The sequence below is a fragment of the Saccharopolyspora ipomoeae genome (genome assembly GCF_029952525.1).
GTDB classification, from domain to species: domain Bacteria; phylum Actinomycetota; class Actinomycetes; order Mycobacteriales; family Pseudonocardiaceae; genus Saccharopolyspora; species Saccharopolyspora ipomoeae.
Genome location: NZ_JASAOF010000001.1, coordinates 1 through 56542 on the forward strand (window position 1 = coordinate 1; position 56542 = coordinate 56542).

Annotated in this window: 57 protein-coding genes (1 of these 57 cut by a window edge); 22 read left to right on the forward strand and 35 right to left on the reverse strand. The window is 70.5% G+C overall.

Annotated features, from left to right (window positions below; all coding sequences use genetic code 11):
- Nucleotides 1-263: 263 nt before the first annotated feature.
- The 5 genes from QFW96_RS00005 (at nt 264) to QFW96_RS00025 (ending at nt 6336) form a co-directional block, all read left to right on the forward strand.
- On the forward strand, nt 264-1301 hold the full coding sequence (locus QFW96_RS00005; RefSeq protein WP_281453363.1) for a LacI family DNA-binding transcriptional regulator: 1038 nt from the start codon (nt 264-266) through the stop codon (nt 1299-1301).
- A gap of 167 nt (nt 1302-1468) precedes the next feature.
- On the forward strand, nt 1469-2758 hold the full coding sequence (locus tag QFW96_RS00010; RefSeq protein ID WP_281453364.1) for an ABC transporter substrate-binding protein: 1290 nt from the start codon (nt 1469-1471) through the stop codon (nt 2756-2758).
- A gap of 58 nt (nt 2759-2816) precedes the next feature.
- Nucleotides 2817-3821 carry a carbohydrate ABC transporter permease gene (locus QFW96_RS00015; RefSeq protein WP_281453365.1) on the forward strand — a complete coding sequence of 335 codons (1005 nt, stop codon included), beginning with the start codon at nt 2817-2819 and terminating at the stop codon, nt 3819-3821.
- Complete coding sequence (locus QFW96_RS00020) at nt 3821-4663, forward strand: carbohydrate ABC transporter permease (RefSeq protein WP_281453366.1); 843 nt, start codon at nt 3821-3823, stop codon at nt 4661-4663. Before QFW96_RS00015 ends, QFW96_RS00020 begins: the two co-directional genes overlap by 1 nt.
- A 32-nt stretch (nt 4664-4695) precedes the next feature.
- Nucleotides 4696-6336, forward strand: a complete 1641-nt coding sequence (locus QFW96_RS00025) for a glycoside hydrolase family 13 protein (protein ID WP_281453367.1) — start codon at nt 4696-4698, stop codon at nt 6334-6336.
- A 200-nt stretch (nt 6337-6536) separates the two neighbouring features.
- On the opposite strand, the gene QFW96_RS00030 is transcribed toward QFW96_RS00025, so the two are convergent.
- Complete coding sequence (locus tag QFW96_RS00030; RefSeq protein WP_281453368.1) at nt 6537-6779, reverse strand: MmcQ/YjbR family DNA-binding protein; 243 nt, start codon at nt 6777-6779, stop codon at nt 6537-6539.
- 189 nt (nt 6780-6968) lie between these two features.
- On the opposite strand from QFW96_RS00030, the gene QFW96_RS00035 reads away from it, so the two are divergent.
- The 5 genes from QFW96_RS00035 to QFW96_RS00055 all read left to right on the forward strand — a co-directional run bounded on the left by QFW96_RS00035 (nt 6969) and on the right by QFW96_RS00055 (nt 13796).
- A complete protein-coding gene (locus QFW96_RS00035; RefSeq protein WP_281453369.1) occupies nt 6969-8360 on the forward strand; it encodes a DNA-binding protein in 1392 nt (463 codons plus the stop codon).
- A 27-nt stretch (nt 8361-8387) separates the two neighbouring features.
- The gene (gene katG, locus QFW96_RS00040; RefSeq protein WP_281453370.1) at nt 8388-10571 is read left to right on the forward strand and encodes a catalase/peroxidase HPI; all 2184 of its coding nucleotides are present in this window, start codon (nt 8388-8390) and stop codon (nt 10569-10571) included.
- A gap of 199 nt (nt 10572-10770) precedes the next feature.
- The gene (locus QFW96_RS00045; RefSeq protein WP_281453371.1) at nt 10771-11232 is read left to right on the forward strand and encodes an MSMEG_3727 family PQQ-associated protein; all 462 of its coding nucleotides are present in this window, start codon (nt 10771-10773) and stop codon (nt 11230-11232) included.
- Nucleotides 11233-11242: 10 nt separating this feature from the next.
- On the forward strand, nt 11243-12943 hold the full coding sequence (locus tag QFW96_RS00050; RefSeq protein ID WP_281453372.1) for a PQQ-dependent dehydrogenase, methanol/ethanol family: 1701 nt from the start codon (nt 11243-11245) through the stop codon (nt 12941-12943).
- A 100-nt stretch (nt 12944-13043) separates the two neighbouring features.
- Nucleotides 13044-13796 carry an alpha/beta fold hydrolase gene (locus tag QFW96_RS00055; protein ID WP_281453373.1) on the forward strand — a complete coding sequence of 251 codons (753 nt, stop codon included), beginning with the start codon at nt 13044-13046 and terminating at the stop codon, nt 13794-13796.
- Here the strand turns inward: QFW96_RS00055 and QFW96_RS00060 are convergent.
- Entirely contained in the window at nt 13793-14275 is a 483-nt protein-coding gene (locus QFW96_RS00060; RefSeq protein ID WP_281453374.1) for a CGNR zinc finger domain-containing protein, read from the reverse strand. The genes QFW96_RS00055 and QFW96_RS00060 overlap by 4 nt on opposite strands.
- Nucleotides 14276-14337: 62 nt before the next feature.
- Here QFW96_RS00060 and QFW96_RS00065 point away from each other — a divergent pair, with 62 nt between their 5' ends.
- Entirely contained in the window at nt 14338-14958 is a 621-nt protein-coding gene (locus QFW96_RS00065) for a LysE family translocator (protein ID WP_281453375.1), read from the forward strand.
- Nucleotides 14959-15077: 119 nt separating this feature from the next.
- Here QFW96_RS00065 and QFW96_RS00070 read toward each other — a convergent pair whose 3' ends face one another.
- Both QFW96_RS00070 and QFW96_RS00075 read right to left on the reverse strand, forming a co-directional pair.
- Nucleotides 15078-15338: a hypothetical protein gene (locus QFW96_RS00070; RefSeq protein ID WP_281454033.1), complete on the reverse strand. Its 261-nt coding sequence runs from the start codon at nt 15336-15338 to the stop codon at nt 15078-15080.
- Entirely contained in the window at nt 15251-15478 is a 228-nt protein-coding gene (locus QFW96_RS00075) for an HC3 family zinc finger protein (protein WP_343231342.1), read from the reverse strand. The genes QFW96_RS00070 and QFW96_RS00075 overlap by 88 nt, the downstream gene beginning before the upstream one ends.
- Nucleotides 15479-15660: 182 nt before the next feature.
- Here QFW96_RS00075 and QFW96_RS00080 point away from each other — a divergent pair, with 182 nt between their 5' ends.
- From QFW96_RS00080 to QFW96_RS00090, 3 genes are read left to right on the forward strand one after another with little or no spacing between them, the layout of a single operon-like run.
- The gene (locus tag QFW96_RS00080; protein WP_281453377.1) at nt 15661-15861 is read left to right on the forward strand and encodes a hypothetical protein; all 201 of its coding nucleotides are present in this window, start codon (nt 15661-15663) and stop codon (nt 15859-15861) included.
- 5 nt (nt 15862-15866) lie between these two features.
- A complete protein-coding gene (locus QFW96_RS00085) occupies nt 15867-16397 on the forward strand; it encodes a DUF6879 family protein (protein ID WP_281453378.1) in 531 nt (176 codons plus the stop codon).
- Between the two features lie 13 nt (nt 16398-16410).
- Nucleotides 16411-17262, forward strand: a complete 852-nt coding sequence (locus tag QFW96_RS00090; protein ID WP_281453379.1) for a helix-turn-helix domain-containing protein — start codon at nt 16411-16413, stop codon at nt 17260-17262.
- A gap of 12 nt (nt 17263-17274) precedes the next feature.
- Here the strand turns inward: QFW96_RS00090 and QFW96_RS00095 are convergent, their stop codons facing one another.
- Nucleotides 17275-17940 (reverse strand): polysaccharide deacetylase family protein, encoded by a 666-nt coding sequence (locus QFW96_RS00095; protein ID WP_281453380.1) that lies wholly within the window; start codon nt 17938-17940, stop codon nt 17275-17277.
- Nucleotides 17941-18291: 351 nt separating this feature from the next.
- Here QFW96_RS00095 and QFW96_RS00100 point away from each other — a divergent pair, with 351 nt between their 5' ends.
- Nucleotides 18292-19599, forward strand: coding sequence for an MFS transporter (locus tag QFW96_RS00100; protein WP_281453381.1), 1308 nt, complete (start codon nt 18292-18294; stop codon nt 19597-19599).
- Nucleotides 19600-19666: 67 nt separating this feature from the next.
- Here the strand turns inward: QFW96_RS00100 and QFW96_RS00105 are convergent, their stop codons facing one another.
- Nucleotides 19667-20425 (reverse strand): IclR family transcriptional regulator, encoded by a 759-nt coding sequence (locus QFW96_RS00105; protein WP_281453382.1) that lies wholly within the window; start codon nt 20423-20425, stop codon nt 19667-19669.
- Between the two features lie 136 nt (nt 20426-20561).
- Here QFW96_RS00105 and QFW96_RS00110 point away from each other — a divergent pair, with 136 nt between their 5' ends.
- From QFW96_RS00110 to QFW96_RS00120, 3 genes are read left to right on the forward strand one after another with little or no spacing between them, the layout of a single operon-like run.
- Nucleotides 20562-21911 carry an RraA family protein gene (locus QFW96_RS00110; protein ID WP_281453383.1) on the forward strand — a complete coding sequence of 450 codons (1350 nt, stop codon included), beginning with the start codon at nt 20562-20564 and terminating at the stop codon, nt 21909-21911.
- Between the two features lie 48 nt (nt 21912-21959).
- Nucleotides 21960-23303: a TRAP transporter large permease subunit gene (locus QFW96_RS00115; protein ID WP_281453384.1), complete on the forward strand. Its 1344-nt coding sequence runs from the start codon at nt 21960-21962 to the stop codon at nt 23301-23303.
- Nucleotides 23304-23330: 27 nt separating this feature from the next.
- Nucleotides 23331-23579 (forward strand): hypothetical protein, encoded by a 249-nt coding sequence (locus QFW96_RS00120; protein WP_281453385.1) that lies wholly within the window; start codon nt 23331-23333, stop codon nt 23577-23579.
- Between the two features lie 114 nt (nt 23580-23693).
- On the opposite strand, the gene QFW96_RS00125 is transcribed toward QFW96_RS00120, so the two are convergent.
- The 9 genes from QFW96_RS00125 to QFW96_RS30160 form a co-directional block, all read right to left on the reverse strand.
- Nucleotides 23694-25190: a sulfatase family protein gene (locus tag QFW96_RS00125; RefSeq protein WP_281453386.1), complete on the reverse strand. Its 1497-nt coding sequence runs from the start codon at nt 25188-25190 to the stop codon at nt 23694-23696.
- Entirely contained in the window at nt 25187-26161 is a 975-nt protein-coding gene (locus QFW96_RS00130; RefSeq protein ID WP_281453387.1) for an aliphatic sulfonate ABC transporter substrate-binding protein, read from the reverse strand. Before QFW96_RS00130 ends, QFW96_RS00125 begins: the two co-directional genes overlap by 4 nt.
- Nucleotides 26158-26955, reverse strand: coding sequence for an ABC transporter ATP-binding protein (locus QFW96_RS00135; protein ID WP_343231343.1), 798 nt, complete (start codon nt 26953-26955; stop codon nt 26158-26160). Before QFW96_RS00135 ends, QFW96_RS00130 begins: the two co-directional genes overlap by 4 nt.
- Nucleotides 26937-27725: an ABC transporter permease gene (locus tag QFW96_RS00140; protein WP_281453389.1), complete on the reverse strand. Its 789-nt coding sequence runs from the start codon at nt 27723-27725 to the stop codon at nt 26937-26939. Before QFW96_RS00140 ends, QFW96_RS00135 begins: the two co-directional genes overlap by 19 nt.
- Before the next feature lie 11 nt (nt 27726-27736).
- Nucleotides 27737-28948: an ROK family transcriptional regulator gene (locus tag QFW96_RS00145; protein ID WP_281453390.1), complete on the reverse strand. Its 1212-nt coding sequence runs from the start codon at nt 28946-28948 to the stop codon at nt 27737-27739.
- Nucleotides 28949-29374: 426 nt separating this feature from the next.
- Nucleotides 29375-30955, reverse strand: coding sequence for a GMC oxidoreductase (locus tag QFW96_RS00150; RefSeq protein WP_485119552.1), 1581 nt, complete (start codon nt 30953-30955; stop codon nt 29375-29377).
- 85 nt (nt 30956-31040) lie between these two features.
- Nucleotides 31041-31598, reverse strand: coding sequence for a TetR/AcrR family transcriptional regulator (locus QFW96_RS00155; RefSeq protein ID WP_281453391.1), 558 nt, complete (start codon nt 31596-31598; stop codon nt 31041-31043).
- A 53-nt stretch (nt 31599-31651) separates the two neighbouring features.
- On the reverse strand, nt 31652-32029 hold the full coding sequence (locus QFW96_RS00160; RefSeq protein WP_281453392.1) for a PH domain-containing protein: 378 nt from the start codon (nt 32027-32029) through the stop codon (nt 31652-31654).
- Between the two features lie 200 nt (nt 32030-32229).
- A complete protein-coding gene (locus tag QFW96_RS30160; RefSeq protein WP_343231344.1) occupies nt 32230-32640 on the reverse strand; it encodes a hypothetical protein in 411 nt (136 codons plus the stop codon).
- A gap of 397 nt (nt 32641-33037) precedes the next feature.
- On the opposite strand from QFW96_RS30160, the gene QFW96_RS00170 reads away from it, so the two are divergent.
- Nucleotides 33038-33358, forward strand: a complete 321-nt coding sequence (locus tag QFW96_RS00170) for a TetR family transcriptional regulator C-terminal domain-containing protein (protein ID WP_281453393.1) — start codon at nt 33038-33040, stop codon at nt 33356-33358.
- 75 nt (nt 33359-33433) lie between these two features.
- Here the strand turns inward: QFW96_RS00170 and QFW96_RS00175 are convergent, their stop codons facing one another.
- From QFW96_RS00175 to QFW96_RS00190, 4 genes are all read right to left on the reverse strand, one after another.
- Nucleotides 33434-34273, reverse strand: a complete 840-nt coding sequence (locus QFW96_RS00175) for a fumarylacetoacetate hydrolase family protein (RefSeq protein ID WP_281453394.1) — start codon at nt 34271-34273, stop codon at nt 33434-33436.
- Nucleotides 34270-36045, reverse strand: coding sequence for a glyoxylate carboligase (gene gcl / locus QFW96_RS00180; RefSeq protein ID WP_281453395.1), 1776 nt, complete (start codon nt 36043-36045; stop codon nt 34270-34272). The genes QFW96_RS00175 and gcl overlap by 4 nt, the downstream gene beginning before the upstream one ends.
- A gap of 239 nt (nt 36046-36284) precedes the next feature.
- Entirely contained in the window at nt 36285-37205 is a 921-nt protein-coding gene (locus QFW96_RS00185) for a 2-hydroxy-3-oxopropionate reductase (RefSeq protein ID WP_281453998.1), read from the reverse strand.
- Complete coding sequence (locus QFW96_RS00190; RefSeq protein ID WP_281453396.1) at nt 37202-38014, reverse strand: hydroxypyruvate isomerase family protein; 813 nt, start codon at nt 38012-38014, stop codon at nt 37202-37204. The genes QFW96_RS00185 and QFW96_RS00190 overlap by 4 nt, the downstream gene beginning before the upstream one ends.
- 141 nt (nt 38015-38155) lie before the next feature.
- Here QFW96_RS00190 and QFW96_RS00195 point away from each other — a divergent pair, with 141 nt between their 5' ends.
- Entirely contained in the window at nt 38156-38836 is a 681-nt protein-coding gene (locus QFW96_RS00195) for a RibD family protein (protein ID WP_281453397.1), read from the forward strand.
- On the opposite strand, the gene QFW96_RS00200 is transcribed toward QFW96_RS00195, so the two are convergent.
- Complete coding sequence (locus QFW96_RS00200; RefSeq protein ID WP_281453398.1) at nt 38817-39497, reverse strand: CDP-alcohol phosphatidyltransferase family protein; 681 nt, start codon at nt 39495-39497, stop codon at nt 38817-38819. The genes QFW96_RS00195 and QFW96_RS00200 overlap by 20 nt on opposite strands.
- A gap of 26 nt (nt 39498-39523) precedes the next feature.
- Between QFW96_RS00200 and QFW96_RS00205 the strand changes: the two genes are divergently transcribed.
- Nucleotides 39524-40474 (forward strand): zinc-dependent alcohol dehydrogenase, encoded by a 951-nt coding sequence (locus tag QFW96_RS00205; RefSeq protein WP_281453399.1) that lies wholly within the window; start codon nt 39524-39526, stop codon nt 40472-40474.
- Here the strand turns inward: QFW96_RS00205 and QFW96_RS00210 are convergent.
- The 13 genes from QFW96_RS00210 to QFW96_RS00270 form a co-directional block, all read right to left on the reverse strand.
- Complete coding sequence (locus tag QFW96_RS00210) at nt 40392-41330, reverse strand: lysylphosphatidylglycerol synthase transmembrane domain-containing protein (RefSeq protein WP_281453400.1); 939 nt, start codon at nt 41328-41330, stop codon at nt 40392-40394. The genes QFW96_RS00205 and QFW96_RS00210 overlap by 83 nt on opposite strands.
- A complete protein-coding gene (locus tag QFW96_RS00215; RefSeq protein ID WP_343231345.1) occupies nt 41327-41971 on the reverse strand; it encodes an SAM-dependent methyltransferase in 645 nt (214 codons plus the stop codon). Before QFW96_RS00215 ends, QFW96_RS00210 begins: the two co-directional genes overlap by 4 nt.
- A gap of 185 nt (nt 41972-42156) precedes the next feature.
- Complete coding sequence (locus QFW96_RS00220; protein ID WP_281453402.1) at nt 42157-43128, reverse strand: glycosyltransferase family 4 protein; 972 nt, start codon at nt 43126-43128, stop codon at nt 42157-42159.
- A 10-nt stretch (nt 43129-43138) separates the two neighbouring features.
- Complete coding sequence (locus tag QFW96_RS00225) at nt 43139-43537, reverse strand: 6-pyruvoyl trahydropterin synthase family protein (RefSeq protein ID WP_281453999.1); 399 nt, start codon at nt 43535-43537, stop codon at nt 43139-43141.
- Nucleotides 43538-43555: 18 nt separating this feature from the next.
- Nucleotides 43556-44914, reverse strand: coding sequence for an MFS transporter (locus tag QFW96_RS00230; protein ID WP_281453403.1), 1359 nt, complete (start codon nt 44912-44914; stop codon nt 43556-43558).
- Between the two features lie 496 nt (nt 44915-45410).
- Complete coding sequence (locus QFW96_RS00235) at nt 45411-46907, reverse strand: arylsulfotransferase family protein (protein WP_281453404.1); 1497 nt, start codon at nt 46905-46907, stop codon at nt 45411-45413.
- Between the two features lie 28 nt (nt 46908-46935).
- On the reverse strand, nt 46936-47592 hold the full coding sequence (locus tag QFW96_RS00240) for a sulfotransferase family protein (RefSeq protein ID WP_281453405.1): 657 nt from the start codon (nt 47590-47592) through the stop codon (nt 46936-46938).
- A 26-nt stretch (nt 47593-47618) separates the two neighbouring features.
- Nucleotides 47619-48887, reverse strand: a complete 1269-nt coding sequence (locus tag QFW96_RS00245; RefSeq protein WP_281453406.1) for a sulfate adenylyltransferase subunit 1 — start codon at nt 48885-48887, stop codon at nt 47619-47621.
- Nucleotides 48887-49789, reverse strand: a complete 903-nt coding sequence (gene cysD / locus QFW96_RS00250; protein ID WP_281453407.1) for a sulfate adenylyltransferase subunit CysD — start codon at nt 49787-49789, stop codon at nt 48887-48889. Before cysD ends, QFW96_RS00245 begins: the two co-directional genes overlap by 1 nt.
- Complete coding sequence (locus QFW96_RS00255) at nt 49789-50544, reverse strand: 3'(2'),5'-bisphosphate nucleotidase CysQ (protein ID WP_281453408.1); 756 nt, start codon at nt 50542-50544, stop codon at nt 49789-49791. The genes cysD and QFW96_RS00255 overlap by 1 nt, the downstream gene beginning before the upstream one ends.
- The gene (locus QFW96_RS00260) at nt 50541-51419 is read right to left on the reverse strand and encodes a sulfite exporter TauE/SafE family protein (protein ID WP_281453409.1); all 879 of its coding nucleotides are present in this window, start codon (nt 51417-51419) and stop codon (nt 50541-50543) included. The genes QFW96_RS00255 and QFW96_RS00260 overlap by 4 nt, the downstream gene beginning before the upstream one ends.
- Entirely contained in the window at nt 51404-52945 is a 1542-nt protein-coding gene (cysC, locus tag QFW96_RS00265; protein WP_425524699.1) for an adenylyl-sulfate kinase, read from the reverse strand. The genes QFW96_RS00260 and cysC overlap by 16 nt, the downstream gene beginning before the upstream one ends.
- Nucleotides 52946-53389: 444 nt before the next feature.
- Nucleotides 53390-54328 carry a nitroreductase family protein gene (locus tag QFW96_RS00270; RefSeq protein WP_281453410.1) on the reverse strand — a complete coding sequence of 313 codons (939 nt, stop codon included), beginning with the start codon at nt 54326-54328 and terminating at the stop codon, nt 53390-53392.
- Between the two features lie 254 nt (nt 54329-54582).
- On the opposite strand from QFW96_RS00270, the gene QFW96_RS00275 reads away from it, so the two are divergent.
- Entirely contained in the window at nt 54583-54981 is a 399-nt protein-coding gene (locus QFW96_RS00275; protein ID WP_281453411.1) for a DoxX family protein, read from the forward strand.
- 105 nt (nt 54982-55086) lie between these two features.
- Here the strand turns inward: QFW96_RS00275 and QFW96_RS00280 are convergent, their stop codons facing one another.
- The gene (locus QFW96_RS00280; protein WP_281453412.1) at nt 55087-56304 is read right to left on the reverse strand and encodes a cytochrome P450; all 1218 of its coding nucleotides are present in this window, start codon (nt 56302-56304) and stop codon (nt 55087-55089) included.
- A 65-nt stretch (nt 56305-56369) separates the two neighbouring features.
- Nucleotides 56370-56542 carry the 3' portion of a methyltransferase gene (locus QFW96_RS00285; protein WP_281453413.1) on the reverse strand. Its footprint extends 949 nt past the window's final position, so only the last 173 of its 1122 coding nucleotides appear in the window; its start codon lies off the right edge, out of view — the gene reads right to left on this strand; its stop codon occupies nt 56370-56372.

Consider the following 56542-nt stretch of genomic DNA (forward strand, 5'->3'; position numbering starts at 1 on the left):
CTTCCGCTACCTCCTCTACAAAGACGTCAACCGCCAAATCCGCCTCACCTGAGCAGCGGCACAGGCTCGGGCCGTCCCCTCGGCCCCCAGCGCAAACGGATGCCGACAATCCGATTCGCACGGCGTTTGCGCAACCCATCTCCCCTGGTCATGCAGGTTTCCGGACCGATGTTCCGAGGGATCAACGCAAACGCTTGCGCTTGAGACTCAGGCCACAGTACATTCCTCGCGATCTGGACGGCTGATCGATCGGAGGAGAGCCCGTGGTCGGCATCGAGGAGGTCGCGCGGCGCGCCGGGGTGTCACCGTCGACGGTGTCACGCGCCCTCCGCGGGCGTTCCGGGGTGTCGGACCGGACCCGCCTGCGCATCACCGAGCTCGCCGCCGAACTCGACTACTCGATCTCCCGCTCGGCCTCCGGGCTCGCGACCGGGCGCACCTACTGCATCGGCGTCGTCGTCCCGTTCGTCTGGCGGTGGTTCTTCGGCCAGATCATCGGTGGCGCAGAACAGGTCCTGCGCGCGGCGGGCTACGACCTCATGCTCTACACCGCCGGCGACGAGGAGTCCCGCGAGCGGTTCTTCCGCGACCTGCCGGTGCGCGGGCGGGTCGACGCCGTGCTGGTGCTGTCGATGGACCTCACCGAGCAGGAATCCGACCGCCTCCGCGGGCTGGACCTGCCGCTGGGCCTGGTCGGGCACGAAGCCGAGGGGTTCAACTCGGTGCACATCGACGACCGGCAGGGCACCCGGCTGGCCGTGCAGCACCTCATCAACCTCGGGCATCGCGACATCGCGATGATCCAAGGGCTGGAACCGAAGCCGCAGGGCGCCATCGCGCCGATCATCCGCCGCGAGGCGTTCCTGCAGACCCTCCGCGACAACGGCATCGAGCCGCGCCCCGAGTGGATGGTGCCCGGTGAGTTCGGCATCTCGGGCGGCGAGCGCGCGATGGACCGGCTGCTCGCCGAATCCCACCTGCCCACAGCGGTGTTCGCCTACGCCGACGAACTCGCGATGGGCGCGCTGCGATCCCTGCGCAGGCACGGGCGCTCGGTGCCCGAGCACATGTCGATCGTGGGCTTCGACGACCACGAGATGAGCGAGTACGTCGACCTGACCACGGTGGCCCAGCCGGTGCAGGCGCAGGGCGCCACCGCCGCGCAACTGCTCATCGACCAGCTCGACGAGCGATCCCCGAAGGACACCGTCGTATCCGTGCCGATCGACCTCGTGGTGCGGGGATCCACAGCTCCGCCGCCGAAATCCGCGGACGAGCGAGGAGATGGAGGAGGCTGGTAAGCGCAGGGAGAACCTGCCTTTCACGGGCGATCTGAAAGCGGGCGCAAAAAGCCCGGAGCAATTCGACGAATCGAATACCGACCGAACCGCACAACGCGACTGGATCGATCCGGTGCATTGCGCGGTGGAGCCCCCGCGTGCTCGAGAAGTCCTCAATGGAGAGTGGCATGAGACAGAGAAATCGGTTAGCGATCGCCGCGGTGCTGACGTGCACCGCAGCTCTGACGGCCGGCTGCGGCGGAGCGGCCACGGACGAACCGTCGGCCGCGCTGGAAGGCCGCGGCCCGATCACCTACGTGGCGGGCAAGGACGAGGAGGGCGTCAACCCCAAGATCGTCGAGGCCTGGAACCAGGCCCACCCCGACGAGCAGGTGCGCTTCATCGAACTCTCCTCCTCGGCCGACGACCAGCGCCAGCAGATGGTGCAGAACGCGCAGACCAAGTCCGACGCGTTCACCGTGCTCGACCTCGACAACGTCTGGACCACGGAGTTCGCCGCGAACCGCTGGATCACCGAGCTCCCCCGGGACCGGTTCGGGCTTGAGAAGTTCGTCCCGACCACCGTCGAGACCTCGGTCTACCGGGACCGGCTCTACGGCGTCCCCACCACCTCCGACGGCGCGATGCTCTACTTCCGCCAGGACCTGTTGGCCAAGGCCGGCGCCAAGCCACCGGCGACGTGGGACGAGATGCGCCAGACCTGCGAGAAGGTGCTGGCACTGCCCGAAGCCGCCGGGATGTCGTGCTTCGCCGGGCAGTTCGAGAAGTACGAAGGGCTGACGGTCAACTTCTCCGAGGCCGTGCACGGAGCCGGTGGTGCGGTCACCGATCCCGAGGGCAAACCGCACGTCAACACGCCGGAGGCCAAGCGCGGACTGGACGCGCTCGTCGAGGGGTTCCGCTCCGGGATGATCCCGCGCGACGCGATCACCTTCAAGGAGACCGAGACGCGTCGCGCGTTCATGGACGGCAAGGTCGTGTTCACCCGGGCCTGGCCGAACCAGTACTCGCACGCGGCCAAGACCGACGGTTCTTCCGGCGTGGCGGGCAAGTTCGACGTCGCACCGCTGCCCGGCGTCGCCGGTCCCGGTGTGTCCAGCCTGGGCGGGCACAGCCTCGCGATCTCCGCGTTCGCCAAGAACAAGGCCACCGCGGTCGATTTCATCAAGTTCGCCACCGCGCCCGAGCAGCAGCGGTTGCGGTTGGACCAGGGCTCGCTGGCGCCGACCCTCGGCGAGATCTACGACGACCCGGCGATGCAGGCCAAGTACCCGTACCTGCCGCTGTTGAAGAAGTCCATCGAAGGTGCCGAGCCGCGTCCCCGCGTCATCAAGTACGGCGAGGCCACCGACGTGATCCAGGAGAACGCCTACGCGGCGTTGCGCGGCGAGAAGTCCTCCGATCAGGCGCTGGCCGATCTGCAGGCCCGGCTCCAGGAGCTGACCGGACAGCAGTGAGCGCGCGGGGCGGGCGCCCGGTAGCGGGCACCGCCCCGCCCTCCCGGGGAGGTGAGAGATGACGGCAGAAGTGGAATCCGCGGTCGCACCCGCGGCCGAGCGGGGACGCGGCCCCCGCAGGCGCAGATCGCCGCAGGCCGCCGCGGCGGCGCGCCTGGCCGCTGCGCTGGTGTCGCCGACGCTGCTGGTGCTCGGCCTGGTGGTGGTCTACCCGATCGTCGCGGCGCTGCGGCAATCGCTGTTCACCGAGGGCCAGGGCGTCGACGCCGACGGCTTCGTGGTCGAAGGCGAGCAGTTCGCCGGGCTCGGCAACTACGCCGACGTGGTCACCGGGCCCAACGCGGCGCGGTTCTGGAACGCGCTGTGGAACACGACGTTCTTCACCACGACGACCGTGGTGCTGGAGGCCGTGCTCGGCGTGGTGATGGCGCTGATCATGCACCGGGCGTTCCGCGGACGCGGGCTGGTGCGCGCGAGCGTGCTGGTGCCGTGGGCGATTCCCACGGCCGTGTCCGCGCTGCTGTGGCGGTGGATCTTCGCGTCCGACGGCGTGGTCAACGCGATGCTGGGAACCCAGGTGCTGTGGAGCGCCGACGGCGCCCCGGCCAAGCTCGCGGTGATCGTGGCCGAGGTGTGGAAGACCGCACCGTTCGTGGGATTGCTCGTGCTGGCTGGTCTTCAGGTGATCCCGCGCGACGTCTTCGAGGCCGCTCGGGTCGACGGAGCCAACGCCTGGCAGCGCTTCACGCGCATCACCCTGCCGCTGGTGCGTCCGGCGCTGCTGGTGGCGGTGCTGTTCCGGATCCTCGACGCGCTGCGGATGTTCGACCTGCCGTTCGTGCTGATCGGGCAGCAGAAGGAGTCGGTGGAGACGCTGTCGATGCTGGCCTGGCAGGAGGCCACCAACGTGCAGTACGGGCCTGCGGCGGCCTACGCGACGATCATGTTCTGCTACGTCGCCGTCGTCGCCTTCGCCTTCGTCAAGCTGCTGGGCGCGGACCTGCTGGGCGAGGCCCGGTCGCAGGTGAGAACCGCGCGGAAATCCGGGAAGGCGGTGGCGTGATGACGAATTCGGCTTCGACGCGCTCCTGGAAGCGCTGGGCGCCGTACCTCGGCGTCGCGGTGATCGTGCTGTACTGCCTGGCCCCGTTCTACTGGATGGCGGCGACCGCGTTCCGGCGTCCCTCGGACCAGTTCGACCTCAGCCCGCTGCCGCAGGTGTGGTCGTTGGAGAACTTCCGCGCGGTCTTCGCCCCCGACGTGGGCTTCGGCTGGGCGCTGCTGAACAGCTTCGTGGTCGCCTCGGTCACCACGCTGCTGACGCTGGTGGTCGGCATGACCACCGCCTACGCGCTGGCTCGGCTGCACTTCCGGGGCAAGAACGCGGTGCTGGCGCTGATCATCGCCTGCTCGATGTTCCCCGGCATCTCGCTGATCGTGCCGCTGCTGAAGCTGTTCACCGACATCGGCTGGATCAACACCTACCAGGCGATGGTGCTGCCGAGCCTGTCGTTCGCGCTGCCGCTGGCGGTGTGGAACCTGACGACGTTCTTCCGGCAGATGCCGGTGGAGCTGGAGCAGGCGGCCATGGTCGACGGCTGCACGCCCGGTCAGGCGTTCCGCAAGGTGATCGTGCCGCTGGCCGCTCCGGGCGTGTTCACCACCGCGATCTTGACCTTCATCATGGCGTGGAACGAGTTCATCATCGCGCTGAGCATGGTCAACGAGAAGGAGATGCAGACCGTCACGGTCGCGATCTCCAAGTTCGTCGGTGCGCAGGGCCACGAGCAGCCGTTCGGCACCCAGATGGCGGCGGGCGTGATCGTCACCGTGCCGTTGGTGGTGGCCGTGCTCATCTTCCAGCGCCGCATCATCGCCGGTCTGACCTCAGGCGGGCTCAAGTGACCGCAGTGAACTCTTTCGGAGAGGGAGAACCGTTGCAGCACAACCGATCCGGCGAGCGCCCCTGGTGGCGCGACGCGGTGATCTACCAGGTCTACATCCGCAGCTTCGCCGACGGCGACGGTGACGGCGTGGGCGACATCGAGGGAATCCGCTCCCGGCTTCCCTACCTGCGCGACCTCGGCGTGGACGCGCTGTGGATCAACCCCTGGTACCGCTCACCGCAGGCCGACGCCGGCTACGACGTGGCCGACTTCCGCGACATCGACCCGCTCTTCGGCACCCTCGCGGACGCGGAGAAGCTGATCGCCGACGCGCACGAGCACGGGCTGCGGATCATCCCGGACATCGTGCCCAACCACACCTCCGATCAGCACCGCTGGTTCCGCGACGCGCTGGCGGCCGGGCCCGGCGCACCCGAGCGGCACCGCTACGTCTTCCGCTCCGGGCGAGGAGCCGACGGCGCGGAGCCGCCGAACAACTGGCGCTCGGTCTTCGGCGGCCCGGCGTGGACGCGGGTGGCCGACGGCGAGTGGTACCTGCACCTGTTCGCCCCCGAGCAACCCGACCTGAACTGGGCGAATCCCGAGGTGCACGACGAGTTCGCCGAAGTCCTGCGGTTCTGGTTCGACCGCGGCGTGGACGGCTTCCGCATCGACGTCGCGCACGGGCTGGCCAAGGACCCGGCCCTGCCGGACCTGACCGGCAGTCCGCAGGAACACCTCGCGCACCCGCACTGGGACCGCGACGAGGTGCACGAGATCTACCGCCGGTGGCGCGCCATCGCCGACGAGTACCCGGGCGACCGCAAGTTCGTCGCCGAGGCGTGGGCCCCGTCGCCGGAGCGGCTCGCCCGCTACCTGCGGCCGGGCGGGCTGCACACCGCGTTCAACTTCGACTTCCTGAAGTGCCCGTGGGAGCCCGAGCGGATGCGCGACGTCATCGACTCCACCGCGGCGAGCCTGTCGGCGGTCGGGGCTCCACCGACCTGGGTGCTGTCCAACCACGACGTGACCCGGCACGTCACCCGCTACGGACGCGACGCCGAGTGGGTGCCGCACGACCGGCGCCGGCTCGGTGAGGACGAGCCGGTCCTCGCCGAACCGGACCTGGACCTGGGCGTCCGCCGAGCGCGGGCGGCCGCGCTGCTGATGCTCGCCCTGCCCGGCGGCGCCTACGTCTACCAGGGCGAGGAGCTCGGGCTGCCGGAGGTCGAGGACCTGCCCGAGGAGTCCCTGCAGGACCCGATCTGGGAGCGCTCGGGGCGCACCGAGCGCGGCCGCGACGGCTGCCGGGTGCCCCTGCCGTGGTCGGGGGACGGCCCGCCGTTCGGCTTCGGCCCGCCGGACTCCGCGTCTCCCTGGCTCCCGCAGCCCGCCGAGTGGCGCGATCGCACGGCCGAGGCCCAGGAGGCCGACCCGGCCTCGATGCTGGAGCTCTACCGCACCGCGCTGCGGCTGCGCCGCGAGCTGGACGCGCTCGGCGAGGGCGAGATGCGCTGGTTGGACGCCCCCGAGGGCGTCCTGGCGTTCCACCGCGACCCCGGTTTCACCTGCGTGGTCAACATGTCGGGCGCTCCGCAACCGCTGCCAGAGCACGAGCGGGTGCTGCTCACCTCCGCCGACCTGGACGGCGGCCTGCTCCCGCCGGACGCGGCGGCGTGGCTGGCGGACTGACCACCGCTCACCCCACCCGGTGGTGGGGAAGTTTTCATGAAAACCTCACTCCACTACGAACCGGACAGTTTTCATGAAAACTTCCCCACCACCACCCACTCAAAGCACCTGACGTGCAAAAACGAAACACCAATCGAAACGTCCCACCACCCGTTCTCCCGAGAGCGGGGGAAGTTTTCATGAAAACTTCCCCCACCACCTCACCGATCGGAGGGGACGGTTTTCATGAGAACGTCGTTCGTCTGAGCAGCTTTCAGCTGGTCGACCGCACCGCGCACCCGCCAGTGCCGCCGCGCGTCGACGCGCAGCCGCGTGCTCGGCAGGAAGACCTTCCCGCCGATCTTGTGCACCTCGACGTCGGGCTCGAAGGGGTGCTCCAGCTCCGCTGCGAGCAGTCCGCCCGCCGCCTCCTCCGCGACGTCCTGCGACCGCCCTGCCTCCACGCGTGACCTCCTCGCCGCCGTTCGTTACCGGATGCGGTCCGTTCGTGCGCTCTTCGGCCGCTCTCGTCCCACTGCGCTGGTCCCGGAAACGGGCATAAGCTTAGTTTCAGACCTTGGAGCGGGAGATCCGCCAGCGCGGAATCCGTCGATTCCCGGTCGGCTTGGTGAGGAGACCAAAGGCGGTCTTGGATGGCAGACGTGCACCGGCTCGACCCGATCTCGCGCGTCTCCGGCACCACGACGGTGTACGGGGCGTGGGAACGATTCGTGCAGGGCGAGGACGACATCAGCGGCGTGCGGCCCGAGGTGGCGATCTCGTGGCACCGCTGCCGCGACCAGTACCGCGTCGATCCCGGGCTCAAGGAGGCCCCGATCGCCGTGGCGGAGGTCGACCACACCCTCGAACACGACGTCGTGTTCGCCGACCTGGGGTTCCGGGCCGCCTCGGTGGCCCACGAGGTCGCCAACGTCGGGGGGATCGTCACCGTCACGGACGCCACCGGGCGGGTGCTGGCCGAGTGGGGCGATCCGAGCACCCGCAAGCTGGCCGCCGACGCGAACCTGGCGACCTGGTTCTGCTGGTCGGAGCAGGCCACCGGCACCAACGGCATGGGCACGGCGCTGGAGACGCACGCGCCGGTGATGATCCGCGGCGCCGAGCACTGGTGCCAGGCGTTCCACGAGTGGACCTGCGCGGGGGTGGCCGTGCGGGACGTGGTGACCAAGGATCCGATCGCGGTCCTCAACATCTCCTGCTGGCGCGGTGAGCTGCCCTCCCCCGCCGGCGCCTGGCTGGCCAACGCCGCCACCCGGACCCAGGCCACGCTGCGCCAGCGCGCCCAGGACGGCAGCGCGGAGCTGATCGCGGCGTTCAGCCACGCCCGCTCGCGCGCGGGCGTGTCGCTGGCCGCGGTCGACCCGGCTGGCCGGGTGGTGATCGCCGACGACACGGCGAGCGTGCTGCTCGGCGTGCCCAGCTGCACCCCGGCGAAGGACCCGGCGGTGCGCTGGAACCCGGGCCTGCCGGAGTTCATCAGCGCCGCCCGCTACGCCGCCAAGCAGGCCTCCCGCAATCCCGACTGGGTCGGGTCGACGCAGCTGTTCACCCACCTCTCCGACGAACCGACGCCGGTGACGATGCGACCGGTGTTCCTCGCCGGGCACCTGGTGGGCAACCTGGTGTTCTTCGGCGTCTCGGACGGCGAGCAGCTGCCGCGCGGCGAGAGCGCCCAGCAGCACGGCCCGCCGCACCGGATCGTGGGAACGCGGGAGAACCGGATGGTGCTGCTGAAGCTGCCGGAGATCTCCTTCGCCGAGTCCGACGGCAACGACGTGTGGCTGACCACCGACCAGGGGAAGCTGCGGGCCGCGTCGGGCAGCCTCGAGAAGCTGGAGAGCGAGCAGGGCGACGCGGGCTTCCTGCGGGTGCACCGGCGCTACGTGGTGAACCTGGGTCGCATCCGCGAGGTGGAGCGCCGCTTCAAGGGCGAGTTGGTGCTGATCATGGACGACGGTGCGAGCACGATGGTGCCGGTGTCGCGGCGCAACGCCCCTGCCGTGCGACGGGCTCTGGACATCTGAGCGGCTGGCCGGGGAGGTGGTCTCGCGTTGCCGGAGAACCCCGACTCGGTGGCCGTCACGCGCAACTACGACCAGGCGCTGCGACGTCCCGAGCGCACCCGCGAGCACCCGGCGGCGGGCGGCGACGCCCGCGACTGGTGGCCGCACCGGCTGAACCTGGAGATCCTGGCCAAGCACCACCCGAGCCGGAACCCGCTGGGCGAGGACTTCGACTACGCCGCCGAGTTCGCGAAGCTCGACCTCGACGAGCTGGCCCGCGACGTCGACCACGTGCTCACGACCTCGCAGGACTGGTGGCCCGCGGACTTCGGCCACTACGGGCCGCTGGTGCTGCGGATGGCCTGGCACTGCGCGGGCACCTACCGGGTCGCCGACGGTCGCGGTGGCCCGTGCTCGGGTTTGCAGCGCTTCGCGCCGCTGAACAGCTGGCCGGACAACCGGAACCTGGACAAGGCGCGGCGCCTGCTGTGGCCCGTCAAGCAGAAGTACGGCCGCACGCTGTCCTGGTCCGACCTGATGATCTTCGCCGGGAATAGGGCGCTGGAGTCGATGGGCTTCCGCACCCTGGGCTTCGCCGGTGGCCGCGAGGACGCCTGGGAGTCCGACGCCGACATCTACTGGGGCCCCGAGCGCACCTGGCTCGGCGATGAGCGCCACACCGGCGTCCGCGACCTCCAAGAACCCCTCGCCGCCGACGAGATGGGCCTGATCTACGTCGATCCGCAGGGCCCGGCGACGCTGCCCGACCCGATCGGCGCCGCTCGCGCCATCCGCGACACCTTCGCCCGGATGGCCTTCGACGACGAGGAGACCGTGGCGCTCATCGTCGGCGGGCACACGTTCGGCAAGACCCACGGCGCCGGCGACGTCAAGCACCTGGGGCCCGAGCCGGAGGGCGCCGGCCTCGAACAGCAGGGCCTGGGCTGGTGCAGCGGGCACGGCTCGGGCAAGGGTGCGGACACCATCTCCAGCGGGCTGGAGGGGACCTGGACGCCGCATCCGACGCGGTGGGACAACGGGTACCTGGAGACCCTGTTCGCCTACGAGTGGGACGTCGAGCTCAGCCCCGCCGGTCTCTGGCAGTGGGTGCCGCGCGAAGGCCAGGGCCACGGCACGGTCCCCGACGCGCACGACCCGTCGCGGGCGCACACGCCGACGATGCTCACCACCGACCTAGCGCTGCAGGAGGACGAGCAGTACCGGAAGATCGCGATGCGGTTCCTGGCCCGGCCCGAGGAGCTGGAGGACGCGTTCGCTCGGGCCTGGTTCAAGCTCACCCACATCGACATGGGACCGGTCCAGCGCTACCTCGGTCCGCTGGTGCCCGACGAGCGGATGATCTGGCAGGACCCGGTTCCCGAGGTCGACCACGAGCTCATCGACGCCGCCGACATCGCTGAGCTGAAGCGGCGGGTCCTCGACTCCGGGCTGTCGGTGCCGCACCTGGTGTTCACCGCATGGGCATCGGCGTCGACCTACCGCGACAGCGACAAGCGCGGCGGCGCCAACGGCGCCCGCATCAGACTCGAACCCCAATGCGACTGGGAGGCCAACGATCCCGAGATCACCGGACCTGTTCTCGCTTCTCTGGAACGGGTTCGGACCGAGTTCAACGGGGAGCAGACCGGGGCCAAACGGGTTTCGCTGGCCGACCTGATCGTCCTCGGTGGCTGCGCGGCCCTCGAACGGGCCGGTGCGCGGGTCGCGTTCTCCCCGGGCCGCACGGACGCCACCCAGGAGTGGACCGACGTCGCGTCCTTCGCCGCCCTGGAGCCCCGCGCCGACGGGTTCCGCAGCTACCTCGGCCCGAAACCACCTCTGCCCTCGGAATACCTGCTCGTCGACCGGGCCAACCAGCTCACGCTCAGCGCGCCCGAGATGACCGCGCTGATCGGCGGGTTGCGCGTGATCGGCGCCAACCACCGCGGATCACAGCTCGGGGTGCTCACCGAGCGACCGGGCACGCTCAGCAACGACTTCTTCGTCAACCTCCTCGACATGAGCACCGAATGGGTCCCCACCTCCGGCACCTTCGAGGGACGGGACCGGCGCAGCGGCTCCGCTCGGTGGCGGGCGAGCCGCGTCGACCTCGTCTTCGGGGCGAACCCCGAACTCCGCGCGATCTCCGAGGTCTACGCCAGTGACCAGGAGAAATTCCTGCACGACTTCGCCGCCGCGTGGGACAAGGTCATGAATCTCGGTCGCTTCTGAGTCCGAGCGGTAGGCCTCGCCGTGCGAGCGGTGCCGGCACCCGGCCCGGCGGCGCCGAGTGTCCGCCTCCGGGCACCCGGCGTAGTGTCCGATTTCGTTACGGGCCAAGTGGTTTGGCCCTCGCCGGGCGCTCGAACCGCTGTTCCCCCATCGCGCGCACCGGCCTGTCGCGAACGGATTCACAAGGAGGTGATCTCCGGTGACGACAGCCAAGGAACGCTCCGATCTGCTCAACGAAGTCGGACTGGACTCGCAGAACGGCGCAGCCCTGGGCCGCGTGCTCGGCACCGGCAACATCCATCGGGCCACCGAGCGGTCCGACGGCACGATGGAGGCCACGGTCCGCATCCTGCCCGACGAGATCGTCTGGGACCCTTCGATTCTCGTCCTCCCGCACGGCGGAGACCTCGAATTGACGCTGATCAACGACGACCTCAACACCCACTGCGCGCTGCTGCCCAGCAACGGCGACAGCAAGTTCATCTGGCTGGTCAACCACTCCAAGGGGCGCGCGAAGCTCAACCTCGACGGGCCCGGCTACTACTGGTTCTCCTCGCCCACCGGAAACGACGAGGGGCGCGGGCTGACCGGCGCGATCGTCGTGCTCGGCGAGGTCCCGCCGGAAGCCCGCCTCGACCGTCCCGACCAGATGCGCCCGTAGGAGGACGACGATGACTCTCGAATACGTCGACGCCGGCGAGGCGATCGACCACGGCACCCTGAGCGCGGTGCCCCGCAACGCGCCCGACGTCGGGTTCCGCGTCGGCTACGACCGGCTGCTCGACGCGCGCTCGGAGTCGCACAACTGGCTGACCTACTACGGCGCCTACGACGGGCAGCGCTACAGCCTGCTCGACCAGATCAACACCGAGACCGTCAAGGGCATGGGCCCGGCCTGGATCTTCCAGGCGGGCACCGCGGGCATGATCGCGGGCGCGTCGACCTACGCGTTCGAGGCGACACCTCTGGTCGTCGACGGGGTCATGTACGTCTCGGGCTGGGACGGCTGGGTGTGGGCGCTGGACGCCAAGACCGGCGACCAGATGTGGCGCTACAAGCACGCCGTGCCCTACGACGTGTCGCTGTGCTGCGGCAACGTCAACCGCGGCGTCGCGGTCGCCAAGGGCAAGGTCTTCTGCGTGATGCCCAACGCGCACCTGCTGGCGCTCGACGCGGTGACCGGCGAACGCGTGTGGGACAAGACCATCGGGGACGTGCGGGCCGGTGAGAGCGGCACGATGGCTCCGCTGGTCGTCAAGGACATGGTCATCACCGGCAGTTCGGGCGGCGAGTTCGGCGTGCGCGGGCACATGGACGCCTTCGACCTGGAGAGCGGTCAGCACCGCTGGCGCTGCTACATGGTCCCCAAGCCGGGTGAGCCCGGATCGGAGACCTGGCCGGCCGACGGCGAGGCGTGGGCGCGCGGCGGGGCGAACCCGTGGATCACCGCGACGTTCGACCAGGACACCAACCTGCTGTACGTGGGCACCGGAAACCCGGCGCCGGACTTCGACGGCGCGGTCCGCGAGGGCGACAACCTCTACACCGACAGCATCGTGGCCGTCGACGTCGACCAGGGCACCATCCAGTGGCACTACCAGTGCACCCCGCACGACGTGTGGGACTACGACTCGACGATGGAGAACATCCTGTTCGACCAGGGCGGGCGCAAGATGCTCGGCCACTTCGACAAGAACGGGTACTTCTTCGTCCTCGACCGCACCAACGGGGAGCTGGTGTCGGTCACGCCCTACGTGGACCGGATCGACTGGGGCACCATCACCCGCGACGGCAAGGTGACCCCGCGCAAGTACCCGGACGCCGAAGGCGAACCGGTGCACTTCTACCCCGGCCCGGCCGGGGCGAAGGAGTGGACGCACGCCGCCTACAACCCGGACACGGAGCTGTTCTACGTCCCGGTCCAGGACGTCGGCGCCACCGCGACGCGGCGACGTCGCGAGTTCCGCGAGGGAATTCCCTACTGGGGCGCGGGTGTTCAGGTCGACGCCGACGACATGACCGGCTCCATCAGCGCTTTCGACTCGGAGGGCAACGAGAAGTGGCGCTGGCGCAACACCCTGCCGATGTGCTCGTCGGTGCTCACCACCGCCGGGAACCTGGTCTTCGCCGGGACACCGTCCGGTGAGTTCGTCGCCCTGGACGCCCGCAACGGCGAGAAGCTGTGGCAGTTCCAGTGCGGCAGCGGTCACCACGGCAGCCCGATGACCTACTCGGTCGACGGCAGGCAGTACGTCGCGGTCCCGGTCGGCTGGGGCGGCTGGATCGAGGGCTTCCTGCCCGGCATGCTCGGAGCAGGCCACGGCAGCGCCCTCATCGCCTTCGCCCTCCCGGAGGAACCCGGAACCCGCTGATCACCTCGTGGGGGGTGGGGACGGTTTTCATGAAAACTGTCCCCACCCCCGACGCGGTCGTGAGAGGCTCCTCCCCAACCGGGGTTCAGGGGGGGAACGCGTGCCGCTCGCGCACCGCAACGGACTGCACATCGCCTACGAGATCACCGGTGAGGGTCCCCCGCTGTTGCTGCATCCGGGCATGTTCCACATCGGTCGGCGGTGGAGCGAGGCCGGGTACACGGACGCCCTGGCCACGACGCACACGGTGATCACCGTCGACCCGCTCGGCCTCGGCGGCAGCTCGGCCCCGGTTGACCCGGCCGACTACTCGCCGGCTCGCCGCGCCGATTCCGTCACCGCGGTGCTCGACCACCTCGGGTGCGAGAAGGCCGCGTTCTGGGGCTACTCCCTCGGCGCGCTCACCGGCTACGCCGTCGCCGTGCACGCCCCCGACCGGCTCACCCGCCTGGTGGCCGGTGCCTTCGACCCGCTCAACGGCTTCGAATCGGCGATCGGCCCGATGCTCCGCGCCCTGAACCTGCCCGCCGACACCGACCCGTGGCCGATCATGCGAGACAGCGCCCGCGCGAATCCCGACCACGCGGCACTCATCGACGCCGCCGACCCGGCCGCCCTGCGCGCCAACTACGAGGCGTTCCGCCACGAGCCGGGTGTCCACGAGTCCCTGGCGAAGAGCCCCGTACCGCTGCTGATGTACGCGGGCACCGCCGACGCCTGGCACGACCCCATGCGCACCTTCGCCGAACGCACCGGCACTCCGTTCGCGTCGATGCCGGACGCCGACCACGTCCGGGCCTGGCGCAACAGCGCAGAAGCCCTCGCCTTCGCCCACCCGTTCCTGTCGGGCTAACGAGCCCGCGCGCGGTGGGCGGCGACCTTGTGGCGGTTGAGGCAGGTCGGGGAGCAGAACCGGCGGCGTCCGGTCGGGGAGGCGTCGGCGTAGACGTCGACGCAGCGGGCGGCCTGGCACGTGCCCAGGCGGCTCTCGTCGTGGTGCAGCAGCCAGCCGAGCAGGCAGGTGCTCAGCGCGGCGGGCAGCACGTCGCCGCTGGACTCGACGGCCCAGGTGAGCCCCTGCCCGGTCATGACCGGGACCGGGCGGAGCGCCCGCAGCAGTCCGTTGAGCTCCGCGAGCGGGCGTTCCGCGGCGAACACCCGGAACAGGGCGTTGGCCGAGGCCACCGGGTCCCCGGAGGCCGACCACCCCAGCACGCTCACGACGTCCGGGTACGGCGCCGCCTGCTCCCCCGCAGCCGCTCGCGGCTCGTCGGCGAACTCGTTCACGAACTCCACGAGCTCACCCAGGTCGAGAACAGGAACGGCCAACACATCCCCAGGCTAACCGACACGTCCCTTCCTGCCGGTTACCACGATCTGTAACCTCCTGACCCATGCCACCGGGTTACATCGACCTCAGCGTGCTCCCCGCATTCCTGGCCGCCGTGACGCTCCTGCTGCTGGCACCGGGTCCGGACATGGCCTTCATGGTCGCCACGGGACTGCGCGACGGATTGCACGGCACGACCAGGGCAGCTCTCGGCATCACCGCTGGCGTCAGCGTCTACGTCGTCCTCACCGCCCTCGGCCTCGGAGCCTTCCTCGCGGCCGCCCCGAGCCTCATCGCCGCCCTCCAGCTCGCGGGCGCCGCCTACCTGGCCCACCTGGCGTGGACGACCTGGCGCAGCGCCGCTGCCCCGGTGGAGATCACGACCGCCACCACCCGAGCGTTCCGGAGGGGTTTCCTGGTCAACCTCGCCAACCCGAAGATCGCGTTGTTCTTCACGGCGTTCCTCCCGCAATTCCTCGGCGACACCGAGGACAACCCCACCTTCCAGCTCCTGCTCCTCGGCACCCTCCTGCAAACCCTCGGCCTCCTCACCGACCTCGCGATCGGCTGCGCCGCAGGTGCCGTCCGCAACCGCCTGCTCCACCGCACACGCCCCCGCACCCTCCTCAACCGACTCGCGGCAGCCACCTACGCCACCCTCGCCACCGCCCTGCTCACCAGGTGACAGTTTTTCCTCGAATTGACCGGGCAAAACGGACATCGATCACGGGTGATTCGAGGAAAAACCGCCCACTGCCAACCACCATCGACACGGACACCGCGGGGCTCAGGACTCGATCGCGTTCACGACACCCCCTCGACCTGGGCACCTTCTTCACGGAGGGCTCTGGCCGCCTCGTCGCAGACGCGGGCGAGCACTTCGAGTTCGGCGGGCTCGCATCGGTCGCCGTGAACGTTCTCGACCGCTGAACCGATGGCGATCACCGCAGCTTGGAGCTTCCTCCCGAGCCTCGGCGTCACGATTCCGCCCACCGACTCGGCATAGGGACACCGGCGAGTTCGTGAGCGGCAACGTTGCAGGAGCCGCACGTCGCCCAGAACCACGCGATCTCCGAGCGGTCGGGCGTGATCGACTCACCGCACAACGCGGTGCCGACCTCCCCGGATTCGAGCCGGGTTCGAGTCGCGTGGCGCTGCCCTCCCGCCGGGACCCAGTGGAACGGGTGCGGCTGAAACATGGCCATATCTCCTCCTCACTCACAGAGCAGCCTGAACATGCAGCAAGATTAGAACCACACAAGAAACATTCGAGAAGCTTCCTCTTCGATTCATCCATATGGGTAGATCAGGGATCCGCTTCTTGCACCACGTCACTCCTTGCACGAACCATTCGCACTTGATTCACTGCGATCAGCGAGGAGACGCCATGAAGCTCACGCACTTGGGAACCACCAGCGGCGGCGGAGGCTGCCCAGAGCTGTACGAAACGGATCGGGACACCTACGTAGTGCAAGGAACCCGCGTGACCGACGCAGACGCGCTGGCGACACTGCGCGAGCGCGGCTTGCCCGAGCACGAAACCGCCGTCGAAATCCCCGAGGCGCTCCTGCGGTTCGCGAGGGGCTGATCGTCATGACCGACTTCGTCTCAGGAGCAGACTTCGAAGAGCTGTTCCGAACCTTCCAGCACACGGCGTTCCGACTGGAAACCCAAGGGACCTACGGAGAACCAGTTGAGGACGAACCGCTGCGCCGCTTCCTCGCCGGAGAACCGCCGGACGACTCGTGGTTGACCCCGTGGATCGACAACGTCCGCGACGCAACCGCGAAGGGCCGCGAGTTCCGACGTGTGCGCGTGCTGAGCACGCCCTTGACCGACTACCTGAGGTTCGAGATGGATCTCGCTCTGCGTGCGAACATCCCGGCTGGTGAGGACATCCGCAGCCTGACTGTCTCCGAGGCCGAGGCATTGGGCGTCCCGATCGGCGTGGACTTCTGGATGTTCGACGACACGCGGGTCGGCGTGATGCGGTTCGGCGGCAGAGGCATGCTCGGACTTGAGATGATCACCGACGCTGAACAGGTCGAGCAGTTCCGGCTCATCAGGGATCGGGCGTGGGGCGCCGCGTCGCGCGTCGAGCAGTGGGCCGCTTTGTTGCAGTGAGGAAGAGGAATTCGTGACCAGCAGTTTTGAGCAGCGCCGACAGGAGTTCGGGGAGCGGTTGCGCCGCAGCCGCGACGAGGCCGGCCTGACCGGCCGTGAACTCGCGTCGGCGCTGGGCTGGGCGCATTCCAAGGTTTCCAAGATCGAGAACGGCAAGCAGACCGCCGAGGATTCCGACGTGCGGCAGTGGCTCGACGCCGTGGGAGCACCGGAGTCCGACGTCGAGGACGTGCTCGCCGAGCTCTCCGATCTGCGGGTCACTCGGGCCGCCTGGCGCGCGCAGTTGCGCGCCGGGCACCGGGCACGGCAGCAGCAGAGCCTCGACCTCGAACACGCCACGACCCGGCTGCGCAACGCCGAGTTCGGCGTTGTTCCGGGGTTGCTGCAAACCGCGGACTACGCGCGCTCCGTGTTCCGGACGCAAGCCGAGCTGCTGCAGGTTCCGGACACCGACCTCGACTCGTCGGTGCGGACGCGGATGCAGCGACAGCAAGTCCTCTACCAGGGCAAGGACATCGAGATCATCGTTTCCCAGCACGCCCTGCGCCACCCGGTGGCTTCCCCCGAGGTCATGCTGGGACAGCTGGACCGGCTGGTCTCCGCGCTCGACATCCCGGGCCTGCGGTTCGGCGTGCTACCGGAGTTCGCGCAGCTGCCGAACATCACGATGAACGGGTTCACGATGCTCGACGACGTCGTGCAGGTCGAGCACGTCTCGGCGGAACTCACCATCGACGATCCGGACCAGGTCGCGATCTACCACCGGCTCATGGACCGTCTCTGGCAGGTCGCGGCCGAAGGTGACGAGGCCCGAACGATCCTCCGCGGCCTCGCCGCCGAGCATCGTGATCGGGCGGCTTCGTGAGGTGGGTTGGGGTCAGGTTTTCGGGGCTTCCACTCGGCCTGTTTCCGGGGAGATGACTCCTGGGCAGAGGGCTTTCCGCTGGAGGGCTTCGGCGATTTCGGGGATGGCCGCGAGGGTGTTGGGGGGCCAGTCGTGCATGAGGATGATCTGGCCGTCGGTGAGACTCGCGTTGGCCGCGACGATCTGGTCGACCGTGGCGTTGTTCCAGTCCTGGGAGTCGACGTCCCAGATGATCTCGGTGAGCCCGTGGGCGGCCTCGACCTCGCGCAGGGTCGCGTTGGTCTCGCCGTAGGGCGGTCGGAACAGGGTCGGGGTTCCACCCCCGGCATCCGAAATCGCCTGCTGCGCGCGGGAGATCTCCGAGTCCATTTCGGACCGGCTCAGCCCGGTCATGTGCGGGTGGGTGTAGCTGTGGTTGCCGACCTGCATGCCCGCATCGACCTGCGCGGCGACCAGCGACGGGTTGGCGTCGGCGTGATCGCCCTGGTTGAACATCGTGGCGCGCAGCCCGTTCTGGCGGAGGGCGTCGAGCAGCCGGGCGCTCGTGTCGCCTGGGCCGTCGTCGAAGGTGAGACCGACGTACCCCGAGCACCCGGGCGCCGACTCGGCCGCCGGGGCGACCACCACCGCTGCTGCCAGGACCGCGCTCAGGGCGCAGGCTCGCGCTCTCGCTGACATGTCGACCGCATCCTCTCGAAGGCGCTGACGGAAGAGCCGAACGGGAGCGAGTATGCGGCGCCGACACGCGATGGTCAACGAGAGTTTTTCGAAACTTTTTCGGCCGCAACCGATCTCACACATCGAGGTGGATCGTGACCATCAGCGGACTTACGCGAGCCACGACTATCCACGCCCGACTCAAAGCGCCAAGTCGCGAGCCGCCATTTCCGAAACTTTCTTCCACTCCGCGAGGTGTCCGTCAAGTGGCCCTTGTGGTGATTCGTCCCGATGGATACGGTCGCTAAAACTTACACCGTTAGTTATCTGGGTCACAGACGCCCCGGATCAACACCCCGGAGGACGACCGGAATGGCCGCCACCGCGACAAGTGCGCGCCGCGTCGCGCTCGCCAGCCTCATCGGCACCACCATCGAGTGGTACGACTTCTTCATCTACGGCACCGCCGCAGCGCTGGTGTTCAACCAGCTGTTCTTCCCCAAGTTCGACCCGGTCGTCGGCACCGTCGCCGCGTTCGCGACCTTCGCCGTCGGCTTCATCGCCCGGCCCATCGGCGGCGTGCTGTTCGCCCACTACGGCGACAAGCTCGGCCGCAAACCCATGCTCATCGCCTCGCTGATGCTGATGGGCTTCGCGACGCTGCTGATGGGGCTGCTGCCCACCTACGCCACGATCGGCGTGTGGGCCCCGATCCTGCTGACGCTGCTGCGCTTCGCCCAGGGCATCGGCGTCGGCGGCGAGTGGGGCGGCGCCGCGCTCATGGCCGTGGAGCACGCACCGGAGGGCAAGCGCGGCTTCTACGGGAGTTGGCCGCAGGTCGGCGTTCCCGCGGGCCTGCTGCTGGGCAACCTGACGTTCACGGTGCTGTCGGCGACGATGTCCGAGGCCGCCTTCATGGCCTGGGGCTGGCGGGTTCCGTTCCTGTGCAGCGCGCTGCTGATCGTCGTCGGCTTCGCGATCCGGCTCAAGATCAGCGAGAGCCCGGTGTTCGAGCAGGCGATGGAGCGCAAGGAGCAGGAGCGCGCCGAGCGGATGCCGGTGATCGAGGTGCTGCGCCGCCACCCGAAGACGATCCTGCTCGCGGCCGGTTCGTTCCTGGCCACCAACGCTACGTTCTACGTCGGCACCACCTGGATCGTCTCGTACACCACCAAGACCCTCGACTACGAGCGCACCACGATCCTCAGCGCCAACGCCCTGCTCGCGGCCATCGACATCCCGCTGATGATGGCCTTCGGGATGCTGTCGGACCGGATCGGCCGACGCGGCATGGCCCTGGGCGGCATGCTCATGCTCGGGGTGTTCGCGGTGCCGTGGATCATGCTGGTGGACACCGGGGTGATCACGCTGTTCCTGCTGGCCGGCATCGTCGTGCAGGGCTGCCGGACCGCGGTGTACGGGCCGCAGTCGGCGTTCTTCTCGGAGCTGTTCAGCACCCGCCTGCGCTACAGCGGCGCGTCGCTGGCATACCAGATCGCGGCGATCCTCGGCGGCGGCATCGCCCCGATGATCTGCACCGGCCTGTTCGCCGCCACCGGCAGCTCGCTGTCCATCGCAGGCTACGTCGTGGTGCTGTGCCTGATCTCGTTCGTCTCGACCTACCTGCTGGCCGAGACCTACAAGCGGGACCTCAGCGACACGACCCCGGCCGTGGCGTGATTCCGTGGGTGGTGGGGGGAGTTTTAATGAAAACCGCCCCCACCCCCACGAGCACGGAGGACCCGAGTCACGCTGCGGGGACGCGGAATCCGATGGCCTGCGCTGCGCGGCGCACCTCCCCGGGCAGGGCGGAGTCGTTGACGTCGCCGAAGGACGAGCTGGCGCCGCTGAGCCCGAGGGAGCCCAGCAGGTTTCCCGCGTTGTCGTTGATCAGCGCGGCGATCGCGGTGGTCCCGGTCTTGCGCTCGTCGACCGAGATCGCGCACCCCTCGCGGCGGACCCGCTCCAGGTCTGCGCGAATCTCCTTCGCCCCCACGGTCTTCCCGTTGGTGAAGGTCACCGAGCCCAGCCGCTCGGCCTCCGCTGCGAGATCGTCCTCGGCGGCGAGGAAGACCTTGCCCGCCGCGCCCGGGTAGAGCGGTAGCCGCTCCCCGATGGGCAGCGAGTACTGCGGCCGCCGCCCGCCTTCGACGCGGTCGATGAGCACCCGGCTCTCCTGCACCCGCACGTACAGCGACGCGGTGAGGCCGGTCGCGGTGGCGAGCTCCTCCAGCACCGGCCGGGCCACCAGCCGCAGCGGACTGGTCATGGCGAACGCGTGCGCGGTCGACAACGAGGCGGGCCCGGCGGTGTAGCCGTTGGCGTGCCTGCTGGCGTAGCCGTGCTCGATGAGCACGTTGACCACGCGCTGCGTGGTGGCCACGTGCAGTTCGCTGCGCTGCGCCAGGTCGGTCAGCCGCAGCGGTTGCTGCGCGAGCTCCAGCACCTTCAGGACTTCGAAAGCCCGGTGCACGGAACGCATCGGGTTGCTCTTCGCGGTCGTCATGGCACCTCCTGCAGACCCCGCGAATCTATCACTGCGTGAGAAGTTCGCTCACACCCATTGACACGCGGCGTGCCGCCTCGCACAGTCTTCTCACTAACTGCACGTTCTTATCATAGAATGATACGGAGTTCGATCGATGAAGATCGCAGTGCTGGGCTTGGGCGAGGCCGGCAGCATCTATGCCGCCGGTTTCGCCGCCACCGGTGCGACCGTGACGGCTTACGACCCCGCCACGCCCCCGCTGCCGACCGGCGTCGCAGCCGCGGACGGCGTCGCCGCGGCCGTGCGCGACGCCGACCTGGTGATCAGCCTGGTGACCGCCGCGCACGCCGTCGCGGTCGCCGCCGAGAGCGCACCGCACCTCGGCCCCAACACCGTCTACGCCGACCTCAACGCGGCATCGCCGCAGCTCAAGACCGATGTGGCCGCAGCGCTGGGTGATCACTCCGACCGCTGCGCCGACGTCGCGGTCATCGGCTCGGTCCCCCAGTTCGGCCCGAAGACCGCGCTGATCGCCTCCGGCCCGGCCTCCGAGAAGGTCGCCGAGGCGTTCCGGGGCTTGGGCGCCGAGGTCGACTCGATCGGCGGTGAGCCCGGCGACGCCTCGCGGCGGAAGATGCTGCGGACCGTCTTCATGAAGGGCCTGGGCGCGATCATCAGCGAAGCCTTGGACGCCGGTGCCGCGGCGGGCGAATCCGCGTGGGTGCGCGAGCAGATCGCCAAGGCCCTCGTCGGCGGCGAGAGCGCCCTCGACCGGCTCGACAAGGGCACCCGCAAGCACGCGCTGCGGCGGGCGCACGAGTCCCAGGCCGCCGCCGACCTGCTCGCCTCGCTGGGCGTGGCACCCGTGATGACCACGGCCACCGCCGGCCGCCATCGCTCGTTCCACGAGGCGGACGACCTGGCCGCGCTGCTCGACGCGTTCGCCGAGATCCCCACCGCCGCCATCGGCGACGCGCGGGAACGGCTGGGCGTCATCGCTCCTCGCGTGCAGTCGATGTGGCCCGGCGCGCACATCGCCGGCCGCGCGTTCCCGGTGCTGTGCCGCCCGGGCGACAACAAGGGCATCCACCAGGCGCTCAAGCAGGTCCGCCCCGGCGACGTCCTGGTCGTCGACGGTGGCGGTGACCCCTCGCGGGCGCTGATCGGCGAGCTCATCGCGCACCGCGCGATCAACCGCGGCGTGCGCGGCATGATCATCGACGGCGCGGTCCGCGACGTCGAAGCCCTCCAGGAGGCCGGGTTCCCGGTGTGGGCGGTGGGCACCTCACCCGCAGGCCCCTACAAGAACGGGCCGTGCCGCGTCGGCGAGGACACCTCCGTCGGAGGTGTGGCCGTGCACCGCGGCGACATCGTCGTCGCCGACGGCGACGGCGCGATCGTCGTCCCGCTCGCCGAAGCCCACCGCACCCTCACCGGCGCCCGGGCCGTCCTGGACGATGAAGCCGCCCGCTACCAGCAGATCCTCAGCGAACGTTCCGCCTGACCCACCCCCGTCCACCCCGCTCCAGTGCCGAAGAGGGGAACCTGAAACATGCCAATCGGCCTTATCGCGCTCAGCGCGTTCATCGCCACCATCATCATCTGGAACGTCGCGTTCAAGCGGAACATGGGCGAAGCGATGCTGCTCGGTCTGCTGGTCACCGCAGCGTTCGCCGGGCTCGACGCACCCGCAGCACTGCTCGACGGCATGCTCGGCGCGCTCGACGAAGAAGTCCTCTACGCCGCGATCGCGTTCGTGTTCATGGCATACGTCGTCGACCGCACGGGCCTGATCCAGAAACTGCTCGGAATCCTGAACTCGCTGGTCGGACGCGTCCGGGGCGGCCCCGTCGTCGTGGACACGATCGGCTCGGCCGTGATGGGAGCGCTGTCGGGGTCGAACTCCGGCAACACCGCCGCGACCGGTGCCTTCACCGGCCCGTGGATGATCCGCACCGGCTGGACCCCGGAGCGCAGCGCTACCTTCCTCGCCGGCAACGGCGGTCTCGGCGCGGCGTTACCGCCCAGCGCCTCGATGGTCATCATGATCGGCTTCGCCGGTCCGATGGTGTCCACCGGCCAGATCTACCTGGCGCTGCTGTGCGCCGGGATCTACCAGGTGATCTGGCGCCTGCTGCTGGTCTTCTACTTCGTCCGCAAGGACGGGATCCAGCGCTCGCCCGCGGAGGAGCTCCAGCCGCTGCGCCAGGCCCTCCACGAGGGCGGGTCCGCGCTGCTGATCGTGCTCGGGGCCGTGGTCCCGATCGCCATCACCGTCGGCCCGATCGCGGCGTTCCTCACCGGCAGCACGCCGATCGGTGATGCGCTCGACGACATCGAGATCCTGACCTGGATCCCGATCCTGATCATCGTCCTGGCCCTGATCGTGGGTCGTCGCGAGCTCCCGCGCGGGGCGCGCGCCTGGAACACCTGGATCACCGAGGCGATGCCGCGCTTCACCAGCATCGGCGCGCTGCTGTTCTTCGCGGTGGCGGCCAGCGAGATCCTGGGCGAGCTGGGGCTGGCCGACGACATCGACGGCATCCTCAGCGACCTGCAGCTCAACAAGTACGTGATGGCGCTGCTGGTCGGTGTGCTGGTGGCCGTGGTGGCGGGCCCGCTGTCGTCGACGGCGACGCTCACCGCCGTCGGGCACGTCGCACTGCTGTCCCTGGTCGCGGTCGGGGTCGACCCGGTCCTGGCGGTCACGGCGATCCTCGTGTTCGCCTCCACCGAGGGCGCCTCTCCCCCGGCGTCGGGCTCGATCTTCGTGGCGGCCGGGATCACCGGTGCGAAGCCGGAGAAGACGTTCCTCCCGCTGATCGGCTACTACATGGTCCCGATCATGCTGATCGGCTGCCTCATCGCCTGGGGCGCCCTGCCCGTCCTGCGCTGACCCACCCCTCGCGATTCAGGAGTCTCGATGACCACCACACCCACCCGAGCGCAGGCCGTGTGCCGAACCGCGTTCACCGCCACCCTGCTGATCTTCCTCGTCCTGGCGGCCGTCCTGGTCGCGGTGCAGATCGTGGGCCTGCTGCTCGTGCAGCCCACCTGGATCAGCTGGGCCTCGGACACCCTGCTCACCCCGAGCATCGGCGCCGCCGTCCTCTTCGGCCTCGTCGCCTTCATCAGCGGCTACATCAACCCCAACACCACCGCCGAAGACTGAACCCCACCCCACCACGGTCAAGAACCCCGGTTTTCGCGCGACGAAAACCGGGGTTTTTGACGCGCGAAAACCGCGGTTTTCGTCCGGGTGACACGGGTCGTCCGGGTGTGCCGGTCACCGCTGGTAGGTCTGGTCGTCGAGGCCGCTGAGGGTGGGGTCGTGGGTGACGTCTCCGACCTCGTACATCGAGGTCATCCAGTGGTAGAAGTTGTCGCCCCGGTCTCGGAGGAGGTCGTAGAGGCGGCGCATCAGGCGGGAGCGGACCTCGGCCATCTCCGGGTGGGCGTAGCGGTTGAGCAGCTCGTCCGGGTCGGCGTGCAGGTCGTAGAGCTCGTTGACCGAGTCGGGGTTGACGACGAGCTTGTAGCGGTCGGTGCGGAGCATCCGCTGCGGGTACGGGAAGTGGTGGCCGTGGAACTCGCAGACGATGTCCTCCTGCCACCCGACGGAGTCCGAAGTGGACACGAGCGGTAGCAGGCTTCGGGAGTCCACGGCGGGTTCCGGGTCGATGCCGGCGAGGTCGAGGATGGTGGCGGTGCAGTCCAGCAGGCTCACGAACTCGTCGCGCACCACTCCCCCGGGCGCGCCCGGCACGCGCACGATGCCCGGGGTGCGGTAGATGTCCTCGTACATCGCCGGGCCCTTGTCGTGCAGCCGGTGGGATCCGGTGAACTCGCCGTGGTCGCAGGTGAACAGCACCGCCGTGTCGTCGGCCAGCCCGAGCCGCCGCATCGCGTCGAGCACGCGGCCGATCTCGTGGTCGATGAGCGCCACGTACCCCCAGTACACGGCGATCAGCTTGCGGGTGGTCTCCAGCGGCATCGTGTCGAACGTCCAGTGGTCGCTGTAGTTTCGCTGCACCGGCGGCTTGCCGTGGAAGGTCTCGGCGACCGAGCGCGGCAGCGGGATCACGCCGGGATCGACCAGGTCGAAGTACTCGTCCGGCACGATGTACGGCAGGTGCGGCCCGAAGAAGCTCAGCTGCAGGAAGAACGGCTTGTCGTGTTCGCGCACGTCGGCGGCGTAGCGCTCCATCGTCTCGATGGCGCGCGTGGCCAGGTAGTGCTCGAAGGTCGCCTCCACCGGCTGGTGCAACCGCGCGGCCAGCAGGTTCCCGGGACCGCCGTTGGGCAGGGTGCCGCGGACGCGGTCGCTGATCTCGTACGGCGGCAGGTCGTGCTCGGCGAGGTAGGCCAGGTAGTCGGGGTCGTCGACGGGGTTGTGCCAGCCGGGCAGGTCCGGCCCGTCGAAGCCGAAGTCGCCGGCGGTCTTGGCGGTGCCGACGTGCCACTTGCCGATCAGACCGCAGTTGTAGCCGTTGTCCCGCAACGCTTCCGAGAAGCTGAACTGCCCGTCGGGCAGGTCCTCGATGTAGCCGACGTTGCGCTCGTAGTTGGCCAGCAGCTTGTGCCGGAACGGCGCCTGACCGGTGAGCAGGCTCGCGCGCGCGGGCGTGCAGATGGCCGTCGGTGTGTACCAGCGGTCGAAACGCGTTCCGGTGGCGGCGAGTTCGTCGAGGTTGGGGGTGAGACCGAGCGGGTTCCCGTAGGCGCCGAGGGTGTCGGCGCGGTGCTGATCGGTCATCAGCAGCAGCACGTTGCGGCGGCTCACGGGGTGCCCGCCGAGGTGAAGAGGTCGGCGGCGTAGTAGTTCTCCGGACCGGTGCTGCGCCGGAGCTGGCCGGTGCCGGTGAAGTAGGCGTCCATCCCCGACAACCAGTTCCGCACGGTTCCGTCGCGGGTCATGCCGTCGAGCTCGTCGACGCCCAGCACCCGCACGTTGGCGGCATCGGCGCGCACCTGGGCGGGGTCCTTCTCGAGCAGGCCCGCGGTGAGCTCGATCGTGCGCTCCGGGTTGGCCGAGCGGTAGCGCATCGCGTCGCGCAGCACCGCCACGGTGCGGCGCGCCTCGTCCCGGCCGACGACGTCGTTGCCCGCGACGAACGCGGTCGGGAACTCCAGCTGCCCGGCGAAATCCGAGTTCCTCGCCAGCTCGACCAGTCCCGGGACCTGCTTGCGCACGGTGTCCAGCGCCGGGTACCAGAACCCGGCGGCGTCGATGCGCTTGGCGGAGAACGCCGACACGATCGTCGAGGCGTCCATCGGCACGACCTTCACGTCGCTCTTGGTCATGCCCGCCCGGCTCAGCGCCAGGTCGAGGATCATCTCCCCCGAGGTCCCCTGCGGCACGCCGACGGTCTTGCCGCGCAGGTCCGCCACGTCGGTGATGCCGGGCTGGGCGATGACGCGGTCGGCGTTGCCGAGGGTGTTGAGCGCGACGACCTTCGCCTGCCCGGAAGCGGGCAGCCACATCGCGCCCGGACCGATGTAGCCGAAGTCCAGGTCACCGCTGCCCAGCGCCTGGATCTGCAGCGGGCCGTTGTTGAACGAGCTGATCTCGGCGGTGAGACCGTGCTTCTCCCAGAGCTTCTGGTCCTCGGCCACGGCGAGCAGGCTGGCGCCGTTGTAGTCGCCGATGTAGCCGAACCGGACCTCGCCGGCGTCCGACGAACCGCCGCACCCGCTGAGCGCGACGACGAGTCCGGTGAGCAGTGCTGCGAGCCATCTCTTCCTGCTGGTCATGGCGTCCTCTCGGCGACGGTCCCCTGGTGGTAGACGGAGTTCCAGACCCGGTTGCGCAGCGCGGTGAACTCCGCGCTCAACCGGACCTCCTCGGTGCGCGGGTGCGGCAGGTCGACCTCGACGACGTCGTGGATCCGGCCGGGCCGGGAGGCCATCACCACGACCCGGTCGGCCAGGTACACGGCCTCGTCGACGTCGTGGGTGATGAACAGGACCGTGCGACGCTCGCGGTCCCACGCGCTGAGCAGCTGGTCCTGCAGCTTCACCCGGGTCAGCGCGTCGAGGGCGCCGAAGGGCTCGTCCATCAGCAGGATCTCGGGGTTGACGGCGTAGGCGCGGGCGATGGCGCAGCGCTGCCGCATCCCGCCGGAGAGCGCCTTGGGCAGCACGTCGGCGAAGTCGGCGAGCCCGACGACGTCGATGAAGTGCTCGGCCCGCGAACGCCGCTCGACCTTGGGCACTCCGGCGATCTTGAGGCCGAACTCGACGTTGCCGCGCACCGTCAGCCACGGGAACAGCGCGTACTGCTGGAAGATGACGCCGCGGTCGGGTCCGGGACCGGACACCGGGACGCCGTCGACCAGGGCGCGCCCCGCGCTGGGTGCCTCCAGCCCGGCGAGGACGTTGAGCAGCGTGCTCTTGCCGCAGCCGGAGGGGCCGACGACGGTGACGAACTCGTTGTCGGCGATCTCCAGCGACACGTCGTCGAGCGCCACCAGGGGCTCGCCGCTCAGGTCGAAGGTCTTGGTGACGCCGTCCACGGCGATCTTGGCGTTCACGGGCGCTCCTGCCATCCGGTCAGCCTGCGCTCGGCGAACAGCAGCAACCGGTCCATGACCAGGCCGAGGACGCCGATCGCGACGAGGCTGACGAAGATCGTCGGTAGGTCGTAGTAGAGCTGGGCGTTCTGCATCCGGAAGCCGAGTCCTTCCTGCGCCGCGATGAGCTCGGCGGCGACGACCGTCGCCCACGCCGAGCCCAGACCCACGCGCATGCCGACGAGGATGAACGGCGCGGAGGCCGGGACCACGACCTTCGCGAAGATCGTGGCGTCGCCCGCGCCGAGCACCCGGGCGGCGTTGATCAGCGTCCGGTCGACCGTGACCACGCCCTGCAGCGTCGAGATGACGCAGGCCAGGAACGCGGCCAGGAAGATCACGAAGATCTTCGGGACCTCGCCGATGCCCATCAGCACGATGGCCAGCGGGATGATCGCCAGCGGCGGGATGGTGCGGAAGAACTGCACCCACGGTTCGGCCAGCGCCCGCACCGGCCGGTACCAGCCCATCAGGAATCCGACGCCGACCGCCACGACCGTGCCCAGCGCGAACCCGGACAGCACCCGCGCGAGACTCGAGCCGGTGTCGGCGAGCAGGGTGCCATCGGCGAGCATCTCGGCCGCGCGGGCCGCGACCTCCGGTGGCGCCGGGATCTTCACGCCCAGCGCGGAGACCGCCCACCACACGGCGATGCCGAGCAGGATCGAGGCGGTGTTGAGCAGCATCGGTGAGCTGCGGCTCGGTGCCGCGTCGGGCGCGGTGCGGCGCTCGCTGAGCACTGCCATCACTGCCTCCTTCAGGCCGGGAGCGCGCGGATCGGCGCGGGTTCCGGGTGGTCGGCGAGAAGTGGTGAGCTGCGGAAGAGAGCGGCGAGCGCGCCGAGTGCGCCGTCGTCGTCGGCGAGCCGGGCGCACCGGACGAGCGGTTTCGCCGCGACCCACGGGAACAGCTCCCGGCCGGCGGTCTCGGCGGCCCGCTCGACGAGCACCGGTGCGAGCCGGGCGATCTCACCGCCGATGACGACCTCGGACGGGTTGAACACCATCGCGATCGTGCCCAGGGCCCGACCCAGCACCTCGGCGGTCTCGCGCAGCACCTGCACGATCGCGGGATCGCGTGAGCGGGCGAGTTCGTCGAGGGAGCCGACGTCGGCGCCGCGTTCCCGGCAGGCGGCCAGGATCGCCGGGACCGACGCGACGGTCTCCAGGCAGCCGTCCTTGCCGCACCGGCATCGCGCCCCACCCGGCACGACCGTGACGTGGCCGAGCTCCCCGGCGAGCCCGGTGGCTCCGGGGACGATGCGGCCGCCGATCACCAGCGCCCCGCCGACGCCGTCGGAAAGTCGCACGTAGAGCAGGTTCTCGGCGATGGCATCACCGGCGAGCGCTTCGGCGAGGGCGGCGAAGCGGGTGTTGTTGTCCACGATCACCGAGGCGCCGAAGCGCTCGGCGAAGGCGACGTCCACGTCGTCGCGCGCAGCGGCGAAGCCCGGGCCGAACGCGCCTTCGGGGGCGTGCGGAGCCGAGGAGCGCGGGTGCGGGCCGGTCACGCCGATGCCGATGCCGTGCAGCGCCCGGAAGTGCAGGCCCCGGTCGTGACCGAGCCGGTCGATGAGCGCGAAGGCGGTCGTGATCCGCTCCGGCCAGCCCGCGCCGTCGGAGTAGGTCTGGCGGCCGGAGGCGACGACGTCGTGGGAGGCGTCGGCGACGGCCACGTGCACCCGGCGGTGCCCGAAGTCCACCCCCAGGAACTGGCCGGAATCCGGGTCCAGCGCGAGCCGCTCGGCGGGCCTGCCGCTGCCCGCCCGCTGCGCCGCGTCGGTGTCGACGACCACGACGGCACCGTCCCGCAGCAGGTCGCGGGTGATCTCGGAGATCGTGGTCCGCGACAACCCCACGGCCTCGGCGATCTCACCCCGGCTCAGCGAGCCCCGCTCCCGCAGCGCGCGCAGCACGCGCTCCTGATGGGTCTGACGCACCAGGGCGTGCGCTTCGCCGGGCATCCGCATGCCGCACATGCTCGAACCAGGCGATTTTTCCGGCAAGGCTCCGACAGAATTGTTCCGGGGAGTGGAACCCCCTCCCACAACCACCCGATCAGGCCCCTCACGACGAAAACCGGGGTTTTCGACCGGTCAAGAACCCCGGTTTTCGTCGTGTCGAATACCGGGGTTTTCGTCCTGAGGGTCCCTTTCGGGGTGGCGCAGTTTTCATGAAAGCTTCGCTCCCCACGTCCCCGAACCGAGGTGTCAACTGAAACCTCACCCGCGCCACCACGAGAGAACGTGCTGGTGGTGGGGTTGCCGGGGTTCGTCGGGGGAAGTTTCGACGGAAACTTCCTCTGGGTGGGTGGTGGGGGGAGTTTTAATGAAAACTTCCCCCACCACCGGGGACAGGAGCCGGACCGCCGGGGAGGTGGGTCTCGGACGGGCGTCCTAGGTGGTGCGGATGTCCTGGGCGAGGACCTGGGCGATGTTGCGTTCGGCGAGGGCGGTGATGGTGACGAAGGGGTTGACGCCCGTGGAGCCCGGGATGAGAGAGCCGTCGGTGACGTAGAGGTTGTCGTAGCCCTTCACCCGGCCGTAGAGGTCCGTGGCCTCACCGAGGACGAGGCCGCCCAGGGGGTGGTAGGTGAAGCGGTTCTCGAAGGCGCGGGTGTCGCCGAAGAGGTCGTAGCGGTAGCTGGTGCCGTTGACCTCGTTGATCCGGTCGAACAGCTGCTTGGCCGCGTCGATCGACGGCTGCCCCTGCTCCTCGCGCCACTGCAGGATCGCCCGGTCGCTGCCCGGATCGTAGCGGAACGCGCCGCGCTCCGGGTTGCGGGTGATCGCCAGGTACAGGCTCGCCCACGTCTCCAGACCGGCCGGGACCGGCGCGATCTCGGCGAACACCGGGTTCACCGGGTCGTCCCAGGCGTCGATGCCCATCGCCGGCATGCCCGATTCCAGCGGTCCGACCAGGTCCTTCATGTGGTTGGCGCGGCCGAGCATCACGTTGCCGTTGGTGCCCCAGCCCTCGCCGATCGCCTCGCCGAGGCGCGGCAGCTTGCCGGTGTCGCGGGCGCGCAGCAGCAGTTCCGTCGAGCCGAGGCTGCCCGCGCCGAGGAACAGGTACTTCGCGGTCAGCTGGTGCACGCCCAGGACGTTGCCGGTCTCGTCGATCCGGCGCACCGACAGCGCGTAGGTGCCGTCCTGCTGCTGGGCGATGTCGCGGACCTCGCTCAACGTCTGGATGGTGACGTTGCCGGTGCCCAGAGCCGCGGCGAGGTAGCTCTTGTCGAGCGAGCGCTTGCCGTGGTTGTTGCCGTAGATGACCTCGGACGCCAGCGCCGAGCGCGGCACCAGCTCCTCCTCTTCCCGGCGCATGTAGTCGAAGTCGTAGACGCTGGGCACGAACGTCGTCCTGTACCCGGCCTTGTGCGCGGCCTCGCGGGAGACGCGGGCGAACTGGTAGGCGTCGCAGGTCTCGAACCAGTCGGGGTCGATGCTGTTGGTGCCCAGCATCGAGTTGGCCATCGGGAAGTACCGGCCGTACATCTCGTCCGCGTTGACCTCGGGCAGGATCTCCTCGAAGTACCAGCGCTTCGGCGTCACCGCCATCGCCCCGTTGACCAGCGATCCGCCGCCGACGCCCCGGCCCACGTAGACCGACATGTCGCCGTAGTTGACGCGGTCGAGCACGCCCGCGTAGGGCTCGATGTCGCGGTTGGCCAGGTCCAGCCACAGGAACGACGCCAGCGGCGCCTCGGTGCGCTCCTTGAACCACGTCGACCGGCGGTCCGGGGTGAGCATGCTGGAGAAGATGGTGCCGTCCTCGGCCGGGGTGTTCCACAACCGGCCCATCTCCAGCATCACGGTGGGCACGCCCGCCGCGCCGAGGCGCAGGGCGGTGACCGCCGCGCCGTAGCCGGTTCCGATGACGACGGCCGGCGCGTGCTCGGCCGCGTGCGCGGAGCGGCGGGTGGAGATGGTGGTCAGTCCGAGCGCAGAGGCGGAACCGAGGGCGGCCATGCCCATGAAGCGGCGGCGGGAGGTTGAGACGCGCACACCGGACCCTTCTGTCGTTGACGCAGGCTTACAACCTCTGTCAACGATGTAAAGATCAGGAGGTGACGCCCAATCCGGGAACGAGATGTCGGTGCAGGTAGGCGCGCAATTTCGCGTCCGAGCGGGAGCGGGCGCTCTCGAACTGCACCAGCGACACCAGCCAGCGCAGGCAGGTCTCGGCGATCTCCTCCAGCTCGGCTTCCAGCTCCGGCTGGAACTCCAGCAGCGGCAGCAGGAACGAGCGCGACAGCTCCAGCGCCCCGGGACCCATCGGATCACCGTCGAAGAGGATGGTGCCGCGCTGCGGGAACGCGATCGGCGCGAGCGCGGGACTGGCGCGGAACTCCGTCCGCGCGGCGACCATGACCTCCACCACGTAGTCGGCGGCGGTCGTCGCCTCCTCACGGGCGCGCTCGGTCACGCGCGAGATCACTTGGACGGCAGCGGTTTCCAGAGCTTCGGCGATGAGCTGCTCCAGCGTGCCGAAGTGCGCGTAGATCGTCGGCCGGGACAGGCCGGAGAGCCGGGCCACCGAGCTGATGGACAGCCCCTCGTAGCCCGCGGTCGCCATCCGCTGGATCGCAGCGTCGACGATCCTGGTGTGGACATCCATCCGGGCAGTATGCCGCTGCCCGGATGGACCAGCTCACACCCGGTGCGAATCGATCACCGTGCGACGAACGTGCTCAGCAGCGCCTGCACCTCGTAGACGTCGACGCCCTTGCCGAACTGGTGCGACACCGGTTCCGGCATGCTGGAAACCCAGAACTTCAGCTCCGCGTCGAGGTCGAAGGTGCCCGCGGTCTCCACCGAGAAGTGCGTGATGCTGCGGTAGGGGTACGAGTGGTACTCGATCTTGCGCCCGGTCACGCCCTGCTTGTCGACCAGGATCAGCCGCCGATCCGTGAAGATCAGCGAATCCCGGATCAGCTGGTAGGCGGCGTGGATCTGCTCCCCCTGCGCCAGCAACCGCCCGAACTCCTTGGCAGCGGCCTGCGGGTCCATCCCCGAAGCGTTGCCCATCATCCCACCGAACAAGCCCATACCCACTCCTAGAAGACGATCTCCGCTCACACCACCGTACCGAAACTCCCGCCACCACCGGGGCGACCGGATTTCAACGGAAGTCAGGTACCCGATTTCCATTGAAATCGGGTCGTCCGGGTGCGGGCGCGACGACGCCGACCGGTCTGCGGTGGGGAATGCGCAGAGCGGTCGGCGTTGACGCGCCGGTGCGGGGTCGGTCAGCCGGTGACGGCGACGTGCCCTTCGGTGGCCTCGGGGGCCGGTGCCTCGGGAAGGCTCTCGGAGGCGTCCTGGACCTCCGTCGAGGCGTCGGCCGGCGGCTCCGCCTCCGGCAGGACCTCCGTGCCCGAGTCCGCCGGGGGTTCCTCGGCGGGCGGCTGCTCCGCGGGCGGCTCCTCGGCCGGGGGGTCCTCAGCCGGGGGTTCCTCGGCGGCCTCGGGGTGGTCGACGATGGGTGCGTTGGTGCACTCCACGTCCTGACCCGAGCCGATCGGCGCCACGAGGCCGAGCACGCCGACGTTGTTCCCGCACAGCTGGACCGGGGCGACGCTGACGTTGTTGTCGTTGCCGATGTTGATGCCGTCGTTGTCGGTCGTGTCGGCCGAGGCCGGCATGACGCCGATGACCATACCGGCGCTGATGACGAGCGCCGCTGTCCAACAGGACTTTTCGCGGAGAGTGCGCATCGGATACCTACTTTCTCCAAGGAGGACACGGAGTTCCACCCGAGCGGGAGATCAAATCCGAGCGAACGCTAACCCGCGGGCAGGACCGCTGCCACGCGACCGGATCAGCAGCGGAAAAAGAGAAATATTCATCTGACCTGCAAAGATGAATGCGATACGGAAGGAACTAGGGTGGTTGGATTCCACTTGACCACCCGTTGGGGTAGCCAGCGTGACCCGATTAGGCGACCACGATGAGCGGGCCCCGGAACCCCCGAGGCCCGCCCCCGCTCCCGCTCACGGCTCGACCTTGACCTCCGCGGCGATCGGTAGCTCGCCCAACGAACGTCCGATGTGGAGGGTGAACGCACCGTGCTCGGTGCACCAGGCCCCGTCCTGCCAGTGCTGCCACGCCCGCGCCGAGCAGGCCGACCTGCACCCGGCGCGGGAGTGGTTCACCACCCGCTACGACAACGTCCGCACCATGATCGCCGACGAACTCCGAAAGGGCGTGGCGCACGGCGACGTTCGCCCGGAGGCCGACTGCGACGCCATCGCGGCCGAGATCGTCGCCACCATCGACGGCCTCCAGCTCCAGTGGCTCCTCGCCCCCGAGAAGGTCGACATGCCCGCCCTCTTCCGCGCCTACGCGGCGCGCTTGCGAGCGGCGCTCAAGCCCTGACCCACCAGCGCGAGTTCGCGCGGTGCGGCCCCGGGGCGGGAGGGGTCCGGCAGAGCGCCTCCCGCCCCGGGCCTCCTAGCCCCGGACCGTGGATCGCTGGCGCCCGAGGTGCTGGACCTCGATGTCGACCACGTCGCGGGGGCGGAGGAACGGGCGCGGCTCCGGGTGCAGAGCCGCGACTCCGGCCGGGGTTCCGGTGAGCACCAGATCCCCCGGGTGCAGCGTCATCAGGCCGCTCAGGTGCGCCAGCAGCTCGCCGACGCCGAAGACCATGTCGGCCGTGCTCCCCCGCTGCCGGGGGATCCCGTTGACCTGCGCTTCCAGGCGCAGGTCCTGCGGGTCGTCGATCTCGTCGGCGGTGAGCAGCCACGGGCCCAGCGGGGTGAAGGTGTCGTGGCACTTGCCGCGCACCCACGTCGGCCCGCTGGTCAGCTGCGCGCGCTCGGTGACGTCGTTGGCGGCGACGTAACCCGCCACCGACCGCAGCGCCGCCCGCGGGTCCGGGCAGGAGCGCAGCCGGGTGCCGATGACGACGCCCAGCTCGACCTCCCAATCGGTCTGCTCGCTGCCCGGCGGCAGCACGATCTCGTCGTGCGGACCGGTGATCCCGCCGCTGGGCTTGAGGAACACGATCGGTTCGGCCGGGGGCTCGGCACCGGCCGCGGCGGCGTGGCACCGGTAGTTCAGCCCGATGCCCACCACCGTTCCCGGGCGCGCGATCGGCGGGCCGAAGCGCGTCGCGGGTAGTTCCGGCAGGGCCTGCCGGCCGGCCTCGATCGCCGCGAGGCGCTCGGGGTCGGCCAGCAGTGCGCCGTCGATGTCGTGGGCGAACCCGGACACGTCGCGGACCAGGCCCGCAGCGTCCAACACCCCCGGCCGCTCGGCGCCGGGTTCGCCCACTCTGACCAGTCTCATGACCGGCCCGCTACCGCGGTCGGAGCGTCGGCGCCGGATTCGGCCAGCGCCTCGAACTCGTTGACCGCATCGATCTCGGTGCCCATCGACACGTTGGTGACCCGCTCGACCACGACCTCCACGACCACCGGGACGCGGTGCTCGGCGACGAGCTTCTTGGCCTGCTCCAGCGCGTCGAAGATGGCGTCGGAGTCGAAGACCCGCAGCGCCTTGCAGCCCAGGCCCTCGACGACCTTGACGTGGTCGACGCCGTAGCCGTTGACCTCCGGGGCGTTGATGTTCTCGAAGGCCAGCTGCACGTGGTAGTCCATGTCGAACCCGCGCTGCGCCTGCCGGATCAGCCCCAGGTAGGCGTTGTTGATGAGCACGTGCACGAACGGGATGTTGAACTGCGCGCCGACCGCCAGCTCCTCCACCAGGAACTGGAAGTCGTAGTCCCCCGACACCGCGACCACGGTGGACTCGGGGTCGGCGGTGGCCACGCCGATCGCGGCCGGCACGGTCCAGCCCAGCGGACCCGCCTGACCGGCGTTGATCCAGTGCCGCGGCCGGTAGACGTGCAGCATCTGCGCCGCCTGGATCTGCGAGAGCCCGATCGTGGAGACGTAGCGGGTGTCGGGACCGAACGCGCGGTTCATCTCCTGGTAGACCCGCTGCGGCTTGATCGGCGCCGACTCGAAGTGGGTCTTGCGCAGCAGCGCGGACTTGCGCTCGCGGCACTGCTCGGCCCACTCGCCGCGCTCGGCCAGCCTGCCGTCCCGCTTCCACTCGCGGGCGACCTCGACGAAGACCTCCAGCGCCGCGCGGGCGTCGGAGACGATGCCGTAGTCGGGCGCGAAAACCCGCCCGATCTGGGTGGGTTCGACGTCGACGTGGACGAACTTCCGCTCACCGCGGTAGGTGTCGAGCCCGCCGGTGTGGCGGTTGGCCCAGCGGTTGCCGATGCCGAGCACGAAGTCCGACTCCAGCAGCGTCGCGTTGCCGTAGCGGTGCGAGGTCTGCAGCCCGACCATGCCCGCCGACAGCGGGTGGTCGTCGGCGATCGCGCCCCAGCCCATCAGCGTCGGCACGACCGGGACCCCCAGGATCTCGGCGAACTCCACCAGCAGCGCCGAGGCGTCGGCGTTGATGACCCCGCCACCGGCGACGATCAGCGGCCGCTCGGCGGCGTCCAGCATCCCCAGCGCGTGCTCGGCCTGCGCCCGGGTGGCGCGCGGGTTGACCACGGGCAGCGGCTCGTAGGTGTCGATGTCGAACTCGATCTCGGCCAGCTGCACGTCCAGCGGCAGGTCGATGAGCACCGGGCCCGGACGGCCCGTGCGCATCAGCTGGAACGCCTTCTGGAACGCTCCCGGGACCTGCGCGGGTTCCAGCACCGTCACCGCCCACTTGGTGACCGGCTGGGCGATCGACTCGATGTCGACGGCCTGGAAGTCCTCCTTGTGCAGCTTGTTGACCGGGGCCTGGCCGGTGATGGCCAGGATCGGGATCGAGTCCGCCGACGCGGAGTACAGCCCGGTGATCATGTCGGTGCCCGCCGGGCCCGAGGTGCCGACGCAGACGCCGATGTTGCCCGGCTCCGCCCGCGTGTAGCCCTCGGCCATGTGCGAGGCGGCCTCGACGTGCCGGGCGAGCACGTGGTGGATGCCGCCGTGCTTCTTCATGGCGCTGTAGAACGGGTTGATCGCGGCGCCGGGCAGCCCGAAGGTCTGCGTGGCGCCCTCCTTCTCCAGGATGAGGGCGGCGGCGTCCACGGTGCGCATGCGCGTCATGTTCGTCCTCGTTTCGGCGTCAGGGGCAGGTCTCGCTGCGGGGGTTGCGGATTACGGCCGTAATCGGGTTCCCGAATACCGCCGTAACCGGGTAGCGGAATACCGCCGTAATCGGGTGGCGGATTACGGCGGTAATCGGGTCACCTAATACCGCCGTAATCGGGTGGTGACGGGAGTGCGGCCGCGGTCCGTCACCTGTGCGCGGCCGCACCCCGTCATCCCCGCGTCGGGCTGCGGGGTCAGGTGGTGCTGCGGCCGGAGAGTCGTTCGACGCCCCGCAGCAGGGCGGAGTGGTCGAGCCCGCCGTCGCCCTGGGCGCGGGCGGCGGCCATGAGCTGCGCGAGCAGCGAGCCGACCGGCACGACGACGCCGGATTCGCGGGCGGCGGCGGTGACGATGCCCAGGTCCTTGTGGTGCAGGTCGATCCGGAAACCCGGGTCGAAGCTGCGGTTGAGCATGTTCGACCGCTTCTGGTTGAGCACCGCGGACCCGGCCAGCCCGCCGCCGAGGACCTCCAGCGCGGCCTCGACGTCCACGCCGTAGGACTCGACGAACACCACGGCCTCGGACAGGGCCTGGATGTTGGCGGCGACGATGAGCTGGTTGGCGGCCTTGACGGTCTGGCCCGCGCCGCTGGGGCCGACGTGCACGACGGTCTTGCCGACGTGGTCGAAGACCTCCGCCGCGGCGGCGAAGTCCTCGGCCGAGCCACCGACCATGATGGACAGAGCCGCGTTCTTGGCCCCGGCCTCACCACCGGAGACCGGGGCGTCGAGCAGCCGGAAGCCCTTCTCGGAGGCCTCCTCGGCGAGCTCGATCGTGACGTCGGGGCGGATGCTGGAGAAGTCGATGATCAGCGCGTTCGGCTTGGCGTGGGCGAACACGCCGTCCTCGCCGGTGAGCACGTCCCGCACGTCGGGGCTGTCGGGAACCATCACGCAGACGATCTCGGCGCCCGAGACGGCCTCGGCGATGGAATCGGCCGAGCTGCCGCCCGCTTCCTTGAGCGGGCCGTACTTGTTCGGCGTGATGTTGTAGCCGGTCACGTCGTGGCCGGCGTTGGCGAGGTGCACGGCCATCGGGCTTCCCATGACGCCCAGGCCGATGAACGCGATCGAGCTCATTGCTTTCGTCCTTCCGGAAGTTCTGCGGTTTCTCAGCTGCGGCGCTCGCGCGGGAGCCAGTCGAAGGGGCCCGCCTGGCCACCGGCCTTGTACTCCAGGCCGACCCAGCCGCGGTAGCCGCCGCGTTCGAGCGCGGCGAGCTGCTGCTGCAGCGGCAGCGACCCGGTGCCGGGCTCGTTGCGGCCCGGGTGGTCGGCGATCTGCACGTGCGCGATGCGGTCGATGTGGTCGGCGATGACCTTGTCGACGTCGTCGCCGTTGACCGCCAGGTGGTAGAGGTCGGCGAGCAGGCCGAGGTTGGTGGCGCCGGAGGCCGCCTGCACGCGATCGATGACCGCCAGCGCGTCGGCGGCGGTGCGCAGCGGGTAGGGCTGCGGGCCGCTGACCGGCTCGACCAGCACCGTTCCGCCGATGCGGGCGGCGGACTTCGCGGCGAGCGCGAGGTTCTCGACCGCGAGGTCGTCCTGCTGCTGGGCGGAGGCGCCGTCGACGCGGTTGCCGTAGAGGGCGTTGAAGGCCGTGCAGCCCAGGCGCTCGCCGATCGCGACGGTGACGTCGACGTTGTCGCGGAACTCGCTGCTGCGCTCGGGCCAGGAGACCAGGCCGCGGTCGCCGCCGGGCATGTCACCCGCGAAGAAGTTCAGCCCGACCAGCCGCACGCCGGCGTCCTCGACGGCGCGGACGAAGGCGTCGACGTCGCGCTGCGCGGGCACCGCGGTGTCGAACGGCCACCAGAACTCGACGGCGTCGAAACCGGCGGCCTTGGCCGCGGCCGGGCGCTCCAGCAGCGGCAGCTCGGTCAGCAGGATCGAGCAGTTCACCTCGTAGGGCAGTGCGTGACTCATCGCAGCCGTCCCCTTAATTCCGTATCGCGGATGTTTGTTTCCGTTCCACAGAATAGTGGCCCCCATCACCGGGCTTTGTCAACACTTTGTTGAGTTCGCTGGTCGAGGCGCTGCGGACGATCAATCGGTACCGTGGCGGGCGTGCCGCGCCCCCACGTTCTGCTCAGCGTCGCCGTCAGCGCCGACGGCTGCATCGACGACGTGAGCCCGCAGCGCTTCCCGCTGTCCAACGCCGCCGACTTCGACCACGTCGACCAGGTGCGCGCCGAGTCCGACGCGATCCTGCTCGGCGCGGGCACCGTCCGGCGCGACGACCCGCGCCTGCTGGTGCGCAGCGCCGAGCGATGCGCCGCCCGCCTGGCGCGCGGCGCGCCGGAGCACCCGATGAAGGTCATCGTCTCCGGCAGCGGCGACCTCTCCCCCGCGCTGCGGCTGTGGCACCTCGACGGCGCCAAGCTCGTCTACACGACCGACTCCGGAGCGGAGTCGACCACTGTGGACGGACTGGCCGAAGTCGCCGCCATGGGAACGGAACTCGACTTCGGCGAGATGCTCGACGACCTAGGCGATCGAGGAGTGCGGCGGCTCATGGTCGAGGGCGGGACCTGCATCCACACCGGGTTCCTGCGGGCCGGTCTCGCCGACGAGCTGCGGATGGCGATCGCACCGATCTTCGTCGGGCAGCAGACCGCGCCGCGCTTCCTGCACCCGGCGCTGTTCCCCGGCGGACCGGAGCGCCGCTTCCACCTGGAGGACGTGACCAAGATCGGCGACGTCGCCGTGCTGCGCTACTTCCCGAAGGTCACGTCCGAGAACGCCTGAGCCACAGCACGTCCCGGCCGAACGACCACACCAGGACCAGCAGCGCCAGGAACACCCACGCCGCCGCGTGCGGCACGAGACCCGACGAGACCGCGACGAGCACGATCCCCTGCACCGCCGCGACGGCCTTGCGCGCGCGGCTGGGCGGGAGCTGCTCCCGCAGCCACCGAAGCCGCCACGAGGCGGCGACGAACGCGTAGCGCATCAGCCCGATCACCAGTACCCACGGCCCCAGCGCGGTGGCGACGTGGACGCTGAGCACGAGGATCAGGAACGCGTCGACCTCCATGTCCAGCCGCGCCCCGAACGGCGAGGTGGTCCCGGTGCGCCGGGCGACCTGCCCGTCGAGGAAGTCGCTGATCAGCGCCACGACCCCGAGCACGACGAGCAAGCTCGGGCCGACCCCGTCGGCCACCAGCGCGGTGATCACGGCGGTCAGGGCGGCGCGCACGAGCGTGATCCGGTCGGCCGGGCCGAGGCAGGTGGTGGCGTGCCGGAGCATCGCGCGACGCACCAGCGCCTGGGTGCCGAGCGCGCAAGCGAGCCCGGCGGCCCAGCCGAGCGGGCCCAGCCCCACCGTCGCGGCGACGGCGAGCAGCGCGAGCACCTGAGCTCCCGCCCACGCCAGGTGCTCGGCGGTGTTGCGGTGGAGTTCGATCATGTCCACCCTGTTCTCGGAGGTCATCGATGGCAGAGACCGCACGGGCATTGTGGGTCACCGGGCACGGCCGGGGCGAGATCCGGCGCGCCGCGCTGCCCGAGCGTTCGCCGGATCAGGTGGCCGTGCGCACCCTGTACTCGGCGATCAGCCGGGGCACCGAAAGCCTCGTGCTGCAAGGGCGAATCCCGGGCTCGCAGCACCAGCGGATGCGGGCGCCGTTCCAGGAGGGCGAGTTCCCGTGGCCGGTCAAGTACGGCTACCTCAACGTCGGTGCGGTCGAGGAGGGCCCGCCCGAGCTGGTCGGCCGCACGGTGTTCTGCCTCTACCCGCACCAGACCCGCTACGTCGTCCCCGCCTCGGCGGTGACCGTCGTGCCGCCGTCGGTCCCGGCGCGACGCGCGGTGCTGGCCGGAACGGTGGAGACCGCGGTCAACGCCGTCTGGGACGCCGCGCCGCTGATCGGCGACCGGATCGCGGTGGTCGGCGGCGGGATGGTCGGGTGCAGCGCGGCCGCGATCCTGGCCCGCGTCCCCGGAGTCCGGGTGCAGCTCGTCGACGTCGACCCGGCCCGCGAGGCCACCGCGCGCGCCCTGGGCGTCGGCTTCGCCGCCCCTGCCGATGCCGAGGGCGAGTGCGATCTCGTGGTGCACGCCAGCGGCAGCGAGCGGGGGCTGGCCCGGTCGCTGGAGCTGCTGGCCACCGAGGGCCGCGTGATCGAGCTGAGCTGGTACGGCGACCGGGCGGTGAGCGCGCCGCTGGGCGAGTCGTTCCACTCGCGGCGGCTGACGATCCGCGGCAGCCAGGTCGGCGCGGTCGCCCATCCCCGGCGCGATTTCGCGCAGCGGATGGGTCTGGCGCTGGAGCTGCTGGCAGATCCGGTCTTCGACCACCTGATCAGCGGTGAGAGCCCGTTCGACGCTCTTCCCGATCTGCTGGCGGCGGGGCTTCCGGCGCTGTGCCACCGGATCGTCCACTGACCAGCACGAGCACGCCGGGCAGCGCGGCGATGAGGGTCAGCGCCCCGTAGGTCACCGAGGTCGCCAGGCCCTGCGCCGCGTCGAGCCCGGTGGCCGCGAAGGCCAGCGCGAGGAACGCCTCCCTCGGCCCGAAGCCCCCGACGTTGATCGGCAGCGCCATCACCAGCAGCGCGAGCACGAGCAGCGGCAGCAGGACGCCCAGCGGCGCCTCCGCCCCGGAAGCGCGGGCCGCGACGAGGAACAGGGCCAGGTGCCCGGCGACGGTCGCCAGCGACGACACCGCCACCGGGGTCACCGCCCGCCGGGTGAGCACACCGCGCCGCGCGTCCCGCCAGAACGTCACCGCGGCTCGGCGCACCGCCGGGATCAGCAGCGCCGACCCGGCGAGCGCGCCGATCACCAGCAGCGCGGGCAGCAGCGGCACCGGCACGACCGGGTCGGTGACCAGCACGACCGCGCCGACCGCCAGGAGCGCGAGCTGCCCGGCGAAGCGCTCCAGCAGCACGGCCCGCACGCCGCCGCCGAGGTCGCCGGAGCGGTTCCCGTGGCTGACGGCCCGGTGGACGTCGCCGAGCACCCCGGCCGGCAGCACGGCGTTGAGCAGCAGCGCGCGGTAGTAGTCGGCCAGCGCCACCCGCAGCGGCAACCGCAGGCCGAGGCCGCGCGCGACGACGCACCACCGCCACGCGCTGAAAGCCGTGGTGGCCAGCCCGATGCCCAGCGCCGCGAGCGCCGTCCGGGGACCGATCGCGCGCAGTCCGTTCAGGAAGGCGTCGGTGCCCAGCCGCCAGGCCAGGACCGCGAGGATCGCGGCCGCCACCAGCGCGCGCAGCCAGGGCCAGATCCGGCGGCTCACGTCCGCTCCCCCGGGATCGCCAGGAGGTCGGCGTGCTCGACGACGGCCCGCAGCTCTCCGGCCCGCCGCAGGTAGTCAGGTGCTTCCGAGGTCAGGTCGGGGTCCTGCTCGCAGGCGGCGCCGATCCAGCCGCGCAACCACTGCTCGGTCAGCGGGCCGGGTTCGAGCCGCCACGGGCTGGGGCGGGTCAGCACGGTCGCGCCGCGCGCCTCGAACGCGGCGGTGGCGTGCGCGACAGCGTCCGGGCCGAGCAGGTGGCGACGCTGGTGCTGGTTGAAGGCCGCCTCGAACCGGGAGTCGAGCGGTCCCGGCGGGTCGAGCTCGACGCGGCCGGTGACGGTGAGCGTCAGCAGCGCGGGACACCCTGCCTCGACGCAGGCCGCCACGAGCGCGTCGACCTCCCGGGCGGTGAGCACGTCCAGCAACGCCGAAGCCGTGACCAACGACGTCCCCACCAGCTCGGCCCCGCTCAGCGCCCCGATCTCCTCCACCCGAACCTCAACACCGGCCTCGTCGTCCACCGCGAGCGCCAGCAGCTCCGGATCCCGGTCCTGCAGCACCCAGCGCTCCGGGACACCGAGCCGCCCGCTCAACCACCTCCGCATCGACCCGGTGCCGCTCCCGAGATCGCGGATCGTCACCAGGGGACGGTTTTTCCTCGAATCACCCGGGGTTGATGCCCCTTTTGTCCGGTCAACTCGGGGAAGAACCGTCCCCTGGCGACGCGACAACACCACGCGCAGGGGGTCGAGGAGATCCGCCGCGCGGGCGGCGGCGTCGGCGGGTTCGCGGAGCGCCAACCACTCCGGGTCGAAACCGGCGGCGGTCATGCCTCCAGGCTAGTCAGCGCGTCGGCCAGCTGCCGCGCGGTCGCGTCCCAGCTCGGCAGCTGCGCGCGGCGGCGCAGCGCGGCGGCGCGCAGTCGGTCCCGGAACTCCGCGTCGGTGGCCCAGCGGCGCAGCGCCGTGGTCAGCGCGTCGAGGTCGCCCGGAGGCAGGAGCAGGCCGCCGTCGCCGAGGGCGTCGGGAACGGCGCCGGCGATGACCGGGACGCCCCGGGCCAGGCCTTCGGTGACGGCCATGCCGTAGGTCTCGGCCAGGGACGGCTGCACCAGCAGGTCCGCGCTCGCGTAGGCCTCGGCGAGATCGACGCCGGTGAGCGGGCCGAGGATCCGACCGCCCGCTTCCCGCAGCGCCCGCGCGTACTCGGGATCCCGTTCCGGACCGACGAAGTCGCAGCTCAGAGGCAGTTCTTCCAGCGCCCGCAGCAGCAGGTCCTGGCCCTTGCGCGGCATCAGCGCGGCGACGCACAGCAGCCGCGACACCCCGTCGGTCCCGGGCGCGACGGGAGCCGGGTCGGTCCCGGGCACCGCGATCCGGGCGCCGGGAATCCGCCTGGCCGTCCGCGGGCTGGTGGTGATCACGAGGTCAGCCGCGCTCAGCACCCGCTTCTCGGCCGCGTCGAGTCGCGCGGCGACCTGGGCGCTCAGCCCGGTCTCGTCGGCCAGCGGCAGGTGGACCAGGATCGCGACGCGCAACCGGCGCGAGTGGGCGGCGATGATGTCGGGAACTCCGCAGGCCACGAGCCCGTCGAGCAGCACCGCCTCACCGTCGGCGATCCCGTCGAGCAGGTCGGCGAGCCGATCCAGCGCCGCGCGATCCGGCTCCGGCCAAGCCCCCGCGACGGCACCGCGGCGCACGTCGAAGCCGCGCTCCGCCAGCCCGGCTGCGACGCGCCGGTCGTAGACGTTGCCGCCGCTGGGAAGCTCGTCGTCGGGGACGACGAAGTGGACTCTCACAGCGTCACTCTCAGAGGGCTCGTTCGTACCCGGCCCACGCCACGTGGGACTCGTGCAGCACGACCTTCAACCCGCTCAACCCGCGCGCGGATTCGCCGAGCGCGCCGGAGCGGATCCGCTCGGCGAGCCGATCGGCGACGACCTGGGCGAGGAACTCCGTCGAGGTGTTGACCCCGGCGAACTCGTCGAGCTCGTCGAGGTTGCGGTAGTTGAGCTCGGCCAGCACCTCGCCGAGCTGCTCGGTCGCGCGGCCGATGTCGACGACGACGTTGTCGGCGTCGAGCTGCTCGCGCTGGAACGTCGCGTCCACCACGAACGTCGCGCCGTGCAGGCGCTGCGCGGGACCGAAGGTCTCGCCCCGGAAGCTGTGGGCGACCATGACGTGGTCGCGAACGGTGATGGTGAACAGGATGCGCCCTCCGTTCTCTCAGCGGGCCCGCCACGGACCTCCGCGCGCCAGCGACATCACGAGCCCGGCGAACGCGGCGATGCCCATCGTGATCGCGGCGACCGCGAAGCCGAGCCGCACGGCGGGATCGTCGGCGTTGGCGGCGTAGGACGCAACACCGGACGAGCCGAGCCAACTGGTGAGGATCAGCAGCGCCACCGCGGTTCCGGCGGCTTGGGCGCTGTTGAACAGCATCGACCGGATGCCGTTGGCGACGGCCCGCTGATCGCTGCCCACCCCGGCCATGATCGACCCGGTGTTGGGCGCGGTGAACAGGCCCGTCCCCGCCCCGATCAGTCCCAGGCACAGCGCCATGAGCAGCAGCGGAGCCCCGGGAACCGCGAGCTGCCCGGCCAGCCCGACGATGCCGACGACCACCAGCAGCGCACCGAGGCTGGACAGGGTCCGCGCCGACCAGCGCACCGACAGCCGGGCGCTGAGCGGCGCGCACAGCATCATCACCAGCGCCAGCGGCATCACGACGAACCCGGCTTCCAGCGCGGTCCGGTGCTCCACCATCTGCTGGTGCAGCCCGACCAGCACCACGACTCCGGCCCGGCAGAAGGAGTTGAAGAACGCCGCCGCGTACGCCTGCCCGCGGCCGGGCCGCTGCAGCAGTCGCAGATCCAGCAGCGGCGCCGAGATCCGGCGTTCCACCAGGACGAACGCCACCAGCAGCGCGACGCCGAGCACGATCGCCGACGGCACGCGCGGATCGGCCGCTCCCCACGGTCCGATGCGGTTGATGCCGAACAGCAGCACCGCCAGTCCCGTGCTCGACAGCAGCGCTCCGGTGATGTCGAAGCGCTGCCGGGGTCCGCGAGCGCGCGGGATCTTCGGCAGCAACCGCGACCCCAGCACCACGGCGAGGATCCCGATCGGCACGTTGACCAGGAACAACGCGTGCCAGTCGGCGAAGGTCACCAGCAGCCCGCCCAGCGCGGGCCCGATCATCTGCGCGATGGAGGCGGCCGTGATGTTCAGGCTCAACCCGTGCACCAGGCGGTTCGGCGGGAACACGTCGGTGAGGATCGCGGTCGTGTTCGTGACGGTCGTGGCGGCCGCGATCCCCTGCAGCACGCGCAGCACGATCAGCGTCGACGCGTTCGGCGCGAACGCGCACAGCAGGCTGATCACGGTGAAGCAGGCCAGCCCCGCGAGGTAGATCGTCCGCCGCCCGAGCATGTCCGAGATGCGGCTGAACACCAGGATGGACGCGGTGTTGCTGAGCATGAACGCCACGAGGAACCAGTCAGCGGTAGCAGCGGGGACCCGGAACGAAGCGGACAACGCGGGCAGCGCCAGGTTCAGCGAGGTGGCGTTGACCAGCACCAACATCAACCCGAGCGTGGTCACCCCGAGCGCCCGACGACACCGGCGACGGACCTCCCTCTCGTCCTCCGCCAGCACACCCACAGCACAACACTCCTTAGCCTCGCGAAGATGCTAACTCGGGAAACACCTCCCGAACGCCCACGCGAGACCCCGACCACACACCTCATTCACCACACTCCTGGTGCGCAGTTCTCATGAAAACTTCCCCCTCCTCGAAAACCGGAACACCTCTGAAAGGAGTGACCAGCACTCAGGACGACGGACCCGAAGTCGACCGGATCACGGCACTGATCTGCAAAGAGCGCGACCACGCGCGGAGTTCCGAGATCAACGGCCAGGTCTGGAACCGGGCTTCGAATGCAGCCGACTCCCGTTTCGTGGGGAGGGAAGTTTTCATGAGAACTTCGCTGTTGCGGGAGACGGGAGTGGGGACGGGTTTGGTCCGAACCGTCCTGGGACCACGTCGATGGTCATGGGACAGTTCGGACCAGAACCGGCGTCAGGCGACCGCGACCGCTGGGGATCTGCCGAGGACGTTGCCTGAGGCGTCGAGGGCTTCTACCGCGACCACGGGGTGGGCGCCCTGGATGTCGATCTTGGTTTCGAAGCCCGTCTTCTCCGCGTCCGCGACTGCGGTGAGGTTCTGGTCGTCCGGGCCCGCCAGGGCGCGCCACGTCGTGACCTCCGTGGCTCCGTTCCAGCTGGTGTAGACGCTGGTGATGCCGTCGCCGGGTTTGCCCACGACCGCTGGGGAGTCCGCGGGTTTCCCGACCCACTGGGCCCTGTGGGCGCGGTAGGAGGCCATCGTTTCGGTGAATCGGCCGTGGAAGAGGACCTCGTTGTTCGGGCCGAACTCGGTGAAGTACGGCTGGCCGCCCCAGCCGACGAACATGTGGCCGTTGGCCAGCAGCTGCGCGTTGCCCTGGTTCGGGGCGAGCAGGCCCTCCGGGCTCTCCGCGCTGCGCAGCAGCGTCGCCGTCCTGGCCGCCTCGTCGACGTTGAGCGTCATGCCGCGCGACTTGGCGCGGCCGGCGGCGTCGGCGTTGTCGAAGAGGCTGATCGTGCCGTCGGAGTGCCGGCGAACGTCGTGCTGCCAGGCGAAACCGGCGTCCTCGCTCATCGCGAAGTCGCTCTTGCGACCGCACAGGCGCCACTTCACCTCGCCCGAGGCGCGGTCGATGCGGTAGATGGCGTGGGTGCAGCGCGCCGAGATCAGCAGCGCGTCGCCGTCCTCGCAGATGGCGTTGAGGTGGATGTAGTCGTGGAAGGCCTCCGGGTCCTTCGGCACCGGGTAGAACGACTCGTCCAGGCCGACGTGCTCCAGGCTGTTCCACTCGAAGATCAGCTCACCGGAGGCGATGTCGATCTCCTGCACCACGCCTTCGAGGACCTTCGAGTTCGGCTGCCCGCCCACCGGCGTGGTGTCCAGCCGGACCTCGCGGTAGGCCAGGATCAGCGCCGTGCCCTGCGGGGTGATGACGAACTCGTGCAGGTCACCGGTCAGGTCGTTGGCCGGGACGACCTCGGCGATTCGCGCGTAGGCCTCGTCCATGATCACGAACTTGCCGTGACCGAAGCCCGGCGGGACGACGACCTTGCCCTCCCAGAACGTCAGCACCGGTTTTCCCTGGTACTGCTGCACCTTCAGGTCGAAGTTCACGCCCTCCGACGACGGCCCGAACCAGACCGGCTGGCCGGTGTCGTCCATGAGCATCGCACCCGGCTGGATCGGGGCGCGCGGCGCGGGCGCGTTCACGTCCATCGTGCTGGCTCCGGTGGGCGTGAGCAGCACCTGCCCCGGCTCGGTGCCCGCGGCCGGGGTGATGATCTCCATCAGCGGCGGGTGCAGATCCGGCCGCGTGACCAGGTCCGCGCCCAACGCGCCGACGGACGGCCGGGGCGCGGCCTGGGCCGCGCCCGATAACGCCGCGGGAACCAGGGGCGCTGCGGCCAGCATCCGCAGCACGGATCTGCGGCCTAACTCGGTGGTGGACATGGGTCTCCTCGAAGCTGTGCGGCGGATATCAGGACTCGTACGGCGAGGTGAACTTGCCCTCGCGCTGGGTCTTCTCGACCAGGTCGCGGATCGAACCGGAGTCGTTGACGTGCGGGAACGGCTCGTCCGGCACCGGCACCTCCAGGAACTCGCACAGCCGGCCCCAGCCCTCGCCGACCTGGTAGGTCAGCAGCCGGTCGGCCGGGACGGCCTCCTGCACGGCGGCGTTGTGGGCCTCGAAGACCTTGATGGCGTGCTCGCGATCGTCGAAACGCCCGTCGAAGGTGCCGTTCCAGATCATCCGCTCTATGGTCGGCCGCATCTTGAGGCTGAAGTCGTCGTCGGCCGGCGGCTCCTGCACGAACTGGTAGATCGTGTTGAACACGCTGTCGTACCAGCGCTCCGGGTCGCGGACGGTGAGCAGCACCTTCGCGTCCGGGTAGAAGTCCATGAGCTCGCGCCAGAACGTGCAGCCCGGCCAGTCCACGGTGGACTCGAACCCGCCGAGCACCGTCTCCCAGTCCTCGACCTCCCCGTCCAGCGCCCGGTCCCAGTCCTTGGCGCGCTCGGGCTGCGCGATGACCTCGAACATGTGGTAGCACGGCGCGAAGCCGAGGTGCTCCAGCGCCGACTTCATCGACGCGGTACCGGTGCGGCCGAACCCGGCCCCGATGATCTTGACCATTTCCCTCGCTCCTTCGTCGGTCTTCTTCAGCGCGTCTCGGTGATCAGGACGGCGCCCGCGGTCGCGTGGCTGGAGGCGTCGATGAGGACCGCGCCCCCGGTGAGCCGGTTGTGCCGGTAGGGATCGCAGAACACCGGCTGCGCCAGCCGCAGCCGGACCTCGCCGATGTCGTTGAGCTGCAAGGATTCCGCCGGTCCGCGTTCCAGCGTGGTGACGTCGAGGCGTTCGCGGACCTCGGTGACGATCGCCTTGACCACGCGGGTGGTGTGCTTGAGCAGCAACCGGGTTCCCGGGGTGAGCGGGGACTTCGGCGACATCCAGCACACCGAGGCCGTCAGCTCCTCGGCGGCGACCGGCGGCCCGTCCGGTGCGCAGAGCATGTCGCCGCGCCCCACGTCGATGTCCTCGGCCAGCCGCAGCGCCACCGACTGCGGCGCCCGCCCGAGCTCCAGCTCGGCGTCGGCGCTGTCGACCGCGACGACGCGGCTGCGCATCCCGGACGGCAGGTGCAGCACCTCCTCGCCGGGCGCGACGGCGCCCCCGGCGATCTGGCCCGCGTAACCCCGGTAGTCCTGCTCCTGCGCGCGGATCGCGTACTGCACCGGCATCCGGAACCGACCGGTCTCCTCGGCGACCTCCACCTGCTCCAGGTGCTCCAGCAGCGACGGCCCGTCGTACCAGGGCATCTCGGTCGAGCGGTCCACGACGTTGTCGCCGCGCAGCGCCGAGATCGGGATGGCGGTGACCTCCCGCAGGTCGAGCCGCTCGGTGAACGCGGCGAACTCGCCGGTGATGGCGCGGAAGACCTCCTCGTCGTAGTCGACGAGGTCCATCTTGTTCACCGCCAGCACCAGCTGCGGCACCCGGAGCAGCCCGGCCAGCACGGCGTGCCTGCGGGACTGCTCGGTCAGGCCGTTGCGAGCGTCGACCAGCACGATCGCGAGGTCCGCGGTGGAGGCGCCGGTGACCATGTTGCGGGTGTACTGGGCGTGGCCCGGGGTGTCGGCGATGATGAACGCGCGCCGCGCGGTCTCGAAGTAGCGGTGCGCGACGTCGATGGTGATGCCCTGCTCGCGCTCGGCGCGCAGCCCGTCGGTGAGCATCGCCAGGTCCAGCTGCTCGTCGCCGCGCTCCTCGCTGGCCACCTCCAGCTGTTCGAGCTGATCGGCCAGCAGCGACTTGGAGTCGTGCAGCAGGCGTCCGATCAGCGTGGACTTGCCGTCGTCGACCGCGCCCGCGGTGGCGAACCGCAGCAGGCTGTCGGCCGGGGCGAAGACCGGTTCGGTGGTGGTCATCAGAAGTATCCCTCCCGCTTGCGGTCCTCCATCGCCGCCGCGCTGGTGCGGTCGTCGGCGCGGGTCTGGCCGCGCTCGGAGATCCTGGTGGCGGCGATCTCGGCGATCACCTCGGACACCGTCGCGGCCTCCGAGGGGACCGCGCCGGTGCAGGTCATGTCGCCGACGGTGCGGAACCGCACGGACCGCTCGACCAGCTGCTCGTCGGGATCGCGCGGCAGGAAAGGGTTGTCGGCGAGCAGCATCCCGTCGCGCTCGAAGACCTTGCGGTTGTGGGCGAAGTAGAGCGACGGCAGTTCTACGTCCTCGCGGTCGATGTAGGTCCACACGTCGCGCTCGGTCCAGTTCGACAGCGGGAAGGCGCGCACGTTCTCGCCGGGGTGGATCAGCCCGTTGTAGAGGTTCCACAGCTCGGGGCGCTGGTTGCGCGGGTCCCACTGGCCGAAGCCGTCGCGGAACGACAGCATGCGCTCCTTGGCGCGGGCGCGTTCCTCGTCGCGGCGGGCTCCGCCGAAGAGCGCGTCGAAGCGGTGCTCGGCGATGGCTTCCAGCAGCGAGGCCGTCTGCAGCCGGTTCCGGCTGGTCAGGCCCTCGGGTTCGACGGTGCGGCCGGCGTCGATGGACTCCTGCACCGAGGCCACCACGAGCCGGACGCCGAGCTCGGCGGCTCGGCGGTCGCGGAAGTCGAGGACCTCCTCGAAGTTGTGTCCGGTGTCGACGTGCAGCACCGGGAACGGGATCGGGGCGGGGGCGAAGGCCTTCTCGGCGAGCTTGAGCAGCACTGCGGAGTCCTTGCCGCCGGAGAACAGCAGCGCGGGCCGGTCGCGTTCGGCGACGACCTCGCGGATCAGGTGCACCGCCTCGGATTCCAGTACGTCCAGACGAGACAGTCCGGCCGGCATCAGCGACTCCCCTCGGGTCGATCGGACAGGGCGGCGAGCAGGTCCACGGCCAGCTCGCGGCGGCAGACCAGAAGGTCGGGAAGCCACGGGTCGGGGCGGTCGTAGACGAGCTCGGAACCGTCGAGGCGGCTGGTGTGGAGTCCGGCGGCGCGGGCGATGCCGACGGGGGCGGCGCTGTCCCACTCGTACTGCCCGCCGCCGTGCAGGTAGGCGTCGACCTCGCCGAGCACCACGGCGGTGATCTTGGCGCCGGCCGAGCCCATCGGCACCAGCTCGGCGCCGATCCGCTCGGCGATCTCGGTGACGAACTCCGGGGGGCGGCTGCGGCTGACCGCGATGCGCGGACGCGCGATGCCGTGCGTGGGCTGCTTGGGCGGCTCGCCGGTACCGAGCACGACGCCCTGGGCGGGCAGGGCGACGGCGGAGGCGATGACCTCGTGCCGTTCGGCAAGCGCCACGTGCACCGCCCAGTCGCTGCGGCCCGGCTCGGTGAACTCGCGGGTGCCGTCGAGCGGGTCGACGATCCAGACCCGCTGCCCGGCAACGCGTTCCGGACCGGACACGCCGTGCTCGGAGAGCACCGGGTCGTCCGGCCGTTCCTGCGCGAGCGCCTCGACGAGCAGCCGGTGCGCCGCGGCGTCTCCGGCGTCACCGAGCGCCTTGGGGTCCGAAGTGGACTCCTCCCGCAGCTCGAGAAGGCGCTCCCCCGCCCGCTGCGCCAGCCCGGCGGCCAGCTCGTGGTCGTCCACGCTCACCCCACTACCTCCCTGTGTTCCTGCGCGGCGGCGGCCCGCCGCGACATCGCGTTGCGCAACGGCGGGATCGCCGCCCCGAGCAGAACGACCAGCGACCCGGCCGAGACCCCGGTCAGGACGTCCGCTCCGAGCATCATCAGCCCGGTGGTCACCAGCATCCCGCCGAGCAGCACCCGCACCGGCCGGTCCGGCACGCGCGCCGAGAACAGCGATCCCGCCAGCACACCGGGGATCGACCCGGCCAGCAACGACGCGACTAGTCCGATGTGGACGTCACCGGCGGCGAGGTGGCCGAGCGCCGAGACCAGCACGAGCGGGACGGCCTGGACGAGGTCGGTGCCGACCAGCCGCGCCGAGCTCAGCCCCCGGTTGAGCAGCAGCAGTACCACGATGATGATCGATCCGGAACCCACCGAAGTGGTACCCACGACCAGCCCGGCGACGGCGCCGAGCAGCACCGTCGGCACCGGCCGCACCCGAGTTCCGTCCGATGTGGACTCCCGGCGGGACAGGACCATCCGCGCGAACAGGGTGAGCGCGGCCAGCAGCACCGCCGCGCCGACGATCTCCTTGAGCAGCGACTCGGCGCCCCGGCCCAGCGTTCCCGCCAGCAGCGATCCGGCCGCCGCGCAGGGCAGCGAGCCCAGGCACAACCAGCCCACCAGCTTCGGCTGCACGGTGCGGCGCCGCAGGTGCACCAGCGCGCCCAGGGGTTTCACCACCGCCGCCGCCACCAGGTCCGAGGACACCGCGGCCAGCGGCGGCACGCCGAAGACCAGCGTGAGCAGCGGCATCGTCAGCGCACCGCCGCCCATGCCCGTCACGCCCACCATCAGGCCGGTGAGCAGGCCGGTCGCCGCTACGCCGAGGTCCACGGCCGCACCCAGCCCCGCGCGCGCAGCAACGCCACGACGCGCTCCACCGCCTCGTCCTGCGACAGCGCGGAGGTGTCCAGGACGAGGTCCGCGTCGTCGGGTTCCTCGTAGGGCGCGGAGACCCCGGTGAACTCCGGGATCGAGCCGCTGCGGGCCTTCCGGTAGAGGCCCTTGCGGTCGCGGCGCTCGCACTCGCGGAGCGGCGTGGCCACGTGGACCAGCACGAAACCGCCGGATTCGCACACCATCCGGCGGACCGCGTCCCGGTCGGCGTGGTACGGCGCGATGGGCGCGCAGATCGCCGCACCGCCGTGCCGGGTGATCTCGGCGGCGACGTACCCGATGCGGCGGACGTTGCGGCTGCGGTCCTCGGCGGAGAAGCCGAGTCCCTCGCACAGCGTCCGGCGGACCACGTCGCCGTCGAGCAGCGTCACCGCGCGGTGGTCGTGGCGGCTGAGCTCGTCGCGCAGCGCGCGGGCCAGCGTCGACTTGCCCGCGCCGGACAAGCCGGTGAACAGCACGGTGAAGCCGCGCGCGGCCAGCGGCGGGTGCAGCCGGCGCTGCTGCTCGGCGATCGCGGGGGTGGTGAACCAGTCGGGGAGTTCCTCCCCGCCGTCCAGCAGCGCGCGCAGCCGCTCGTCGCTGAGGCCGGGGCGGGTGTCGGCCGGGGCGACGCGAGCGGCCGGGAGCCAGCGGTCGGACCGGTCGCGGACCACCTCCGGTGGTTCCACGACCGGGATCGGGGCGTGGTCGAGGGCCGCCTCGGACAGCAGGTGGGTGGCGCCGTAGGCGGCCGCGACGTGCGCGGTCAGCAGCGCGTCGCGCTTCGGATCGGCGCGGTGGACCAGCGGGACCGGCACGATCGTGGTGCCCTCGGGCAGTTCCGGACGAGCCGCCAGCACCGCTTGGACGAGCACCTCCGGGCGCGGGCCGGTCATCCGCGGCAGCAGCAGGACGTGCGCGCCGAGCTCGGCGGCCGACTCACGGACCTGGGCGAGCTCGCGGTGGTGCAGCGGCGCCGACGGCAGCACGCCGAGCACCGGACCGGCCGGAAGGCCCGAGCGGACCTGGTCAGCGGGAGGGCGCAGCCGACGCAGCACGCCGGAGGGCTCCTCGGCCGCCAGCACCGGGCCCGCGACGTGCGAGCCGGACTCGTCGGCCCAGGGGCGCTCGTTGCGGACGACCGCCACGGGCGCGCCCTCGACGTCGCGCAGCTCGACCTCGTCGGCCGCGGCGATCTCGTCGGGAACCGCGAGGGTGATCGGTTCCGGCCAGGCGACGTCGGTGGTCAGGCGCTGCCGGGTGCGCACCGACTCGACCTCGTCGGCGGGCAGGAACCCGGGCAGCGGGGCGAAAGCGCCGTCCAGCAGGAGCTCCACATCGGACAGTTGAGCGGGTTCGGGGACCCAAGTCGCGCGACGCTGCGGACCGGCGGGGATTTCGGCGTTCCCGCCGGAACGATCGGCATCCGTTCCGTTCGCGCTCACAGGCACCTCGGTCCTCAGCTCGGGGACGAACCGGTCCATCCCGTGGGACGTCTGGATCCATACGGTGGCCGACCACTCCCACCCGGAGGAACCCGGTGACGATTACTCGCCAGTTCCGGTTTTTCCCAAGCGTGGAAGAGGATTCACGTGTTCGCGCAGGCCACAACCAGACATAGTTCGTGTACCACGCGAGTGATCCGCTCGCAGTGCGCGTGCGCCCGGGCGAGTGCCGAGGCCGCGCGACGAGCCCGTCAGCTCATCGCGACCGATCGCCGTTCACCGGAGTCCACACGGCGTTAACGCGGCGAGGGCCGTTGCCGTTTTTCCCGCGCGACGTGCGCGACCCCGGCTCACCGTCGCGAAGGTGAGCCGGGGTCGCTGTGAAGGGGAACCTCACCAGGGGACAGTTTTTCCTCTAATCAACCGAACAAAACGGACTTCGATCATGGGTGATTCGAGGAAAAACTGTCGTGCTCCAGGAGTTCAGCTCTCCGCCGGGTAGCCGAACCGCATGAGCGCCTGCGGGATGAGGGACGTTCCGAGGCGCTCGGCCAGCCCCGTGCGCACCTCCCGCATGTGCAGCGGCTGGGTCATCATCGACACCGACAGGCCCGCGCTGGTGGCCTCCAGCCACGCGCGCTCGACGGCCTGACCGGCGCGCACGTGATCGACAGGGCGATCGCCGCGCGTGCCGATCAGCAGCACCGATTCCTCGCGGAGGAGCCGCGCGAGGACGTGCTCGTCGGGCAGGTGCGTGGTCCGCGCGGTCAGCCCGACCGCGGCCAGGCCGCGCAGGTCGCCGGACTCGTGCTGCAACCGGCGGCCCTCCGGCGTCGCCCACCCGGTCAGCTCCCGGGTGTAGCCGGCGTCGGCGTGGAAGGCGTTCGCCGAACGGCTCAGGATCCGGGCGACCTCGGCGGCCTCGGCGGACGATCCGACCCAGCGCCCGCCGCCGCGCGGATCGGCGGCGGCGTCGAGGATCTTCTCGCGGAACAGCTCGGGCACCGGCCTGCGGGAGAACGGGGCGCGGTGGCTGTGGCGCTTCGGGATCGCCTCGGCCCAGCCCGCCTCGCGCGGACTCGGCCCCGACGGCTCCCCGGCGGTGACGGCGGCGGACACCAGGCCGCTGGTCGCCCCGAACTCGACCTGCGCGGTCCAGCCCAGGTCGCGCACCGCCAGGACCAGGTTCATCAGCGCCGCACCGCACGAGATCCGCTGGTCGCGGCCCTGCGGATCGTGGTCCATCACCGGCGCCGGGTTCTCGCGCAGCACCGCCGTGCGGTGGTGCAGGGTCAGCGTCCAGGGTCGGCTGTTGTGCACCGACGGGGCGTGCCCGACCGATTCGCAGAGCTCCTCGATCTCGACCGGCGACCAGCCCAGCTCCCGAGCCCGGACGTCCTCGACCTGCTGCGCCACAGTCATCTGATCACCCTCCCCCTTCTCCTTCCGCCCTACCTCAGGGCGGCCTGCAGCCGGGCGCGACGCGCCCCTCGACCGCCACCGACACTCCACGTCCCCGCGCGGGCCCCACAGGGGACAAAGTCCCGACCAACCGGACGTGTCACCCACCCCGGTGAGAGCGACCATTCAGGCCCCGTCACAGAAGGGCTTGACGGCCGCCGGGTGTGACCCATCTCGTTTCGCCTCGGTTGCGCGAGTCAACTACGTTCGAACGCATGACCACTCGTTCGACGCCGCCGCTGGACCTGCCGATCACCGGGCTCGCCGGGCTGTTCGCCACCTCGGGGGTGTTGCACCTGGTCAGACCCCAGATCTTCGAGCCGCTGATCCCCTCGGCGCTGCCCGCGCGCACGACCGTGGAGGTCTCCGGGGTCGCCGAGATCGCCTGCGCCGCCGGGCTGCTGCACCCGCGCACCCGCGGCGCCGCCGGGCTCGCCAGCGCTGCGCTGCTGGTAGGCGTCCTGCCCGGCAACGTCAAGATGAGCGTCGACGCGGGCAAGCGCGCCCGCCGCAAGCCCGGTGCGAAGTCCGCCGCCTTCTTCGCCGGGACGCTGGCCCGGCTCCCCCTCCAGTGGCCGATGATCCGCACCGCCCTGCGCGCCGGAGGCCGTTAGGAAGCCCTGCGCGCCGGAGGCGGTTAGAAGGCGCCGCGCGCCGGAGGCCGTTTAGAAGGCCCTGCGCGCCGGAGGCGGTTAGAAGGCCCTGCGCGCCGGAGGCCGTTAGAAGGCGCAGGGCAGCTCGGTGACGCCGTGGACGAAGCTGGTGCGCTGCCGGACCGGTTCGGCCGTGGCGTGGATGTCGGGGACGCGGGTGAACAGCTCCCGCAGCATCAGCCGGATCTCGCGCCGCGCCAGGTGCGCACCGAGGCAGAAGTGCGGCCCGCGCGAACCGAAGCCCAGGTGCGGGTTGGGGTTGCGCAGCACGTTGAACCGGTAGGGGTCGACGAACACCGTCTCGTCCCGGTTGGCCGACACGTAGTACATGATCAGCCGGTCACCGGTCCGGTAGCGCTGGCCCAGCAGGTCGACGTCGTGCTTGACGGTCCGCCGCATCCAGTTCACCGGGGTCGCGTAGCGCAGGACCTCCTCGACCGCGGTCGGCAGCCGCCCGTCGAGATCGGCCAGCACCAGGTCGCGCTGATCGGGGTGCTCGGTGAACAGGGCGAGCGCGTGCGAGAGGGCGTTGCGGGTGGTCTCGTTGCCCGCCACGACCAGCAGCACGAAGAGCTTGCCCAGTTCGAGGTCGCTGAGCGCTTCGCCGTCGACGTCGCCGTGGACCATCGCGGTCACCACGTCGTCGGCCGGCTCGGCCCTGCGGGCCACGGCGAGCTCGCCCATCAGCTCGTGCATGTACCGCGCGCTGTCGAGCAGCACCTCGGTGCGGGAGCGGCCCCGCGGGTCCTCGTGGTTGGGGTCGCCGACGGCGGCGATGAGGTCGTTGGTGGCCGCGACGACCTCGGGGCGCGCGGAGTCCGGAACGCCCATCATCCGGCACACGATCTCCAGCGGCATGGGCGTGGCGACCTCGGTGACGAAGTCGCACGGTCCGCGCTCGACGAGCGCGTCGACGATCTCGGTGGCCAGCAGGGCGACGTCGTCGGAAGCCTTGTCGATCATGCGCGGGGTGAAGGCGCGGGCCACGATGCGGCGCAGCCGCGCGTGCAGCGGGTCGTCCAAGCTGAGCATCGAGCCCATCAGCTCGTCGACCTCCGGCGGCGGGTCGTCGAGCCCCACGGCGACGGGCTCCGAGCTGAACACCTGCGGGTTGCGGCTGACCTCGGCGACCTGGTCGTAGCGGGTGAGGGCGTAGAAGCCGGTGCCGTCGGCGAGCGGGCAGTGCACGGGCTCATCGGCCGCGCGCATCGCGGCGAACGCCCGGTCCCACTCGGAGCGGGGCCGTGCCCAGAAGTCGAGGTCCGACAGATCGATGGAGTTCATAGCGGTCTCCCAACTCGATCTCCGACGCTAGGATCTTCCGCTTGCACCGCCCTTTCACGGGCGGTTCAGGTGCGCGCGCTGAGCCGCCACAGCGAGGTGACCTCGTCCCGACGAGCCGCGTGCAGCGGGTCGGTGGGGTCCGCGGCGCGCGGGTGGCGCGGCGCGGTGTCGTGGCGCTCGACCACGGACAGACCCGCCTCGGCGATCCGCCGCAGGAGCTCGGCGCGGGTGCGCAGGC

Coding starts and splice junctions, on each gene's coding strand:
- QFW96_RS00100 (WP_281453381.1), top strand. CDS start 18,292: ATGGCCGCCACCGCGACAAGTGCGCGCCGCGTCGCGCTCGCCAGCCTC.
- QFW96_RS00190 (WP_281453396.1), bottom strand. CDS start 38,014: ATGAGTCACGCACTGCCCTACGAGGTGAACTGCTCGATCCTGCTGACC.
- QFW96_RS00160 (WP_281453392.1), bottom strand. CDS start 32,029: ATGGGCTTGTTCGGTGGGATGATGGGCAACGCTTCGGGGATGGACCCG.
- QFW96_RS00010 (WP_281453364.1), top strand. CDS start 1,469: ATGAGACAGAGAAATCGGTTAGCGATCGCCGCGGTGCTGACGTGCACC.
- QFW96_RS00150 (WP_485119552.1), bottom strand. CDS start 30,955: ATGGGCATGGCCGCCCTCGGTTCCGCCTCTGCGCTCGGACTGACCACC.
- QFW96_RS00075 (WP_343231342.1), bottom strand. CDS start 15,478: ATGGCCATGTTTCAGCCGCACCCGTTCCACTGGGTCCCGGCGGGAGGG.
- QFW96_RS00130 (WP_281453387.1), bottom strand. CDS start 26,161: ATGACCAGCAGGAAGAGATGGCTCGCAGCACTGCTCACCGGACTCGTC.
- gcl (WP_281453395.1), bottom strand. CDS start 36,045: ATGACGCGCATGCGCACCGTGGACGCCGCCGCCCTCATCCTGGAGAAG.
- QFW96_RS00140 (WP_281453389.1), bottom strand. CDS start 27,725: ATGGCAGTGCTCAGCGAGCGCCGCACCGCGCCCGACGCGGCACCGAGC.
- QFW96_RS00175 (WP_281453394.1), bottom strand. CDS start 34,273: ATGAGACTGGTCAGAGTGGGCGAACCCGGCGCCGAGCGGCCGGGGGTG.
- QFW96_RS00035 (WP_281453369.1), top strand. CDS start 6,969: ATGGCAGACGTGCACCGGCTCGACCCGATCTCGCGCGTCTCCGGCACC.
- cysD (WP_281453407.1), bottom strand. CDS start 49,789: ATGCCGGCCGGACTGTCTCGTCTGGACGTACTGGAATCCGAGGCGGTG.
- QFW96_RS00095 (WP_281453380.1), bottom strand. CDS start 17,940: ATGTCAGCGAGAGCGCGAGCCTGCGCCCTGAGCGCGGTCCTGGCAGCA.
- QFW96_RS00085 (WP_281453378.1), top strand. CDS start 15,867: ATGACCGACTTCGTCTCAGGAGCAGACTTCGAAGAGCTGTTCCGAACC.
- QFW96_RS00245 (WP_281453406.1), bottom strand. CDS start 48,887: ATGACCACCACCGAACCGGTCTTCGCCCCGGCCGACAGCCTGCTGCGG.
- QFW96_RS00155 (WP_281453391.1), bottom strand. CDS start 31,598: ATGGATGTCCACACCAGGATCGTCGACGCTGCGATCCAGCGGATGGCG.
- QFW96_RS00110 (WP_281453383.1), top strand. CDS start 20,562: ATGAAGATCGCAGTGCTGGGCTTGGGCGAGGCCGGCAGCATCTATGCC.
- QFW96_RS00105 (WP_281453382.1), bottom strand. CDS start 20,425: ATGACGACCGCGAAGAGCAACCCGATGCGTTCCGTGCACCGGGCTTTC.
- QFW96_RS00050 (WP_281453372.1), top strand. CDS start 11,243: ATGACTCTCGAATACGTCGACGCCGGCGAGGCGATCGACCACGGCACC.
- QFW96_RS00120 (WP_281453385.1), top strand. CDS start 23,331: ATGACCACCACACCCACCCGAGCGCAGGCCGTGTGCCGAACCGCGTTC.
- QFW96_RS00240 (WP_281453405.1), bottom strand. CDS start 47,592: ATGGTCAAGATCATCGGGGCCGGGTTCGGCCGCACCGGTACCGCGTCG.
- QFW96_RS00270 (WP_281453410.1), bottom strand. CDS start 54,328: ATGACTGTGGCGCAGCAGGTCGAGGACGTCCGGGCTCGGGAGCTGGGC.
- QFW96_RS00015 (WP_281453365.1), top strand. CDS start 2,817: ATGACGGCAGAAGTGGAATCCGCGGTCGCACCCGCGGCCGAGCGGGGA.
- QFW96_RS00080 (WP_281453377.1), top strand. CDS start 15,661: ATGAAGCTCACGCACTTGGGAACCACCAGCGGCGGCGGAGGCTGCCCA.
- QFW96_RS00205 (WP_281453399.1), top strand. CDS start 39,524: ATGGCAGAGACCGCACGGGCATTGTGGGTCACCGGGCACGGCCGGGGC.
- QFW96_RS00115 (WP_281453384.1), top strand. CDS start 21,960: ATGCCAATCGGCCTTATCGCGCTCAGCGCGTTCATCGCCACCATCATC.
- QFW96_RS30160 (WP_343231344.1), bottom strand. CDS start 32,640: ATGGTCATCGGCGTCATGCCGGCCTCGGCCGACACGACCGACAACGAC.
- QFW96_RS00230 (WP_281453403.1), bottom strand. CDS start 44,914: ATGTTGGTGCTGGTCAACGCCACCTCGCTGAACCTGGCGCTGCCCGCG.
- QFW96_RS00235 (WP_281453404.1), bottom strand. CDS start 46,907: ATGTCCACCACCGAGTTAGGCCGCAGATCCGTGCTGCGGATGCTGGCC.
- QFW96_RS00135 (WP_343231343.1), bottom strand. CDS start 26,955: ATGGCAGGAGCGCCCGTGAACGCCAAGATCGCCGTGGACGGCGTCACC.
- QFW96_RS00280 (WP_281453412.1), bottom strand. CDS start 56,304: ATGAACTCCATCGATCTGTCGGACCTCGACTTCTGGGCACGGCCCCGC.
- QFW96_RS00065 (WP_281453375.1), top strand. CDS start 14,338: ATGCCACCGGGTTACATCGACCTCAGCGTGCTCCCCGCATTCCTGGCC.
- QFW96_RS00145 (WP_281453390.1), bottom strand. CDS start 28,948: ATGCGGATGCCCGGCGAAGCGCACGCCCTGGTGCGTCAGACCCATCAG.
- cysC (WP_425524699.1), bottom strand. CDS start 52,945: ATGGACCGGTTCGTCCCCGAGCTGAGGACCGAGGTGCCTGTGAGCGCG.
- QFW96_RS00020 (WP_281453366.1), top strand. CDS start 3,821: ATGACGAATTCGGCTTCGACGCGCTCCTGGAAGCGCTGGGCGCCGTAC.
- QFW96_RS00200 (WP_281453398.1), bottom strand. CDS start 39,497: ATGATCGAACTCCACCGCAACACCGCCGAGCACCTGGCGTGGGCGGGA.
- QFW96_RS00275 (WP_281453411.1), top strand. CDS start 54,583: ATGACCACTCGTTCGACGCCGCCGCTGGACCTGCCGATCACCGGGCTC.